The 54,975-nt window shown below is 66.9% G+C and carries 56 protein-coding genes and 1 pseudogene (2 of these 57 only partly in view); 34 read left to right on the top strand and 23 right to left on the bottom strand.

Annotated features, from left to right (window positions below; genetic code table 11):
- The 3 genes in view from ACIP5Y_RS37550 to ACIP5Y_RS37540 are tightly spaced (at most 3 nt apart) and all read right to left on the bottom strand, a layout consistent with a single transcriptional unit that may run on beyond the window.
- Positions 1-87 carry the beginning of a MaoC family dehydratase gene (locus tag ACIP5Y_RS37550; RefSeq protein ID WP_400357262.1) on the bottom strand. It extends 324 nt beyond the left edge of the window, so the window shows 87 of its 411 coding nt (coding positions 1-87); its start codon is at positions 85-87; the stop codon falls past the left edge of the window.
- On the bottom strand, positions 84-542 hold the full coding sequence (locus ACIP5Y_RS37545; RefSeq protein ID WP_400357261.1) for a MaoC family dehydratase N-terminal domain-containing protein: 459 nt from the start codon (positions 540-542) through the stop codon (positions 84-86). Before ACIP5Y_RS37545 ends, ACIP5Y_RS37550 begins: the two co-directional genes overlap by 4 nt.
- 3 nt (positions 543-545) lie before the next feature.
- On the bottom strand, positions 546-1,733 hold the full coding sequence (locus ACIP5Y_RS37540) for a lipid-transfer protein (RefSeq protein ID WP_400357259.1): 1,188 nt from the start codon (positions 1,731-1,733) through the stop codon (positions 546-548).
- 120 nt (positions 1,734-1,853) lie between these two features.
- On the opposite strand from ACIP5Y_RS37540, the gene ACIP5Y_RS37535 reads away from it, so the two are divergent.
- A complete protein-coding gene (locus ACIP5Y_RS37535; protein ID WP_400357257.1) occupies positions 1,854-2,843 on the top strand; it encodes a hypothetical protein in 990 nt (329 codons plus the stop codon).
- 90 nt (positions 2,844-2,933) lie between these two features.
- Positions 2,934-4,445, top strand: coding sequence for a GMC family oxidoreductase (locus ACIP5Y_RS37530; protein WP_400357256.1), 1,512 nt, complete (start codon positions 2,934-2,936; stop codon positions 4,443-4,445).
- A gap of 28 nt (positions 4,446-4,473) precedes the next feature.
- Here ACIP5Y_RS37530 and ACIP5Y_RS37525 read toward each other — a convergent pair whose 3' ends face one another.
- Positions 4,474-4,701 carry a hypothetical protein gene (locus ACIP5Y_RS37525; protein WP_400358091.1) on the bottom strand — a complete coding sequence of 76 codons (228 nt, stop codon included), beginning with the start codon at positions 4,699-4,701 and terminating at the stop codon, positions 4,474-4,476.
- Here ACIP5Y_RS37525 and ACIP5Y_RS37520 point away from each other — a divergent pair.
- On the top strand, positions 4,609-5,253 hold the full coding sequence (locus ACIP5Y_RS37520) for a MarR family transcriptional regulator (protein ID WP_400358050.1): 645 nt from the start codon (positions 4,609-4,611) through the stop codon (positions 5,251-5,253). The two genes, ACIP5Y_RS37525 and ACIP5Y_RS37520, sit on opposite strands and share 93 nt — an antisense overlap.
- Positions 5,254-5,299: 46 nt before the next feature.
- On the opposite strand, the gene ACIP5Y_RS37515 is transcribed toward ACIP5Y_RS37520, so the two are convergent.
- The 3 genes from ACIP5Y_RS37515 to ACIP5Y_RS37505 are packed head-to-tail and all read right to left on the bottom strand — an operon-like array spanning position 5,300 to position 7,324.
- Positions 5,300-5,701: a nuclear transport factor 2 family protein gene (locus ACIP5Y_RS37515; RefSeq protein ID WP_400357254.1), complete on the bottom strand. Its 402-nt coding sequence runs from the start codon at positions 5,699-5,701 to the stop codon at positions 5,300-5,302.
- 25 nt (positions 5,702-5,726) lie between these two features.
- Complete coding sequence (locus tag ACIP5Y_RS37510; RefSeq protein ID WP_400357252.1) at positions 5,727-6,524, bottom strand: molybdenum cofactor biosynthesis F family protein; 798 nt, start codon at positions 6,522-6,524, stop codon at positions 5,727-5,729.
- Positions 6,521-7,324: an SDR family NAD(P)-dependent oxidoreductase gene (locus ACIP5Y_RS37505; protein ID WP_400358048.1), complete on the bottom strand. Its 804-nt coding sequence runs from the start codon at positions 7,322-7,324 to the stop codon at positions 6,521-6,523. Before ACIP5Y_RS37505 ends, ACIP5Y_RS37510 begins: the two co-directional genes overlap by 4 nt.
- A gap of 154 nt (positions 7,325-7,478) precedes the next feature.
- Here ACIP5Y_RS37505 and ACIP5Y_RS37500 point away from each other — a divergent pair, with 154 nt between their 5' ends.
- The 3 genes from ACIP5Y_RS37500 (at position 7,479) to ACIP5Y_RS37490 (ending at position 11,154) form a co-directional block, all read left to right on the top strand.
- A complete protein-coding gene (locus ACIP5Y_RS37500; RefSeq protein WP_400357250.1) occupies positions 7,479-8,549 on the top strand; it encodes an ABC transporter permease in 1,071 nt (356 codons plus the stop codon).
- 14 nt (positions 8,550-8,563) lie between these two features.
- A complete protein-coding gene (locus ACIP5Y_RS37495; protein ID WP_400357248.1) occupies positions 8,564-10,072 on the top strand; it encodes a sugar ABC transporter ATP-binding protein in 1,509 nt (502 codons plus the stop codon).
- Between the two features lie 95 nt (positions 10,073-10,167).
- Positions 10,168-11,154 (top strand): helix-turn-helix domain-containing protein, encoded by a 987-nt coding sequence (locus ACIP5Y_RS37490; protein ID WP_400357246.1) that lies wholly within the window; start codon positions 10,168-10,170, stop codon positions 11,152-11,154.
- Here the strand turns inward: ACIP5Y_RS37490 and ACIP5Y_RS37485 are convergent.
- Both ACIP5Y_RS37485 and ACIP5Y_RS37480 read right to left on the bottom strand, forming a co-directional pair.
- A complete protein-coding gene (locus ACIP5Y_RS37485; RefSeq protein ID WP_400357244.1) occupies positions 11,124-12,767 on the bottom strand; it encodes an amidohydrolase in 1,644 nt (547 codons plus the stop codon). The genes ACIP5Y_RS37490 and ACIP5Y_RS37485 overlap by 31 nt on opposite strands.
- Positions 12,768-12,803: 36 nt before the next feature.
- Positions 12,804-13,871 (bottom strand): sugar ABC transporter substrate-binding protein, encoded by a 1,068-nt coding sequence (locus ACIP5Y_RS37480; protein WP_400357242.1) that lies wholly within the window; start codon positions 13,869-13,871, stop codon positions 12,804-12,806.
- 189 nt (positions 13,872-14,060) lie between these two features.
- Between ACIP5Y_RS37480 and dapA the strand changes: the two genes are divergently transcribed.
- From dapA to hpaD, 3 genes are read left to right on the top strand one after another with little or no spacing between them, the layout of a single operon-like run.
- Positions 14,061-15,020, top strand: a complete 960-nt coding sequence (dapA, locus tag ACIP5Y_RS37475; RefSeq protein WP_400357240.1) for a 4-hydroxy-tetrahydrodipicolinate synthase — start codon at positions 14,061-14,063, stop codon at positions 15,018-15,020.
- Positions 15,017-16,537, top strand: coding sequence for a 5-carboxymethyl-2-hydroxymuconate semialdehyde dehydrogenase (hpaE, locus tag ACIP5Y_RS37470; RefSeq protein ID WP_400357238.1), 1,521 nt, complete (start codon positions 15,017-15,019; stop codon positions 16,535-16,537). The genes dapA and hpaE overlap by 4 nt, the downstream gene beginning before the upstream one ends.
- Complete coding sequence (hpaD, locus tag ACIP5Y_RS37465) at positions 16,537-17,601, top strand: 3,4-dihydroxyphenylacetate 2,3-dioxygenase (RefSeq protein WP_400357236.1); 1,065 nt, start codon at positions 16,537-16,539, stop codon at positions 17,599-17,601. The genes hpaE and hpaD overlap by 1 nt, the downstream gene beginning before the upstream one ends.
- Before the next feature lie 57 nt (positions 17,602-17,658).
- On the opposite strand, the gene ACIP5Y_RS37460 is transcribed toward hpaD, so the two are convergent.
- Positions 17,659-19,110, bottom strand: coding sequence for an aldehyde dehydrogenase family protein (locus ACIP5Y_RS37460; RefSeq protein WP_400357234.1), 1,452 nt, complete (start codon positions 19,108-19,110; stop codon positions 17,659-17,661).
- Positions 19,111-19,262: 152 nt separating this feature from the next.
- On the opposite strand from ACIP5Y_RS37460, the gene ACIP5Y_RS37455 reads away from it, so the two are divergent.
- Both ACIP5Y_RS37455 and ACIP5Y_RS37450 read left to right on the top strand, forming a co-directional pair.
- Positions 19,263-20,762 (top strand): fumarylacetoacetate hydrolase family protein, encoded by a 1,500-nt coding sequence (locus ACIP5Y_RS37455; RefSeq protein ID WP_400357232.1) that lies wholly within the window; start codon positions 19,263-19,265, stop codon positions 20,760-20,762.
- Positions 20,759-21,439, top strand: a complete 681-nt coding sequence (locus ACIP5Y_RS37450) for a GntR family transcriptional regulator (protein ID WP_400357230.1) — start codon at positions 20,759-20,761, stop codon at positions 21,437-21,439. The genes ACIP5Y_RS37455 and ACIP5Y_RS37450 overlap by 4 nt, the downstream gene beginning before the upstream one ends.
- Before the next feature lie 88 nt (positions 21,440-21,527).
- Here ACIP5Y_RS37450 and ACIP5Y_RS37445 read toward each other — a convergent pair whose 3' ends face one another.
- Both ACIP5Y_RS37445 and ACIP5Y_RS37440 read right to left on the bottom strand, forming a co-directional pair.
- Positions 21,528-22,202 (bottom strand): histidine kinase, encoded by a 675-nt coding sequence (locus ACIP5Y_RS37445; RefSeq protein ID WP_400357228.1) that lies wholly within the window; start codon positions 22,200-22,202, stop codon positions 21,528-21,530.
- A gap of 31 nt (positions 22,203-22,233) precedes the next feature.
- Entirely contained in the window at positions 22,234-23,835 is a 1,602-nt protein-coding gene (locus ACIP5Y_RS37440; RefSeq protein ID WP_400357226.1) for a carboxylesterase/lipase family protein, read from the bottom strand.
- A gap of 128 nt (positions 23,836-23,963) precedes the next feature.
- On the opposite strand from ACIP5Y_RS37440, the gene ACIP5Y_RS37435 reads away from it, so the two are divergent.
- Together ACIP5Y_RS37435 and ACIP5Y_RS37430 are read left to right on the top strand one after the other, a co-directional pair.
- Positions 23,964-24,575 carry a TetR/AcrR family transcriptional regulator gene (locus ACIP5Y_RS37435; RefSeq protein WP_400357224.1) on the top strand — a complete coding sequence of 204 codons (612 nt, stop codon included), beginning with the start codon at positions 23,964-23,966 and terminating at the stop codon, positions 24,573-24,575.
- Between the two features lie 75 nt (positions 24,576-24,650).
- Entirely contained in the window at positions 24,651-25,748 is a 1,098-nt protein-coding gene (locus ACIP5Y_RS37430) for a hypothetical protein (RefSeq protein ID WP_400357222.1), read from the top strand.
- Here ACIP5Y_RS37430 and ACIP5Y_RS37425 read toward each other — a convergent pair.
- The gene (locus tag ACIP5Y_RS37425) at positions 25,745-26,698 is read right to left on the bottom strand and encodes a LysR family transcriptional regulator (RefSeq protein ID WP_400357220.1); all 954 of its coding nucleotides are present in this window, start codon (positions 26,696-26,698) and stop codon (positions 25,745-25,747) included. The two genes, ACIP5Y_RS37430 and ACIP5Y_RS37425, sit on opposite strands and share 4 nt — an antisense overlap.
- 200 nt (positions 26,699-26,898) lie before the next feature.
- On the opposite strand from ACIP5Y_RS37425, the gene ACIP5Y_RS37420 reads away from it, so the two are divergent.
- The 4 genes from ACIP5Y_RS37420 (at position 26,899) to ACIP5Y_RS37405 (ending at position 31,403) form a co-directional block, all read left to right on the top strand.
- On the top strand, positions 26,899-27,588 hold the full coding sequence (locus ACIP5Y_RS37420; RefSeq protein WP_400357218.1) for a succinate dehydrogenase cytochrome b subunit: 690 nt from the start codon (positions 26,899-26,901) through the stop codon (positions 27,586-27,588).
- Positions 27,589-27,590: 2 nt separating this feature from the next.
- Entirely contained in the window at positions 27,591-29,528 is a 1,938-nt protein-coding gene (locus ACIP5Y_RS37415) for a fumarate reductase/succinate dehydrogenase flavoprotein subunit (protein ID WP_400357216.1), read from the top strand.
- A 13-nt stretch (positions 29,529-29,541) separates the two neighbouring features.
- Entirely contained in the window at positions 29,542-30,285 is a 744-nt protein-coding gene (locus ACIP5Y_RS37410; protein ID WP_400357214.1) for a succinate dehydrogenase/fumarate reductase iron-sulfur subunit, read from the top strand.
- A gap of 197 nt (positions 30,286-30,482) precedes the next feature.
- Positions 30,483-31,403 carry a hypothetical protein gene (locus ACIP5Y_RS37405; protein WP_400357212.1) on the top strand — a complete coding sequence of 307 codons (921 nt, stop codon included), beginning with the start codon at positions 30,483-30,485 and terminating at the stop codon, positions 31,401-31,403.
- An 11-nt stretch (positions 31,404-31,414) separates the two neighbouring features.
- Here ACIP5Y_RS37405 and ACIP5Y_RS37400 read toward each other — a convergent pair whose 3' ends face one another.
- A complete protein-coding gene (locus ACIP5Y_RS37400; RefSeq protein ID WP_400357210.1) occupies positions 31,415-31,588 on the bottom strand; it encodes a hypothetical protein in 174 nt (57 codons plus the stop codon).
- A gap of 570 nt (positions 31,589-32,158) precedes the next feature.
- Between ACIP5Y_RS37400 and ACIP5Y_RS37395 the strand changes: the two are divergent.
- Positions 32,159-32,398: pseudogene (locus ACIP5Y_RS37395) on the top strand (WhiB family transcriptional regulator); the annotation flags it as partial.
- Here the strand turns inward: ACIP5Y_RS37395 and ACIP5Y_RS37390 are convergent.
- Complete coding sequence (locus ACIP5Y_RS37390; protein WP_400357209.1) at positions 32,368-33,153, bottom strand: TetR/AcrR family transcriptional regulator; 786 nt, start codon at positions 33,151-33,153, stop codon at positions 32,368-32,370. The pseudogene ACIP5Y_RS37395 and the gene ACIP5Y_RS37390 sit on opposite strands and share 31 nt — an antisense overlap.
- On the opposite strand from ACIP5Y_RS37390, the gene ACIP5Y_RS37385 reads away from it, so the two are divergent.
- A complete protein-coding gene (locus ACIP5Y_RS37385; protein WP_400357207.1) occupies positions 33,092-34,312 on the top strand; it encodes a cytochrome P450 in 1,221 nt (406 codons plus the stop codon). The genes ACIP5Y_RS37390 and ACIP5Y_RS37385 overlap by 62 nt on opposite strands.
- Positions 34,313-34,331: 19 nt before the next feature.
- Complete coding sequence (locus tag ACIP5Y_RS37380) at positions 34,332-34,523, top strand: ferredoxin (RefSeq protein WP_400357205.1); 192 nt, start codon at positions 34,332-34,334, stop codon at positions 34,521-34,523.
- A 27-nt stretch (positions 34,524-34,550) separates the two neighbouring features.
- Here ACIP5Y_RS37380 and ACIP5Y_RS37375 read toward each other — a convergent pair whose 3' ends face one another.
- Positions 34,551-35,171: a class I SAM-dependent methyltransferase gene (locus tag ACIP5Y_RS37375; RefSeq protein WP_400357204.1), complete on the bottom strand. Its 621-nt coding sequence runs from the start codon at positions 35,169-35,171 to the stop codon at positions 34,551-34,553.
- Positions 35,172-35,203: 32 nt separating this feature from the next.
- Here ACIP5Y_RS37375 and ACIP5Y_RS37370 point away from each other — a divergent pair, with 32 nt between their 5' ends.
- From ACIP5Y_RS37370 to ACIP5Y_RS37360, 3 genes are read left to right on the top strand one after another with little or no spacing between them, the layout of a single operon-like run.
- On the top strand, positions 35,204-35,530 hold the full coding sequence (locus ACIP5Y_RS37370) for a hypothetical protein (protein WP_400357202.1): 327 nt from the start codon (positions 35,204-35,206) through the stop codon (positions 35,528-35,530).
- Positions 35,530-36,111: a carboxymuconolactone decarboxylase family protein gene (locus ACIP5Y_RS37365; RefSeq protein WP_400357200.1), complete on the top strand. Its 582-nt coding sequence runs from the start codon at positions 35,530-35,532 to the stop codon at positions 36,109-36,111. Before ACIP5Y_RS37370 ends, ACIP5Y_RS37365 begins: the two co-directional genes overlap by 1 nt.
- Before the next feature lie 34 nt (positions 36,112-36,145).
- Entirely contained in the window at positions 36,146-37,033 is an 888-nt protein-coding gene (locus ACIP5Y_RS37360; RefSeq protein WP_400357198.1) for an SMP-30/gluconolactonase/LRE family protein, read from the top strand.
- On the opposite strand, the gene ACIP5Y_RS37355 is transcribed toward ACIP5Y_RS37360, so the two are convergent.
- Positions 37,005-37,613 (bottom strand): DUF3159 domain-containing protein, encoded by a 609-nt coding sequence (locus tag ACIP5Y_RS37355; protein WP_400357196.1) that lies wholly within the window; start codon positions 37,611-37,613, stop codon positions 37,005-37,007. The genes ACIP5Y_RS37360 and ACIP5Y_RS37355 overlap by 29 nt on opposite strands.
- A 145-nt stretch (positions 37,614-37,758) precedes the next feature.
- Between ACIP5Y_RS37355 and ACIP5Y_RS37350 the strand changes: the two genes are divergently transcribed.
- On the top strand, positions 37,759-38,238 hold the full coding sequence (locus ACIP5Y_RS37350; protein ID WP_400357195.1) for a hypothetical protein: 480 nt from the start codon (positions 37,759-37,761) through the stop codon (positions 38,236-38,238).
- Between the two features lie 73 nt (positions 38,239-38,311).
- Entirely contained in the window at positions 38,312-39,352 is a 1,041-nt protein-coding gene (locus ACIP5Y_RS37345; RefSeq protein ID WP_400358047.1) for an NAD(P)-dependent alcohol dehydrogenase, read from the top strand.
- 18 nt (positions 39,353-39,370) lie between these two features.
- Here ACIP5Y_RS37345 and ACIP5Y_RS37340 read toward each other — a convergent pair whose 3' ends face one another.
- Positions 39,371-40,813 carry an MFS transporter gene (locus ACIP5Y_RS37340; protein WP_400357193.1) on the bottom strand — a complete coding sequence of 481 codons (1,443 nt, stop codon included), beginning with the start codon at positions 40,811-40,813 and terminating at the stop codon, positions 39,371-39,373.
- Between the two features lie 126 nt (positions 40,814-40,939).
- Between ACIP5Y_RS37340 and ACIP5Y_RS37335 the strand changes: the two genes are divergently transcribed.
- Positions 40,940-41,512 carry a TetR/AcrR family transcriptional regulator gene (locus ACIP5Y_RS37335; protein ID WP_400357191.1) on the top strand — a complete coding sequence of 191 codons (573 nt, stop codon included), beginning with the start codon at positions 40,940-40,942 and terminating at the stop codon, positions 41,510-41,512.
- Here the strand turns inward: ACIP5Y_RS37335 and ACIP5Y_RS37330 are convergent.
- Positions 41,493-42,386: an SAM-dependent methyltransferase gene (locus ACIP5Y_RS37330; RefSeq protein WP_400357189.1), complete on the bottom strand. Its 894-nt coding sequence runs from the start codon at positions 42,384-42,386 to the stop codon at positions 41,493-41,495. The two genes, ACIP5Y_RS37335 and ACIP5Y_RS37330, sit on opposite strands and share 20 nt — an antisense overlap.
- 121 nt (positions 42,387-42,507) lie before the next feature.
- Here ACIP5Y_RS37330 and ACIP5Y_RS37325 point away from each other — a divergent pair, with 121 nt between their 5' ends.
- The gene (locus tag ACIP5Y_RS37325; RefSeq protein ID WP_400357187.1) at positions 42,508-42,735 is read left to right on the top strand and encodes a hypothetical protein; all 228 of its coding nucleotides are present in this window, start codon (positions 42,508-42,510) and stop codon (positions 42,733-42,735) included.
- A gap of 28 nt (positions 42,736-42,763) precedes the next feature.
- On the opposite strand, the gene ACIP5Y_RS37320 is transcribed toward ACIP5Y_RS37325, so the two are convergent.
- Positions 42,764-43,966, bottom strand: coding sequence for an FAD/NAD(P)-binding oxidoreductase (locus tag ACIP5Y_RS37320; protein ID WP_400357185.1), 1,203 nt, complete (start codon positions 43,964-43,966; stop codon positions 42,764-42,766).
- Positions 43,967-44,074: 108 nt separating this feature from the next.
- On the opposite strand from ACIP5Y_RS37320, the gene ACIP5Y_RS37315 reads away from it, so the two are divergent.
- Genes ACIP5Y_RS37315 through ACIP5Y_RS37305 form a run of 3 tightly spaced genes read left to right on the top strand, consistent with a single transcriptional unit; the run spans position 44,075 to position 47,119 of the window.
- Complete coding sequence (locus tag ACIP5Y_RS37315; protein ID WP_400357183.1) at positions 44,075-44,893, top strand: GntR family transcriptional regulator; 819 nt, start codon at positions 44,075-44,077, stop codon at positions 44,891-44,893.
- Positions 44,890-45,690, top strand: a complete 801-nt coding sequence (locus ACIP5Y_RS37310) for a sulfite exporter TauE/SafE family protein (RefSeq protein ID WP_400357181.1) — start codon at positions 44,890-44,892, stop codon at positions 45,688-45,690. Before ACIP5Y_RS37315 ends, ACIP5Y_RS37310 begins: the two co-directional genes overlap by 4 nt.
- Positions 45,691-45,709: 19 nt before the next feature.
- Positions 45,710-47,119, top strand: coding sequence for a rhodanese-like domain-containing protein (locus ACIP5Y_RS37305; RefSeq protein ID WP_400357179.1), 1,410 nt, complete (start codon positions 45,710-45,712; stop codon positions 47,117-47,119).
- On the opposite strand, the gene ACIP5Y_RS37300 is transcribed toward ACIP5Y_RS37305, so the two are convergent.
- Complete coding sequence (locus tag ACIP5Y_RS37300) at positions 47,099-47,266, bottom strand: hypothetical protein (RefSeq protein ID WP_400357177.1); 168 nt, start codon at positions 47,264-47,266, stop codon at positions 47,099-47,101. The genes ACIP5Y_RS37305 and ACIP5Y_RS37300 overlap by 21 nt on opposite strands.
- A 207-nt stretch (positions 47,267-47,473) precedes the next feature.
- On the opposite strand from ACIP5Y_RS37300, the gene ACIP5Y_RS37295 reads away from it, so the two are divergent.
- Positions 47,474-49,249 carry a cutinase family protein gene (locus ACIP5Y_RS37295; RefSeq protein WP_400357175.1) on the top strand — a complete coding sequence of 592 codons (1,776 nt, stop codon included), beginning with the start codon at positions 47,474-47,476 and terminating at the stop codon, positions 49,247-49,249.
- 58 nt (positions 49,250-49,307) lie between these two features.
- On the opposite strand, the gene ACIP5Y_RS37290 is transcribed toward ACIP5Y_RS37295, so the two are convergent.
- Both ACIP5Y_RS37290 and ACIP5Y_RS37285 read right to left on the bottom strand, forming a co-directional pair.
- Positions 49,308-50,933, bottom strand: a complete 1,626-nt coding sequence (locus ACIP5Y_RS37290) for a M4 family metallopeptidase (protein WP_400357173.1) — start codon at positions 50,931-50,933, stop codon at positions 49,308-49,310.
- Positions 50,934-51,089: 156 nt separating this feature from the next.
- On the bottom strand, positions 51,090-51,950 hold the full coding sequence (locus tag ACIP5Y_RS37285) for a ParB/RepB/Spo0J family partition protein (RefSeq protein ID WP_400357171.1): 861 nt from the start codon (positions 51,948-51,950) through the stop codon (positions 51,090-51,092).
- A gap of 263 nt (positions 51,951-52,213) precedes the next feature.
- Between ACIP5Y_RS37285 and ACIP5Y_RS37280 the strand changes: the two genes are divergently transcribed.
- The 3 genes from ACIP5Y_RS37280 to ACIP5Y_RS37270 form a co-directional block, all read left to right on the top strand.
- Positions 52,214-53,245 (top strand): aldo/keto reductase, encoded by a 1,032-nt coding sequence (locus tag ACIP5Y_RS37280; RefSeq protein ID WP_400357169.1) that lies wholly within the window; start codon positions 52,214-52,216, stop codon positions 53,243-53,245.
- A 163-nt stretch (positions 53,246-53,408) separates the two neighbouring features.
- Positions 53,409-54,338: a family 2A encapsulin nanocompartment shell protein gene (locus tag ACIP5Y_RS37275; RefSeq protein ID WP_400357167.1), complete on the top strand. Its 930-nt coding sequence runs from the start codon at positions 53,409-53,411 to the stop codon at positions 54,336-54,338.
- Positions 54,313-54,975, top strand: partial view of a family 2A encapsulin nanocompartment cargo protein cysteine desulfurase gene (locus ACIP5Y_RS37270; protein ID WP_400357165.1) — the 5' end (the start) only. The gene runs 1,125 nt beyond the window's last position; the window shows 663 of its 1,788 coding nt (coding positions 1-663); its start codon is at positions 54,313-54,315; its stop codon lies beyond the right edge, outside the window. Before ACIP5Y_RS37275 ends, ACIP5Y_RS37270 begins: the two co-directional genes overlap by 26 nt.

Here is a 54,975-nt window from a genome sequence, read left to right as displayed (position 1 = left end):
GAACAGTGCGAGGGTGGTCCGGCTGATCGGGCCGATCGACAGGGGCGGCAGTGCCGTTCCGACCTCGACGGCGTCGATACTCGTCATTGTCCGACCTCCGGATTGCGCACGACGATAACGGATTTCAGCTCGGCGATGAGTTCGCCGTCCGCACGGGTGATCGTCGAGGTCTTCTCGATGAACTCCAGCGCGCCGCCCTTCTTGCTGTACACATTGCCGATGGTCGGGGTGGAGGTGAGCTCGTCACCGGCCACCGCGGTCGAGTGATAGACGAACGACTGCTCGCCGTGCAGCACCCGGCGCAGGTCGACGCCCATCTCGGCCAGCCAGCCGAACGAATCCGGATTGTCGAACTCGATGCCGAACAGGAAGGTCGGCGGCACCGGCAGATTCGTGAAACCCGCCGCCTTCGCCGCGTCGAGATCGGTGAAGACCGGGTTGGTCTCACCGATGGTCTGCGCGAAGAAGCGCAGGCGACCGGCATCCACGGTCATGCTGCTCGGCGGCAGTTTCCTGCCGATCACGCTCTGGTCCACGGGCATCGGTCAGCTCACCTTCTCGTACAGGGTCACCACGGCAGCGCCGCCGATACCGATGTTGTGCTGCAGCGCGACCTTCGGCTCACCCGCCACCTGACGGCCCTCGGCCTGCCCGCGCAGCTGCCAGACCAGTTCGGCGCATTGCGCCAAACCCGTTGCGCCCAAGGGATGCCCCTTGGACAGCAGCCCGCCCGACGGGTTGGTGACGACCCGGCCGCCGTAGGTGTTGTCACCGTCTTCGACGAACTTCTCGGCCGTCCCCTCCGCGGTGAGCCCGATCGCCTCGTAGGTGAGGAGTTCGTTGGTGGTGAAGCAGTCGTGCAGCTCGACCACGCGAATGTCGGTGGGCGACACCCCGGATGCCTCGTAGACCTGTTGTGCCGCAGCCTTCGACATGTCGTAGCCGACGATCTTCGTCATATCGTTCTCGGCGAACGTGGACGGGAAGTCGGTCGTCATGGCCTGCGCGCGAATGATCACCGAGGCGTCGATGCCGTTGGCCTTGGCGAACTTCTCGCTGACCAGTACCGCGGCGGCCGCGCCGCAGGTGGGCGGGCAGCATTGCAGGCGGGTGAGCGCGCCGTAGATATGCGGGGAGGCCAGCACCTCCTCGACCGTGAGCGGGTCCCGGAACACCGCATACGGGTTGTTCGCCGCATGCTTACGCGATTTGACCGAGATCTTCGCGAAGGTTTCGGGCGAGGTGCCGTAGCGCTCCGCGTACTGCCGGCCCGCCCCGCCGAACATCTGTGCGGCGAAGGGAGATTCGTCGCGCTGCTGGATCTTGTCCATTACCTCGTCGAACCGCACGAACGGGGTCGGGCGGTCGGTGTAGGCCATGGTCAGTGCGCCGCGCTGCATCTGCTCGAACCCGACGGCGAGCACCACGTCCGCGGCGCCGGACTCGACCGCCTGGCGGGCCAGGTACAGGGCCGATGATCCGGTCGAGCAGTTGTTGTTGACGTTGAAGACCGGGATCCCGGTCTGGCCGAGGCCGTAGACGACGGCTTGCCCGCAGGTCGAGTCGCCGTACACATAGCCGGCGTAGGCCTGCTGGATCTTCGAGTATTCGAGGCCGGCGTCGGTCAGCGCGGCGCGCGCTGCCCGGGTGCCCATGACGTCGTAGGTTTCGCTTCGGCTCGGCGTGGTGAATGGAATCATCCCGACACCGGCAACTATGGCGTGTGCAGCCATATCGTTCCCATCATCATTGACTAACGCTGATTCACTTAGTGAACACCAAGGGATGGATTTCAGGCAAGGATCGAGATTGACCTACCGAACACTAGGTGGGTTCGGTTAGCCTTGCGGCCCATGTGGACACGCTCGCTGGGAATGGTCGCGATGGCAGCGGCGCTCACGCTGACCGGCGGAACAGCCCACGCCGATGCGGCGCCGGGCAACCTGCCCACCGGAGATATCGAGAGAACCTACTTCCAGCAGGGGCCGTCAGCGGTGATCAGGCAGCAGGGCTGCTGCGATACCGGGGGCGACAAGTACGACCTCTGGTATCCGGCCGATCTCGGCAAGGACGGTGTCCGGCATCCGATCATCGCCTGGGGCGACGGCACCTGGGCGCATCCCGGGCAGTACGACTATCTGCTCTCGCATCTGGCGTCATGGGGCTTCGTCGTGATCGCGGCCGACAACACCAATGTGGGCTCCGGGCGCGAGCTGCTCGACGGCGTCGACTATCTCACGCGGCAGAATGCGGATCCGGGCAGTCCCTTCCACAATGCACTCGACACCGATTCCATTGGCGCGATGGGTCATTCGCAAGGCGCGTCCGGTGCGCTCAACGCCCTGGCGCGTTCGGGTGGACGGATCAAGACGGCGGTCACCATCGAGCTCGTCGGTCAGCTGATCTGCTCGGCGATTCCACTCGCCACACAACTCCGAGCCCCGGAGGACTGCGCCGACCCGCGCACGCTCACGTCCGGCTCGGTCTTCTATCTCAATGGCTCGGCGGATCCGATTGCACAATCCGCCCAGCCGATTTCACCGCAGGTCGCCGGTCTGCAATCCGCCCAGGCTTATTACGACGCCACGCCGGATTCGGTGATCAAGGCCCGGGCGAGCCTCAATGGCACCAGCCATAACGACATTCAAGGCCAACCGGCTTGCGATGCCGGGCAGAACGATTGCGTGAATGGCGTGTACGGATTCCTCGGCTACCCCACCGCCTGGTTCGTGGATCAGCTGAGCCACGATCAGCGTGCCCACGCCGCGTTCGTCTCCGGGAGCGGGGAACTGTTCTCGGAGAACACCAACTGGAGCAATCAGCAGTCGAACATCACGCGGTGATCCTGGCGCACGGCGTACTGCTGTTGGCCTGGCGCGCACCGCCGGCCGGATGCGGCCGTGGCCGGGCGCGCGGGCGGCAATGATCGCCCCGTGCAGGACAATGAGTTTCATGCGGACTATGTGATCGTCGGCGCGGGCACGGCCGGGCCGGTGCTGGCGCGACGGTTGCTCGATCGCACCGATGCGACAGTGCTCGTACTGGAGGCGGGCGGACCGGCTACCAACCCGGCGATCCACGACCCGATGCGGATGCACGAGCTATGGCATTCGGCCGAGGATTGGGACTATCACACTGTCGCACAACGGAATGCGGCCGGACGCCGGCTGCATGTGCCACGCGGCCGGGTGCTCGGCGGGTCACACGCACTCAACGCCACCATCTACGTGCGCGGGAATCCGGCCGATTACGACGGCTGGGCCGAGCTCGGCAATACCGGATGGTCCTGGCGCGACGTCGAGCCGCTGTTCCAGCGCATCGAGCGATACGACCGCGCAGGCTCGGAAAACAGCGGAATACTCGACATACTCAGCAAATACGATCCCGATCCGGTGCAGCAGGCCATTCTGTCGGCCGCACACGAGTCCGGAATCCCCGGCAACCCGGATTACAACAGCCGCGTGCAAGACGGGGCGTCGGCGGTCCACCTCACCATCCGCGACGGCCTCCGGATCACCACGGCGAACGCCTATCTCGGTCCGGTCGCCGGCCATCCGCGGCTGACCGTGCGGACCGGCGTGGAGGTTCATCGATTGGACATCCACCACGGCCGGGCGCGCGGAGTGACCGGGGTGATCGATGGCCGCCCATTCCGGGCGTCGGCCGAGGCCGAGGTGGTGCTGGCGGCCGGCGCCATCGGTACGCCCGCACTACTGCTGCGGTCCGGTATCGGACCCGCGGATGAACTGCGAGCCATCGGCATTCGTCCGATCGCCGACCTGCGGGGCGTCGGGCGCGAGCTGCACGATCACTGGCTGGTCCCGGTGATCTACTCGGCACGCCGGCAAATCACCCACACACCCGGACTGCCGCACGCGCAGACGCAGATCTTCTGGCGCAGCGAACCCGGCCTGCCCACGCCCGACTTGCAGCCATTGCACTTCAGCGTGCCATTGTACGAATCGTGGATGTCCGGTCCCGCCAATGGTTTCTCGCTCATGGCAGGACTGATCCGTCCCGTGAGCACGGGCCGCATCACCCTGGCCGGCGCGGAAGGCCCGCCGCTGATCGACCCGAACGTGCTCGCCGAACCCGCGGATCTCCACCGACTCGCAGCGGCCGTACAGCTGTGCCGCCAGGTGGGAAGCGCTCCCGCACTGCGAGATTGGGGAGCAATCGAACTGTATCCAGGCCCGGACATCCACGATGACGCATCGTTGCACGGCTACATCCGGCACACGGTCGTCACCTACCACCACGCCTCCGGGACCTGCCGAATGGGAGTCGATGCCGGAGCGGTGGTCGACCCGGCATTGCGGGTCCGCGCGATCGAGGCGCTACGAGTCGTGGATGCCTCGATAATGCCACGCATCCCCACCGGAAACACCAATGCCCCAACCATTCTCATCGCGGAACGAGCCGCAGACCTGATGGCCCCGGAGTAGTCCCGTTACCCCTGAGTTGCCTTGGGCATCAGGAGATCTTGCGGCGGTAGGTGATCATGGCGAAGACGTACGCGACGATGAGGATGCCGATACACCAGGCCAGGGCGATCCAGATGCCGGTACCGAGGGGCTGCTGCGTGAACAGGGACTCGGCTACGCCGAGATTGCTCGCAGGCTGGCACGATCGACCTCTACGATCAGCCGCGAGGTCGGCCGTAACGGCGGCCGGGCGGGCTACGTTCCGGACAAGGCTCATCGATCGACGAAACGACGTGCGCACCAACGCAAACCAGGTACGGAACCTTCGGTGCTCGCACCGCGCCGCTTGGAAACCGTTCGCGCGGTCGAAGATCGGATGGCCGCGACCCTGATCGGTACCGGACTGCCCCGCATGTCGGCGAGAGTGCTTGCCGCCCTGCTCACCACCGACGACACCGGGATGAGTGCGGCAGAGCTGGGGCGACAGCTGCGAGTGAGCTCGGCGTCGGTTTCCAAATCGGTCGGCTATCTCGAAGGAGAAGGGGTGATCCGCCGGGAGCGGATCCCCCAGCGACGAGTCGAACGCTACGTCGTCGACCCCGACGCATGGTTCCAGGCGATCCTCGCCAGTGCCCAGCGAAACCATCAACTCGCCGACAGCGCTCGCCGGGGATCCGACCTCCTCGGCCGCACCACACCGGCCGGCGCCCGTCTCCACGCACTGAGCCGATTCCACCAGCAACTCACCAACGACATCATCGAGCGGGCTCGGCACTGGCGGCCGGTATTGACCGAACTACTCCCGGAGGCATCGGCTCCTCGTATGTGAGTGTCCCGGTGGGCTCGACACGTAGCGGGAGCCGGCCCGCGGATCGCTAGGGTGCCATGGCCGCGCGGACGGCGGCGGTGTCGGTGAACTGTTCGAAGCGCTGGACTTTGCTGTTTTCCAGACGCCAGACGTGGACGAATCTGGCGGTCATCTTGGTGGCGGTGGCGCGGTAGACGCCGGAGTAGGTGCCTATGCCGATCACGATGCCGTCACCTGCGCCTACTACCTCGTCGACGGTGGCCGTGTAGCCGTCCCATTCGGCGGCCAATCGGCCGAAGACATTGTCCCGCACGGCTTCCGGTCCGATGTAGGTGCCCGCGTAGGGGAAGCCGGCCATCTCGGTCCAGGCCACGTCGGTGGCGAGGGGGGCCAGCATGCCGACCAGGTCCCCGCGGTCGGAGGCGAGATAGTGCGCCCGAATGACTTCGAGGTCACTGTTATTGCTCACGGATCATCCTTTGCGATCGAGTCGGTTAGGTCGGCTGGCCGTCGTCGGGATACTGCACGCGGCCCAGGGCGGTGATATGGGCGCCGCCGGGCGCATTCCGTACCGCGCCGTCGTCGGCGAGGCCGAAGAAGCGGCCGGTGGAGCGCATCGCGTCCAGGTTGTAGAGCCAGGTGGCGGCGACGGGGATCAGGAATTCGCGGAAAGTGAAGATGTACAGGTTCGGTGCGAGTTTCCAGGTGGTGGCCAGGTCTACATCGCCGTGGCCGCGTTGCTCGCCGATGAGGCATTGCCAGCAATAGCGTTCCGAGCTCAGATATACATGCTCGTAGAGGTGGTTCGGGCTGTAGCGGTACACGGCGCGCCAGCCGATCAGGTCGCGGGTCGGGCCCGGGACTTCGCCGCTCGGACGACCCACGCCGCCGATATCGATTGTGCCCGGGAAGAATTCCTGCGAGACCCGTGGTACGCCCGGGGTGGGCTCGGCGGCAATAGTCGAGACGACGGTGATGGTGCGCGCTGTCGGGAGGTGGACCGCGGTCACCTCCGAGACGCGCGGGCGGTCGGCGAAGGTGCGGGCGAGGAAGTACACGCCGTCCGCGACCTCGACCGCCTCGTACCAGTCTGTGCCGGAGGCGGATCCGCTGGTCCAGTCGACCCGGTCGGCGGTGCGGAACCGTAGATCGGTGGGTGCGCCGCCGGATCGTTCCAGCAGCCAGCGCTGTCCGATGAGCCCGTCGGTGGCGGGCAGCCGGTTGGTGTCGATGCCGGCCGCGAAATCGTCCAGGGCCTTCCATTCCGCGGGGACCGCGGCATTCGTGTTCATTCGATGTCCTCGAAGGCGAGTGTCGGGAGGTCGACGGCGGCGGCGCCGCAGTCGGCGACCACCACCGATCCGGTCATGGCCGCGGAATCGTCCGACAGCAGGAAGGCGACGATCCCGGCGATCTCCTCCGGCTCGGCGGGCCGCCCCAACGGCGTGTCCTTGGTGGCCAGCGCGTAGGCGTCGGCCCGGTCGAATCCGCGCGCGGCGGCGAGCACGTCCATCTGCTCGTCGGCCATGGCGGTGCGAACCCAGCCGGGGCACAAGGCATTCACGCGTACGCCGTATTTGCCGTAGTCGCGGGCCAGGGACCGGGTGAGGCCGATCAGCGCATGTTTGGTCGTGACGTAGCCGGCCACCGCCGGTCCGGCGAACAGACCGGCCAGCGAGGACACCACGACCACCGATCCCCCGCGCACGCGCAGACTCGGCAGGGCCTCGCGCACGGTCACGAACGCACTGGTCAAGTTGCTGTCCAGGCTCTGCCGCCAGGCGTCGTCGCCGGTGTCGGAGACCGTTCCGAGCCCGTGACCACCCGCACCGGTCACCACCATGTCCAGCCGTCCGAACGAATCGATCGCCTGGGCGACCATGCGGCGCACGGCTTCCGGGTCGGCCGCGTCGCCCGCGACGGCGCGCGCTTCCTCACCCAATTCCTCGGCCAGCGCCTGCAGCGGTTCGGCTCGGCGGCCGCACAGTACGACGGCGGATCCCTCGGCGACCAGTCGTCGCGCGGCGGCCGCGCCGATACCCGTGCCGCCCCCGGTGATCAGAGCTACTCGGCCCGCGAGCCGTTTCGTCATATCCACGCGTGCACCGTAGGCCCGCCGGCACGGCGAAACCGGCCGGTGGCGGCGGTCGGGGTCGGGCCGGACAAGGACTGTGCACGCACGGACAAGTGCTCGCGCCCTCCGGTGCCGGAAGCTGATCGGACACCTTGGACGAACAGGAATTCCCGTGACAGCCAACGACATCGAACGGGCCGGCGCGTCGGCCCGGCAACCCCCTCCGACGTCCGGCGGCGCCCGACTCACCCTGGCCCTGCGGCGGATCAACCCGGCAGTCCGGCGGCTGACCCAGGCCGAATCCAATAGCGCGCTGCTGGCGACGATCGCCCTGGTCATTCTGATCGGCGTACTGCACCGGGACTTCTTCAGCCCCGGGCAGATCCGGGACATGCTGCAGAGTTCGGTGTACGTCGGACTGCTCGCGGCGGGCATGTCCTTCCTGCTGGCCATGCGTGAGATCGATCTGTCGGTCGGCGCCATGTTCGGGCTGACGCTGATCACCTCGGCGGTGCTGATCCGCAATGGCATGAATCCGTGGCTGGCGGTCGGCGCGGGAATAGTGCTGGGCGCGTTCCTGGGACTGATCAACGCACTCGTGGTGCAGTTCATCGCGATTCCGGCGATCGTGGCGACGCTGGCCACCATGCAGGTGTTCCGAGGACTGGCCGTGGCGTGGAGCAATGGCCAGCAGGTCAGCGGATTGCCCTTGCACAGTTCGTTTTTCACGGTGGTCGGCGGGAACTTCCTCGGGCTGCCGGTCAGCGTATGGATCCTGATCGCGGTGACGGTGCTGCTGACCGCGGTCCTGCGGTTGACACCGTTCGGATTCCGGGTTCGATCCATCGGATCCAATCCGGAGGCCGCGACGTTTTCCGGCATCTCCCAGCCGTGGACGCGGATGCGGGTCATGGTGTGCGTGGGCGCGCTGTGCGGGCTGGCCGGCGCACTCGGGCTGGCGTTCTTCGGTTCCGGCGACCCGAATGTCGGCACCGGCTTCGAATTGCAGGCCATCGCGGCGGCCGTCATCGGCGGCACTCCGCTGCGCGGCGGTAGTGCGACCGTGGTCGGTGCGGTGGTGGGCGCCGTACTGCTGAGTGTGGTCTCCAGTGGCCTGGTCTATTTCGATATTCCGGTGAACTGGAGTTCCTTCGCCAGCGGTCTCGTGGTGCTGGTGGCGGTGGCCATCGACAGTCTGCTGCGCAGCAGGCGGCGGGCACGCAATGCCCGATTCGGCCTGTAGGGGAACGGATTCCGATGAACATGCTGGAAGCCAGTGGGATCGGCAAGACCTACGGCGGCGTGGTGGCGCTGCGCGATGCGCGGCTCAGCGTGCGCGCCGGGTCGGTGCATGCGCTGCTCGGGGAGAACGGCGCGGGCAAGTCGACCCTGATCAAGGTGATCACGGGTGCGGTGGCGCCGGATCGGGGCGCCCTGCTGCTGGAGGGGCGGGCGGTGTCGTTCAACTCCACGGCGCGAGCGGCCGCGCAGGGCGTCGCGGTGGTCTCCCAGGAGTTGAATCTGTTTCCCGATCTGGATGTGCTGGCCAACCTGTACACCATGCGGGAGCCGACGCGGGGACCGTTCCTGAATCGCACCGCCATGGCCGCGGCGGCCCGGCCGGTGCTCGCGGAGCTCGGCGTGGAAGTCGATCTGCGACAGCCGCTGAGCAGTCTCTCGCTGGCGCAGCGGCAGTTGATCGAGATCGCGAAGGCCCTGCTCACGCAGCCCCGCGTGCTCATCCTTGATGAGCCGACCTCGGCGCTGGACGAGGCCGGAAGTCGGCGGCTGCTCGATATTCTGCGATCCCTGCGCGAGCGCCGGGTGGCGGTCGTCTTCGTCTCGCACATCCTCGAAGAGGTGATGGCGCTGTGCGATGAGATCAGCGTGCTGCGCGACGGGAGCACCGTGCTGAACGGCATCCCGCGCGCCGAGCTGGGTATCGCGCAGGTGGTCGAGGCCATGCTCGGCGACCGCGCGGACCCCGCACCGCCCGCGGTCTCCGAAACCATTGCCGCACCGTCGAATACCGAGGCGAGTGTGACATTGGAGCTCAGCGAGGTCGAGGTTCCGGATCGGCTGCACAGCGTGAGCCTCACGGCCACGCCCGGCGAGGTGATCGGCATAGCCGGGCTGGCCGGTTCGGGGCATACCGCGATCCTGGAAGTGATTGCCGGACTTCGCACGCCGAGTGCCGGATGGGTCACATTGCCCGGCGGGCGGGCGGCGCCGCGCTCGCTGCGGGCGGCGATCGATGCGGGCGTGGCGCTGGTGTCCGGGGATCGCCGCAGGCTCGGGCTGATGCTCGACAAGCCGTTGTGGGAGAACCTGGCCCAGGTGAGTGCGGTGGCGCTCGGGCGCGAGGGTCCGATACTGCGGCCGGGCCGAATGCGGGAACGAGCACGGGAGCTGGTGACGCGGTTGCGAATTCGCGCCGAGAGCGTCGATACCGTCGCGGGGTTGCTGTCCGGCGGGAATCAGCAGAAGGCGGTGCTCGCCAAATGGCTTGCCTCCGAGCCGACCGTGCTGTTGCTCGACGATCCCACCCGCGGGGTCGATGTGGGCGGTAAGGAGGAGATCCACGCACTGTTGCGGGCGGTCTCCGGGACGGCGATCGTCCTGCTGTGCTCCACCGATCTGGATGAGCTCGCGGCACTGTGCGATCGGGTGCTGGTGCTGTATCGGGGCCGAGTGTGCGCCACGCTCTCCGGGGATCGGATCGATCAGCACGCACTGCTGCGGGCGATGAATACGGGCAGCGAATAGGGGCAGCCATCGCACGAAACATCCGATGTCAGCTACGAAATCATATATGATGAGTGCCGTTCGACACCCGTGCCTCAGTATCGAGGAGCGACACAATGTCAACGGCAATTCCGTGTCTGCCATCGACAATTCAGCCGGCGGACCGCTTCGAAGCCTTCCGCGAATCGGTCTCCAATACCTTTGTGCCACTACAGGTGGAGCGAGTCACCGCGCAGCCCTTCGACGGCTGGCTGCGCAGCGTCGACCTCGGCGCCCTGAAGGTGACCGGGGTCGGCGCCACCCCGCACCGGGTACGGCGCACCCCGACCCTCATCGCCCGCTCGGATCCCGAGTACTACAAGCTCGGCGTGCAACTGCAAGGCCGTTGCACCCTCTCCCAAGCGGGACGCGAAACCTGCTTGACAGCAGGCGATTCCGCCATCTACGACACCAGCCGCCCGTACACCATGACCTTCGACGGGCCGTACCGGCAACTGGTGGTCATGTTCCCGCGCCCCCTGCTCTGCCTCCCGGACGACCGCATCCGGGCCATCACCGCGCGGCGGGTGCCCGGCGATCAGGGCCTGGGCGCGCTGCTCCACGTGCTGGTTCGCGAAATCGCCTACCGCCTCGACGAATTGACCGAGCGAACCGATATCCGGCTCGCCGACACCATCGTGAACCTGGTGGCCACGGTCTACGCCGAACAACTCGACGGCGGCACCCCGGGCCACGCGGCCGGCCGTAAACCGCTGATGTCGAAGGTGGTGTCCTACATCGAACGCCATCTCGACGCGGCGGAGCTGACCCCCAAGCGCATTGCCGACGAGAACCACATCTCCACCCGGTACCTGCACAAGCTGTTCCACGAGGAATCGGCCACGGTCACCAGCTGGATCCGCACCCGCCGGCTCGAACACTGCCGGCGCGAGCTGCGCGATCCGGCCCGGCGGGACCGGTCCATCGGTGTGATCGCCGCGCATTGGGGTTTCGCCGATCCCGCCAATTTCAGCCGGGTCTTCCGCAATGCCTACGGCATCAGCCCGCGCGAATACCGCGCCGCCACCGATGATTACTCGGCCGAAAAGACCTCGCGTCCTTGAAAGTATGTCGCGAGCACCCGGGTCTCGTGGATCTCGGTGACGTCGATCTCGAACAGATTCCGGTCCAGCACCACGAAATCCGCGTGCTTGCCGAGCTCGATGCTGCCGGCCACGCCGCCCAGTCCCATGGCGGTGGCGGGCGCCAGGGTGAACGCCCGCAACGCCTGCGGAAGCGACAGCCCCTGATCGGGATTCAACGCACGGCCCGCACGGTTACCCGGTGCGCGGCGGGTGATCATCGTTTCCAGGCCGGTCCACGGGTCCAGTGTCGGCAGTGCACAGGGCCAATCGGAACCGGCCGCCACTTCGGCTCCGCCGCGGAGCAGGTCGGCCAGTGGCCAGGCGGCGTCCTGATAGCCCGGGGGCAGCTGTTTTCCATTGCTGTCCTGCATGATGCCGGGATACCAGATGAATGGTGAGGCATCGGCCACCACGCCCAGATCGGCGAATCGCGCGATATCGGACGGGTGCACGTGCTCGGTGTGCGCGATCTGGAAACGCGGCCCACTGCCGTACCGGTAGCGCAGTACGGCGATGGCGTCCAGCGCCCGCCGGACGGCCGCGTCGCCGGTGGCGTGAATCTTCGCGCCCCGACCGGCCGTGACCGCGTGCTCCAGGGTCTCGACGAGTTCCGCAGGGGTGTAGAGGCATTCGCCGCTGTGGTGCGCACAGCCGGTGGACGGGTACGGGGTGAGCAGTGCCGAGGTCCGGGCCATCGGGACGCCGTCGAGCACCACCTTCACGAAATCCGGACGCACCAGCGGTGAGCGGTAGCCCTCCGACGCGGCGATCAATTCGGCTCCGGCGGTGCCGGATTCGAGGAACTCTCGCATCGGGGTGGAGGTGACGACCCGCAGGGTCAGATCACCGTCGCGTTCCAGCCGCGCCAGCGCCCGCAGGGCCGGTTCCATGGTGGCCGCCTCCTGCACCGCGGTGATGCCGGATCGATTGCACAGCGCGGCTGCGGAGCGCAGCGAAATCCGGTCTCGTTCGGCGGGATCGGCGACACTTCGAGCGAATGCGGCTTCCGCGTGCCGGGAGGCCTGTTCCCGCAGGACACCCGTCGCCCGGCCTGCCGCGTCGCGGACGTAGGAACCGCCGGCGGGATCCGGCGTCCGCGGCCCGACTCCGATGGCGGCCAGCGTCGCCGAACTCACCCACCGGTTGTGCATGGAGTCATCGCGCAGCAGTACCGGCCGCCCACCGGCGGCGGCGTCCAGCCGGGCCAATGCGTGCGGCGTGGCGATATCGTCCATGACCGTACTGCCGACGATGCCGCCGACCACCCACTCCCCCGGCGGGAGTTGCCCGGAGCGCACCGCGACCGCCGCGTAAATGTCCTCCGCGGTATGGTCCGGCCCCAGCAGCAGCTCCCAAGCCTGTTGCGCGCCACCGATTCCCAGATGGATGTGCACATCGCAGAGGCCGGGCAGGATCATCCGGCCGCCCGCGTCGACGACCCGGGTGCCCGGACCGATCCGGACCGGCGCGCCCGCGGCGCCGCCGACGGCGCGGAAGCAGCCGTGGGCCACGGTGAAGCCTTCGGCCCACGGCTGTTTCGGATCACCGGTGTACACCCCGGCATTGCGGACGACGAGGTCGGCGACGGACATTGTTCGGTTCCTCCGGGATATCGTGGTGCTCGAGGCTCAGTTCGCGGCGGACAACGGTTGCAGGTATTTGCCCGGGTCGGCCAGTTGCTGCGCCACCACCTGGTCGAACCACTGTTTGCGGGACGCCTCGCTCTGCTGGCGGGCGGTGATCCGGTCGATATTGGCGGAGTTGATGATCAGGCCGCCGGGATTCCACCAGCCCTGTGGCAGCGCCTTACCCGTGCGCGCGTGCTCGGCCAGCAGGCGTACCGCGATATAGCCCTTGAGCCAGTGTTCGGGCGAGGCCAGGGCGGCGACGTACCCGTCCTTCACCGCCACCAGCGCCTGGGCGTCGGGATCGCAGGAGCCGACCAGGTATCGATGCCCGCTGTTCTTCTGGATCAAGGCCAGGGACACCGCGTCGGACGCGCCCGCGCCCAGGAAGGCGATGGCGTCCGGATGCGCCTTGACGATGTTGTTCCACTTGGTGAAGTTGTCCACCGGCTCCGAACCGGAGTCGTAGGGGCCGAGCACCGTCAGTGTCGACCGCTGCTCGCGCAGCAGGGCCTTCATCCCGTCCAGCCGCTGTTGCAGCAGGTCCAGGCCGGGAATGTCGTCGCCGAGGACTACCTCGCCCGTCGCGCCGACGGGGATCTGCTTGATGATCTCGGTGGCGAGGCTGCGGCCCAGATCGGTATTGCTGTTGCCGACGAACAGTCCCACCCCGGTGTCGGCGGGTGCGGCCGTATCCACCGCCACCACGGGCACTTTCGCGTCCGCGGCCTGCTGGAGCGGGCGGGTGAACAGGTCCGGCGTCAGCGTCTCCATGGCGATGCCGTCACGGGAGGTGCGGATCGCGGCCTGCAGCTGCGAAACCTCTTGCGGGCCATTGATGCTCGGCGGGGCGTTCTCGGTCAGATCCACATTCCCGGAGTCGGCGGCGGCCGCCTTCGCGCCGAAGGCCATCTCCTGGAAGGGATTCTGAGAGGTGGTCGAGTAGATGAAGGCCAGGTGGATCCGGCCGCCGCCGCCCACGGCGCCGCAACCCATCACCAGCAGCATGATCGCGAGCGCTATCGCCCAGGGCAGCAGTCTCGGGAGCAGCGGTCTCTTCGGATGGTTCATATCCACTCTTCCTCACGCCGTCGTCGGCCTTACGACCAGCTTCCGGCAGCGGGAGCGCGCGAGGTTGTCCGTGGGTGCACAGTCCTTGTCCGCCAGAACCCCGTGCCGCCGTGGGGTTTCCGGGCGCTGCGCGGGACGGCCACTGTGGGGTCAGGTCCGGTCGCCCCGGACCCCGATCGAGAGGACACCATGCAGCTGCGCTCCGACCCGTCCCGCATCCGCGGGTCGATAGCACCACTGTTCACGCCCTTCACCGAAGACGGTGCGGTGGACCATGATTCGTTGCGGGCCATGGTCCGCTGGCAGATCGCCAATGGGTCCCGTGGCGTGTCCATCGGCGGTTCGACCGGGGAACCCGGCGCGCAGTCCGGCGACGAGCGGGCAGCGGCGATCCGGACCGTCGCCGCGGAGGCCGGCGATCGAGTCGCGTTCCTGCCCGGCACCGGCTCGGCCGCACTGCCCGAGACCCTCGAGCTGACCGGCATCGCCCAGGACGCGGGCGCCGACGCGGTGCTCGTCGTCACGCCGTACTACGCACGGCCCACTCAGGAGGGCCTCTACAACTGGTATTCCACTGTGGCCCAGGAGTTTCCGGAACTGCCGATCATCGCCTACAACGTGCCGACGCGCACCGCGGTGGATCTCGCACCCGAGACGTTCGCGCGGCTCTACCGCGACCACGACAATATCGTCGGCATCAAGGAGACCACCAAGGACTTCGAGCACTTCTCGCGGGTCATGCACCTGTGTGGCAAGGACGTGCTCATGTGGTCGGGGATCGAATTGCTGTGCCTGCCGTTGATCGCGCTCGGCGGAACCGGATTCGTCTCGGCGCTGGCCAATATCGCGCCGGCGGCGGTTGCCCAGCTGTACGAGGCGGCGAGCGCGGGCGATTGGGAACGCGCCCGGGAACTGCACTACGGCGTGCATCCGCTGGTGGATCTGCTGTTCGTGGAGACCAATCCGGCCCCGGCGAAATGGCTGATGGCCGAGCGCGGCCTGATCCGCGCGGGACAGGTGCGGCCGCCCCTGGTCCCGCTCACCGACCAGGGGCGGGTGCGCGTGCGGGAGTTGGCGGAACAGGGCGGGAAGTACTTGACTCCCGTACCGGAGCAGCCTGCCGTCGTCTCGGAGCAGGGGTTGGCATGAATATCCCCGAGCGACTACGGCATTACATCGACGGGCGACTCACCGATTCGGCCGACGGCGCGACCTTCGAGGTGCTGGCCCCGGCCACCAACGCGGTCTATCGGACCGCCGCCGCGGGCGGACCGGCCGATATCGAGGCGGCGGTGACCGCCGCGCGGCGCGCCTTCGACACCGGGCCCTGGCCGCGGCTGGCCGACCGGGAGCGCGCCCGCATTCTCGTGCGGATCGCCGACGGCGTCGAGGCCCGCGACCGGGAACTGGCGAGCATGGAATCCTTCGATACCGGCCTGCCCATCACGCAGGCGACCGGGCAGGCGCGCCGGGCCGCGGAGAACTTCCGGTTCTTCGCCGATCTGATCGTCGCCCGTTCCGACCAGGCGTACAAGGTGCCGGGCAGGCAGCTCAACTACGTCAATCGCAAGCCGGTGGGTGTCGCGGGGCTGATCACGCCGTGGAACACGCCCTTCATGCTGGAATCCTGGAAACTCGCTCCGGCCTTGGCATCCGGGTGCACCGTGGTGCTCAAGCCCGCGGAGTTCACGCCGCTGAGCGCCTCGCTGTGGGCCGATATCCTCGCCGGGGCGGGCCTGCCGGATGGGGTGTTCAACCTGGTCAACGGTATCGGTGAGGTCGCCGGGGACGCGTTGGTGAAACACCCGGCGGTGAACCTGATCTCGTTCACCGGCGAGACCACCACCGGTCGGCTCATCTACCGCAATGCCTCCTCGCACCTCAAGGCGCTGTCCATGGAGCTGGGAGGGAAGTCGCCGGCCCTCGTCTTCGCCGACGCCGATCTGGATGCGGCGCTGGACTCCACGCTGTTCGGGGTGTTCTCGCTCAATGGCGAGCGCTGCACCGCATCCTCGCGGATCCTCGTCGAGCAGTCCGTCTACGACGAATTCGTGACCCGGTTCGCGGCCCGCGCCGAGGCCATCAAGGTCGGTGACCCGGCCGATCCGGCCACCGAGATCGGCGCGCTCGTACATCCCGAACACTACGAGCGGGTCATGGGCTACGTCGATATCGGCAGGGGCGAAGCGAAACTCGTCGCCGGCGGCGCGCGACCCGAGCACCTTCCGGCCGGAAACTACCTGTCCCCCACCGTCTTCGCCGATGTGCCCGTCACCGCACGCATTTTCCAGGAGGAGATCTTCGGACCGGTGGCCGCACTCACGCCGTTCCGCACCGAGGATGAGGCGGTCGAACTCGCCAATGCGGTGAAATACGGCCTGGCAGGCTATGTCTGGACCAATGACCTGCGCCGCGCGCACCGGGTCGCGGACCGCCTCGACGCCGGCATGGTCTGGATCAACTCACACAATGTGCGCGATCTGCGTTCACCGTTCGGCGGTGTGAAGGCGTCCGGGCTCGGGCACGAGGGCGGCTACCGGTCCCTCGACTTCTACACCGGGGAACAGGCCGTGCACGTCACCCTCGGCGATGTGCACACCGCGCGCTTCGGCGCGGGTGGTTACGACGAACGCGATCCGTACTTCTCTGCAGCAAGGAGGCCGTAGTGGTCCCGACCGTGCCCGCCAACCCGCCCGATATCGTCCGGTGCGCCTATCTCGAACTCGTGGTCACGGATCTCGCCGCCGCGCGCGAGTTCTATGTCGACATCCTCGGATTGGTGGTCACCGAGGAGACCTCCGAGTGCATACACCTGCGCGCACTCGAGGAGTTCATCCATCACAACCTGGTGCTGCGCAGGGGCTCCCGGCCCGCGGTCGCCGCATTCGGCTTCCGGTTGCGTGCGCCCGGCGAACTCGACCGGGCCGAAGCCTATTACCGGGCCCTGGGCTGCGACGTGCGCCGCGAACCCGCCGGATTCCGCACCGGCGTAGGCGAACTCGTCCGAGTGCTCGACCCGCTCGGCTTTCCCTACGAATTCTTCTACGACGTCGCGCATGTCCCCCGCTTGGCGTGGAACTACGAAATGCACGGCGCGGGCGCGCTGGTGCGGCTGGACCATTTCAATCAGGTCTGCCCGGATGTCACCGCGGGCGGCCGCTATCTGGAGAACCTCGGGTTCAAACGCACCGAGGACATCCGCGACGAAGACGGCGTCACCTATGCCGCCTGGTTCGCCCGCAAGGACACCGTGCACGACACGGCGCTCACCGCCGGTGCGGGCCCGCGCATGCACCACATCGCCTTCAATACCCATGAGCGGCACAACATCCTGTACATCTGCGACAAACTGGGCGCGCTCCGACGCTCGGACGCCATCGAACGCGGCCCCGGCCGGCACGGGGTATCCAACGCCTTCTACCTGTACCTCCGCGATCCCGACGGCCATCGCATCGAGATCTACACCCAGGACTACTACACCGGCGACCCGGACAACCCGGTGGTGACCTGGGACGTACGCGACAATCAGCGCCGCGACTGGTGGGGGCACGCGGTGGTCCCCAGCTGGTACACCGACGCCTCCCCCGTGCTGGACCTCGACGGCAGACCGGTGCCCGTGACCGAGAGCGCCGAGCCCCGTGAAATGGACGTGGCCATCGGCGCGGACGGCTTCTCCTACGCCCGGAAAGGCGACACCACAGCCGGATTCAAGGCCGGGACCCAACTCTGAGCGTGCCACTGGCTGCGGGCGGCCGGGGCATGAGGGGCCCGGCCGCACGCCTCGGTGTCAGTAGCCGTAATGCAGCCACACCGATTTGATCTCGGTGTAGGCGTCGATCGCCCACGGACCCATCTCCCGGCCCCACCCCGAGGCTTTGTACCCGCCCCACGGCGCGGCCATATCCGGGACCGGCGGCATGTTCACGAATATCGCGCCGGCCCGGATGCCGTCGGCCAGCCGGTGCGCCGTCTTGATATCCCGGGTCCAGACAGTCGCGGCCAGACCGTATTCGGTGTCATTGGCGCGCGTGATGAGATGGTCGAGTTCGTCACCGTCGGAGTAGGCGGTCACCGCGAGAACCGGTCCGAAGATCTCCTCGTGCATTATCGCCATATCGTCGCTCACGCCGGTGAACAGCGTCGGCGCGAAAAAGTAACCCGCACCGACACTTTCGACGCGCTCACCGCCCGTCACGAGTTCCGCGCCCTGTCCACGGCCCACCGCGACCAGCCGCTCCACGTGCCCGAGATGCTTCTGGGACACCAGCGGGCCGAGGTCGGTCGACTCGTCGAGGCCCGCGCCGAGCCGCAGCCCGGCCAGCCCCTGTGCCAGCTTGTCGACGAACTCGGCCTCGCGCTTGTGATCGACATAGAAGCGCGTGTAGGCGGCGCACACCTGCCCCGAATTCATGGTCGCGCCGGCCAGATTCCCGGCTACCGCGCCGTCGATATCGGCATCGGCCGCAATCACGCTGGGCGCCTTGCCGCCGAGCTCGAGGGTGAGCCGCTTCAGGTTGGATTCCGCACTGGCCGTGGTGATCAGCTTGCCGACCGCCGTGGAGCCGGTATACGACACGTGGTCGACGCCCGGGTGCGCGCACAACAGCGCACCGACCGCGCCGTCGCCGGTCACCAGGTTCACCACGCCGCGCGGCACGCCCGCCCGCTCGATGAGTTCGACCAACCGGATCGCGGTCAGTGGGGTGACCTCGCTGGGCTTGATGATCACCGTATTGCCGGTGGCCAAGGCGGGAGCCAACTTCCACGCCAGGATCATCAGCGGGAAGTTCCAGGGTGTGATCAACGCATTGACGCCGACCGGTTCCCGGCGGGTGTAGTGCAGGGTATCGGGATAGGAGATCGGGTTGGTGGTGCCCTGGATCTTGGTGACCCAGCCCGCGTAATAGCGGCAGTGTTCGGCCGCACCGGTCACGCTGACCGCGCGGGCGATGCCGATCGGCTGGCCTTGATCCCTCGTCTCCAACCGGGCCAGCTCTTCGTGGTGCTCCTCGATCAAGGTGGCGATACGGAACAGCAGAGCGGCGCGCTGAATGGGCAGCAGTCCAGCCCATTCGGGTGCGGTGAGCGCGCGGCGGGCCGCGGCCACGGCGGCGTCGACGTCGGCCGCGGCGGCGGTGGCGACCTCGTCGATCACCTGGGCGGTGGCGGGATCACGCGTCGGAATCGGTTCACCGCCACCGGTGATCCACGCTCCGTCGATGTACAAGCGGGTGGGCATGCGGGGTCTCCTGCCAGTGGTCGGATCGATGATTCTGGAGTCTGCCGCCATCCGGCTACCGCGACTTGTCCACCTGTGCACAGGATTTGGCCGTGTGCGCCCACCCGCTCAGCCACGCTTTGTCGTGTACAAGATTGTATATAATCGGCATCATGACTGATCAGGTCGCTGCGTCCGAGTTCGATCCGGCCGGCGCGGACCGCCCGGGCAAAGTGATCGCCGTCCACCTCAACTACCCCAGCCGCATTGCACAGCGCGAACGCGCACCCGAACAGCCGTCGTACTTCCTGAAGCCGAGCACCTCGGTCGCGGCCGGTGGTGGCATTGTCGAACGGCCGACGGGCACCGAACTTCTCGCCTTCGAGGGCGAGATCGCGCTCGTAATCGGCACTGCGGCACGCAATGTCGACCGGGACGCGGCCTGGTCGCACGTCTCCGGCATTACCGCGGCCAATGACTTCGGCGTCTACGAACTCCGGTACGCGGACAAAGGATCGAACCTGCGCGCCAAGGGCGGGGACGGTTTCACCCCGCTCGGTCCCGCCCTCATCGACGCGGCCGCCATCGATCCGGCCGCGCTGCGCGTGCGCACGTGGGTGGATGGTCTTCTCGTACAAGAGGATCGGACCGATGGGCTGGCATTTCCGTTCGATCAGCTGATCGCGGATCTGTCCGAACTGATCACGCTGGAACCGGGTGATGTCATTCTCACGGGCACTCCCGCCGGGTCGAGTGTCGTCGAGCCCGGCCGGAGCGTCGAGGTCGAAGTGGATGCGCCAGACGCGCCGGGATGCCCGTCGTCCGGCCGCCTGGTCACCCGGGTCGTCCAGGGCGTCAGCGCACCGGGCCGCAATGGCGCCGGGCCGAAAGTCGATGACCGGCAACGGATCGAGGCGTGGGGCAGCCGCGCGGCGGCCGGGTTGCCACCGGAGCCGGAGTCCTTCGAACTCACCGACGAACTCAGGGCCGAGCTGTTATCGGTGTCGGTGGCGACCCTCAGCGCCCAGCTGCGCAAACACGGTCTCGACACCGTGACCATCGACGGCGCCGCGCCGCTGCGGCCCGGCCAGAAGATGGTCGGTCGCGCGCGAACGCTGCGGTTCGTACCGCATCGGGAGGACCTTTTCGCCTCGCACGGTGGCGGTTTCAATGCCCAGAAGCAGGCCTTCGACGGCCTGCGGCCGGGCGATGTCCTGGTGATCGAGGCGCGCGGCGATGCCAGCAGCGGCACGGTCGGCGATATTCTCGCGCTGCGCGCCCAGGTGCTGGGCGCCGCCGGCATCGTCACCGACGGCGGTGTGCGGGATACGGCGGCCGTGCGCGAGTTGCGAATTCCGGTCTATGCCAAGGGTTCTCACCCGGCCGTCCTCGGGCGGCGGCACGTGCCCTGGGACGTGGATGTGACGGTCGCATGCGGCGGCGCGACCGTGCAGCCCGGCGATGTGATCGTCGGTGACGAGGACGGCGTGCTGGTCATACCGCCGGACTACGCGGCGAAGGTAGTGGCCGCGGCCCGCGCTCAGGAGGATGAGGAATCCTTCATCACCGAGCAGGTGGCGGCGGGCGCATCCGTCGACGGGCTCTATCCGATGAACAGTCGATGGCGGCAACGCTATGCACAGTCCGCAGGTTCGAAGAGGGAGCGCTCATGACCGATCGATCGGCCGCATCCGAACAGCGCGCCAGCAAGTCCGAACGGGCCTATCGTTTTCTCAAGGAGCGCATTGCCGACGGCCGGTACTCCCCCGGATACCGCCTCGTGCTGGACCAGATCGCCAAACAGCTGGACGTCAGCGCCGTCCCGGTCCGCGAGGCGATCCGCCGGCTGGAAGCCGAAGGGCTGGTGGAGTTCGAACGCAATGTCGGGGCTCACGTCGCCATGGTCGACGAGCGCGAATACTTCTACACCATGCAGACTCTGGCGATTCTCGAAGGCTCCGCCACCGCGCTCGCGGCGCCACTGCTGACCGCCGCCGCACTCGGCGAGGCCCGCGCCGTCAATGCTCGGATGGCCGAATGCCTCACCCATTTCGATCCGCACCGCTTCACCGAACTCAATCAGTCCTTCCATCGCGCACTGTTCGCCGCATGCCCCAATCCGCAGATCCTCGATCTGGTGCACCGCGGCTGGAGCCGGCTTGCCGTAATCCGGGATTCCACTTTCGGTTTCGTGCCGGGACGGGCACAGCAATCCGTCGCCGAACACGAGCGGATACTGCAGCTCCTCGCCGACGGCGCCGCACCGCTCGAGATAGAACTCGCCGTGCGCACACACCGCACCGCGACACTCGACGCGCTGCTCAGCCACCAGGCCGAACGTCACATCTGATCGAGCGGGAAAGTGGCGGTCGTGCGCCACCGCAGGCGATCCAGCGGGCCGGAGTCGACCACGCCGTCGAACAGCGCAGCCCGCTCGCTCATACCGCGCAAACCATAGTAAGAGCCATGCGAGCGGCACCCGCGTGAATTCCGATGGCGCTCACATGATGTGAGATGGCATCGTGCAGATCACGGGCAATGGCCTCACGCTCCGCGGTGATCGCCCGTTCCAGCGCGGCCCGCTCCTCGTGCACGCGGCGTTGCGCGCGCAGCTTCAGATCGTCGATGTAGGCGCGTCGAGCGGTGGTGTACCGGCCCACCAACCACGGCACCACGCCGACGCCGACGATCGCGGACAGCACCATGGGCCAATGCCGGGATTGGTAGTCCTGTGTAATGAAGTGCCCGGCACCGACACCCGCGACCAGCACCCCCAGCGTGAGCACGGCAGGCCGCACGGTCAGCCAGGCCCCGGCCCGATACCCGGCGATGAGATAACCGACATCGGCCACCGTCGACACACCGCCGTGCCGAGTAATGAACCACAGGGCCGGCATCCGCACACACACCTGCAGCACCGCGACCCAGCCCGCAGTTCCCGCAGGCGCCGCCAACGCCAGATCGGCCACCACGATCGCCACGAGAAAACCCAGCGTGGCAGCCGGCGCCGCGCCGAACAGCCCGGTGCTGACGAACGTCACGGCATCGGCCGTGGCCACCGTCACCGCGAGCAGCAACGACTGCCAGGCCAGGGACTTGCTGACGTCGAGCACGAGAGCATCGTGCCCGATGAGCGGCCGTGTGTCAGAACGGCGACGGTGCAACGGCTTTCCAGAAGTCGCACTGATGCTCGGCGTCGAAGGAGTCGATGACGACACTGCCGGTCGGGCGCAGCGACATGATGCGGTGATCGGGTCCATAGGCAGGGAACGCGGTGAGACCCGCCGGGTCGGGAGTGCCGGCGACGACGAAACGACTCCAGTACCGGACCATCTGGTCCGACAAGGTCTTCTGGTCGGGCGTCATGACCTGATCGGCGATGGGCGACACGCCCTTCAGGTCCCACAGTGACGGCAGTTCGCTGGCGTGGAATGCGCCGAGCGGGAAGGTACTCGGCGGGCCCACCGGGCTGGGATCGTCGAACTGGTAGCCGTACACCTGATTCCGCACGGCGAACAGCGCGTCCTCGGCGCCGATACCGCCCACCAGTTGATCGGTCCACGCCGTGCTCAGCGCGACCGCGGGCTGTGGGTAGGCCGACGCCGGGTAGTGGGACACGATCTCGTCGACCTGGTCGGGCGTCAAGCCGTTCGCGAACTTGGAGTTCACGTACTTCGCCACGACGGCCGGATAGTCCTGTGCGGTCAAGGTTTTCGAGACCAGCGGGATCCCGTAGTCCTTGTAGACCCACAGCGACATCTCGGTGTGATTGTTGCCGTTGATGACCGGGACCGGATTCGTCTTTCCCTGTTTCAGCGCGTCCTGCGGGCTCAATGGCATGAACGGGGTTTCGCTGGTCGAGTTCCAGCCGCCGGCCGCGCCACTGACCCGGTCGGCCGAGCCGGCGAGCAAGGACGAAACCGGCAGTGCCCGAAGGCATTGCGCGGCGGTCGCGGGATCGGCGCAGCCCACCTGCCGGGCGAAGTTCTCGCCGGTCTGCTCGGCGTCGTCACGAGTCTGGCCGGCCGCACACGGCCCGCTCTCCATGATGGCGCCGCGGAACAGGCCCGCCGAGCCGGGCGCGGCCAGCTGCGCGCACACCGAGATCGCGCCCGCGGATTCGCCTGCGACGGTGACCTTTCCGGGGTCGCCGCCGAATGCGGAGATATTGCGCTGCACCCATTGCAATGCGGCCTGCTGATCCATCAGCCCGTAGTTGCCGGCATCGCCGGAGGCGGTGGCGAGCGCCGGATGGGCGAGGAAGCCGAGGGCGCCGAGCCGGTAGTTGATCGTGACGACGATCATCGGGCCGTCGCCGCGGGTCATGAACTTGCCGGGCCCGTACATCGCGCCGTTGCCGCTGGTGAAACTACCGCCGTGGATCCACACCAGGACCGGGAGCTTGCCGTCCGCGGGCGCGGTGGCCGGAGTCGCCACGTTCAGATACAGACAGTCCTCATTGCCCTGATCCTTACCCTGCGGGCAGTTCGATCCCGGCGAGGTCGCCGCGCGGACTCCGGTCCAGGATGCGGCGGGTTGCGGGGACTGCCAGCGCAGCGCGCCGACCGGCGGTGCGGCATAGGGGATTCCCTCGAACTGCCGGTAGCCGTCATGATCGGCGCCGCGCAAGGCGCCGGTGTCGACCGTGACGATGTCGCCGATACCCGGCTGCGCTGTGGCGATACCCGGCGCGCCGAGTGCGACCAGCACGAGCATCAGGCTCGAACAGATCAAGCGATGGACCACTGCACGACTCCTCCACACGACATTCGTCTCCCACCGATAGTTAGCAGTTCGCTAGTAAAGCGAATGCTAGCGTATTGTCACTAGGTGCACGGGCCATCCGGCACCTCCGCGCGCAGGAGGACATCGCGATGACAGAGCAGGCGGCCGCGACGGGCAGAACGCGCAAGAAGCGCGACCGAGCCCGCACGGAAGCGGACCTCATGGATGCCGCCGAGCGCCTGTTCGAACGCGACGGCGTACTCGCCGGGCTGAACCTCAACGAGGTCGCCACCGAGGCCGGCGTCAATCGGGGGCAGATCTATCAGATGTACGGCAATCGGCGATTCCTGCTGCGTGCGGCGCTCAACCGCGCACTGGAACGCTTCCGCGCGACACAGCCCGCCCACTGGGACCGCGGCTTCGCCGACCGTCGGCGCGCGGTGATCCGCTGGGCCATCGACGAATATCCGGCCGTGCGCGCGGTCGCCCTGCTCTCCCTCGACGGTGACGACGAATTCCACCCGTTCCCCGCCCTCGAACTGACCCGCGCCGCAATCGAACACGACAAGACCACCGGCGCCCTGCCACCGGACGCCGACGGCGACGCCCTGCACGTGCTGACAGCCGCTGCCGCCTACGGCTATTCGGTGATGCGCGAGGCGGCGGCGCGCGATCTCGGCATTACCCCGGCGGAATTGGATGAACGGGTGCTGCCGGTCTACGACCGGATGGTCGGCCTGCTCGGCGGCGAGGCGATCTGAGCGCTTTGCGCCGATCGGGAAGTTACTCCGGCTACCTTTGACGGGACAACCGAATCGATCCCGTGGAGGGTGAGCATGCTGCATACCGATATCCCCACGCACGGCGACATTCTGGCGCTGGCATCCGAGAACGGGCCCTGGTGTGTATCCATCTACACGCCGACCGAGGTGGATACCCCGACGCCGGACCGGAATCGGGTGGCCTTCGAGAACCAGGTCAAACAGGCGCTGGAGCTGATCACCGACAAAGGTGCGCGCGAAACCCTCGCGGAGGAGTTCGCGGACCTGATCGACGACGAGAACTACTGGCGATACCAGTCGCGGACCCTGGCGGTGCACGCGACGCCGGACCGGGTGCGGACCTATCGGGTGCCGAACCGGCTGGAAGCGAGCACGACGGTCGGCGACCGGTTCAATATCAAGCCGCTGCTGCGCTCGACCACCTTTCCGCAGACCGCGTTCGTGCTGGCGCTGGCCGAGGGGTCGGTGCGATTGGTCGAGGTGGTCGCCGACGGCCCCGCCGCGGATGTGCAGATCGCCGGGATGCCGGCGAATCTGAACGCCTACCTGGATCTGCCGCCGCTGGGCCGTAATCCACACGGCCGCCTGCAAGGCAGCGAAGGACGCAAGGTGCGGGTGCGGCAGTACTGCCGCGCGGTCGACCACGCACTGCGAACTGTGTTGTCCGGCATGAACATTCCACTCATCCTGGCCGCGGCCGAGCCCACCGACGCACTGTTCCGGTCGGTCAACAGCTACCCCGGACTGCTCGCCGAGGGCCTGCCGGGCAACCCGGAGCACCTCTCCGACACCGAACTGGCCGGCCGTACCCGCGAGCTGCTGGATCGGCACTACGCCGACGAATTATCGGCCCTGCGTGACGAATTCGAGAAGCGGCGCAGTGACGGCCGTGGCGCGATCGATCTGGCCGATATCGCGCGGGCCGCCACCTACGGGATCGTGCACGCATTGTTCGTCGATATCGATGCCGCGGTACCCGGCACCGTCGCCGATGACGGCAGCATCGTCGCGTCCACGGCCGCCGACAAGCCCGGGGTGCTCGACGAAATCGCCCGCCGCGTAGTGCTTTCCAATGGCCGGGTGCTGGCGGTGCGAGCCGAGGACATTCCCGACGGCGCACACGCGGCGGCCATTCTGCGCTACGCCACTTAGAACTCGACCAGCGACTCGATTCCCGGTGAGAGGCTGCCCGCGGCGGCGGCCTCGAGGAGGAAGTTCTCCAGCGTCGCGCGGAAGGCGATGGCGGCGTGGGTGGGAATGACGTCCTTACGGTGCGCGAGGGCCACCGTGCGGTACAGGGCGGGTGCGCCACGGCCGCCGTCGAGCGCGAGCGGAGTGCCGCGCAGACCGGGGCGGCCGGCGAGCACCATGCTGGGGACGACCGCTATGCCGAGGCCGACCTCCACGAAGCGCAGGACGGCGTCCATCTCGCCGCCCTCGACGGCGAAGTGCGGCTCGAATCCGGCCTGGCGGCAGGCCGCGAGCGTGGCCTCGCGCAGGTCGTAACCGCGCCGGAACATGACCAGCGGGCGGTCGCGCAGGTCGGTGATGCGCAGGTGAGAGCGGTTCGGGAGGGAATCGTCGCCCACCCGGGAGGCGACCACCAGGTTCTCCCGCAGGATCGGGCTGGTGACCAGCGGGGTGTCGTCGGCGAGCGGCAGGATGACCAGGGCCAGGTCCAGTGCGCCGCGGGTCAGATCGCGGACCAGGTCGCGGGAGCCGCCTTCCTCCACTTCCAGTCCGATGCCCGGGTAGGCGTCATGGAAGCGGCACAGGGTGTCGGCCAGCAGCCCGGAGCAGAGCGACGGGGTGGCCCCCAATCGGACTCGGCCACGCCGCAATCCGGCGAGTTCCTGCACCTCGAGCCGGGCGGTGTCCAGATCGGCGAGGATGCGGTCGGCGAGCGGGAGCAGTGCCTCACCGGCGGCGGTCAGGGTGATATTGCCGCGGGCGCGGCTGAAGAGCGGCGCGCCGAGCTCGGTCTCCAGCGCGCGAATCTGCTTGGACAGCGAGGGTTGTGCGACCCCCAGCGCCTCGGCGGCCTGCGTGAAATGCCGGGTCTTCGCCACGCCCAGGAAGTACGTCAACTGCTGCAACTGCACAGTTCATAGCCTAGGTTCATGAACTTCGGTTGCACGATTCCGAGGCGAAGATCATGTCCGGGCCTGTGAAAGGGCTCACCACGCGAAACCTCTACAGGCCGTAGTAATTACGGCCACAGCTTGCTTCATAGACTGCGGTCATGGACACCAGAGCGGCGCGGACTTGGACCCGCTGACCGGCCCGGTCGTACTTTTCGCTGGTGGCTCTCGCAATACCCGCGGTGTACCGCTCTACGGTCGGCAAGAAGGCCGTCATGGCGGTGACCGGCGGAATCCTGGTGCTGTACCTGGTCGCTCACATGGCCGGAAATCTGAAGATATTTCTGGGGGCGTCGACGTTCGATCACTACGCGGCCTGGCTGCGCACGCTGGGCGAGCCCGTACTCCCCCACCGCTGGCTGCTGACCGGAATCGAGATCGTGCTCGGCGCGAGTGTGCTCCTGCACATGTGGTCGGCGGTATCGCTCGCTCGCACCGCGCGGCGGGCGCGGCCCGTCAAGTACGCGGCCGGGAAGCAGTCGCACGCACACGGGTACGCCGTCCACACCATGCGGTACGGCGGCATCGTCATCGCCTTGTTCATCATCTGGCATCTGCTGGATCTGACCTTCGGTGCGGTGAATCCCGCGGGCGGCGAGGCGACTCCGTATGCGAAGGTCGTCGCCGACTTCGCGCCCTCGCACTGGTACATCACGCTGTTCTACGTCATCGCCGTGGTGCTGGTGGGTATGCATCTCCGGCACGGCATTCGCAGCGCCTTCCAGACCCTGGGGCTGGCCGGCAAACGCAATTACGCCCGATACGACCTGCTCGCGGGGATCGTCTCGGCGCTGCTGGTCCTCGGCTTCCTGGCCGTCCCGATCTCCGTCACGTTCGGATGGGTGAAGTAATCATGAGCGAAAACAGTTACCGCAGTGGCGAACCGATCGCCGACGGCAAGGCTCCGGCCGGACCGATCGCCGACCGGTGGACCACCCGCAAGTTCGAGGCCAAGTTGGTCAATCCGGCGAACAAGCGGAAGAAGAAGATCATCATCATCGGCACCGGGCTGGCCGGCGGCTCGGCTGGCGCCACCCTGGGCGAGCAGGGATACCACGTCATCCAGTTCTGCTTCCAGGACTCGCCCCGCCGGGCGCACTCGATCGCCGCGCAGGGCGGGATCAACGCCGCCAAGAACTATCGCAATGACGGCGACAGCGTGCACCGCCTCTTCTACGACACGGTGAAGGGCGGCGACTACCGCTCCCGCGAATCGAATGTGCACCGGCTCGCCGAGATCTCCACGCAGATCATCGATCAGTGTGTCGCGCAAGGGGTTCCGTTCGCACGGGAGTACGGCGGGCTGCTCGACAACCGATCATTCGGTGGCACACAGGTTTCCCGCACCTTCTATGCCCGCGGGCAGACCGGGCAGCAGCTGCTGCTGGGCGCGTACCAGGCCCTGATGCGGCAGGTGGATGCGGGCACCGTGGAACTGCATGCGCGGCACGAGATGCTCGACCTGATCATGGTCGATGGGGTGGCACGCGGCGTGGTCGTGCGGGATCTCGTCACCGGAGAGATCCGGTCCTACACCGCCGATGCGGTGGTGCTGGCCTCCGGCGGGTACGGGAATGTGTACTTCCTGTCGACCAATGCCATGGGCTCCAATGTCACGGCCTCCTGGCGGGCGCACAAGCACGGCGCGTATTTCGCCAATCCGTGCTTCACACAGATTCATCCGACCTGTATCCCGGTGTCGGGCGAGCATCAGTCGAAGCTGACCCTCATGTCGGAGTCGCTGCGCAATGACGGGCGGGTGTGGGTGCCGAAACAGGTCGGCGACCACCGGGCGCCGGGCGATATCCCCGAGAACGAGCGTGACTATTACCTGGAACGCATCTATCCGGCCTTCGGCAATCTCGTTCCCCGCGATATCGCTTCGCGGGCGGCCAAGAACGTGTGCGACGAGGGCCGCGGGGTCGGACCGGGCGGGCTCGGCGTGTACCTCGACTTCGCCGACGCGATAGCGCGACTCGGGCTGGATACCGTGGAAGCCAAGTACGGCAACCTCTTTCAGATGTACGAGCGGATCACCGGCGAGAACCCGTACGAGATGCCCATGCGCATCTACCCCGCTGTGCACTACACGATGGGCGGGCTGTGGGTGGATTACGATCTGCAGTCGACGATTCCGGGGCTGTTCGTGATCGGCGAGGCCAATTTCTCCGACCACGGCGCCAATCGGCTCGGAGCGTCGGCGCTCATGCAGGGCCTGGCCGACGGGTACTTCGTGCTCCCGGCGACCATCGGCGACTATCTCGCCCGCGGGCCCGTCGGAGAGGTTCCCGACACGGCCGTGAAAGAGGCCGAGGCGCGGGTCGTTTCGATGATCGACCGGCTGCTGTCGATCAAGGGCGACCGTACGGTGGACTCCTTCCATCGCGAACTCGGCCACATCATGTGGGAGTACTGCGGCATGGAACGGACCGAGGAAGGGCTGCGCAAGGCGCTGGCGCTGATTCCCGCTCTGCGCGCGGAGTTCTGGGAGCGGGTCACGGTCCCGGGCTCGGGCGATGACCTGAATCAGTCGCTGGAGCGGGCGGGCCGGGTCGCCGACTTCCTGGAACTGGCCGAGCTCATGGTGATCGACGCCCTGCACCGCACCGAATCCGCGGGCGGGCACTTCCGCGCCGAATCCCGTACCGAGGACGGCGAAGCCGCGCGCGATGACGCCAACTTCTCCTACGTCGCCGCGTGGGAGTGGGGCGGCGCGGACGCAGCGCCGGCCCTCCACAAGGAGGCACTGGACTTCGAGTACGTCCATCCGACCACCCGGTCCTACAAGTAAGGGAAGGTGTGACATGAAGCTCACACTGCGTATCTGGCGGCAGCGGGGTCCCCGGGACCGGGGCGGGCTGGTCGACTACCGGGTCGAGATCTCGCCCGACGCTTCGTTTCTGGAGATGCTCGATGTGCTGAACGAGCAGCTGGCGGTCCAGGGTGAGGAGCCCGTCGCCTTCGACCACGATTGCCGTGAGGGCATCTGCGGCATGTGCTCGCTGGTCATCGACGGCACTCCGCACGGCCCGGAGAAGGCGACGACCACCTGTCAGCTGCACATGCGGAAGTTCACCGACGGCGAGACCATCACCGTCGAACCGTGGCGGGCCAAGGCGTTTCCCGTCGTCAAGGATCTGGTCGTCGATCGCTCGGCCTTCGACAAGATCGTCCAGGCGGGCGGCTACATCACCGCCCCGACCGGCACTGCGCCCGAAGCACATTCGGTGCCCGTACCCAAACCCGATGCCGACTTCGCCTTCCAGGCGGCCGAATGCATCGGCTGCGGCGCCTGCGTGGCCGCCTGCCCCAACGGCTCGGCCATGCTCTTCACCGCCGCCAAGGTCACCCACCTCGGCCTGCTGCCACAGGGCCAGCCGGAGCGATACGCACGCGTCGCCGACATGGTGGAGACCCACGACGAACTGGGCTTCGGCGGCTGCACCAATACCGGCGAATGCACCCTCGCCTGCCCGAAGGAGATCCCCCAGGACGTCATCGGCCGCCTGAACAAGGACCTGCTGCGCGCCACCCTGAAGGGCCGCTGACTTACCGTGCCGGTTGCCGGGTCGACGCCTCGAATTGACGAGATGATCATGTGATGTCAAGCTTTGACCCGCAATCAGCACCTCGTTAGGCGAGGCTCCTGTACGAGTGGGGTGCTATCGATGGCAGCGTTGCCCCGATGACTCCTCGTGTGCACCCGCTTTGAGTTTCATGTACACGGAGTCCTGAGAGCACATAGATGCGGAAGACCAGCGCCCGCGTAATCGCGCAGCCAGTTCGCTCGTTTCAGCCATGGCAGCTGGGGGCCGCAGCCGGCCTCATTGCCCTCACCACCATCAGCGCGGTGCCCCTCGAGGCGTCGGCCGCGCCGACCGGATCGTGGCGACCCGGCGCCTCCGCCACGGCGCTGGGCCAGCAGATGGAGTCGGCCATCGAGGACGCCTCCCCCGGCAGCCAGGCCGGCATCGATGTCATCGATACCGCGACCGGCGCGGTGATCGCCGACCTCGATGCCGATCAGCAGTTCTACACCGCTTCCGTGGTCAAGCTGCTCATCGCGCTCGACAAGCTGAACAGTCAAGGCTGGCAGGCGGATTCGGATACCGCCGCACAGCTGGATCGAATGCTGTCGGTCAGCGATGACGAGATCGCCGACCAATTGTGGGGCAGCAATGGCGGCGATGCGATCGTGAGCCGCATGGTCGGGCTGATCGGTCTCACCGGCACCACGCCGCCGGGCGATTCCTCGCAGTGGGGCGAAACCCGTACCACCGCACAGGATGTCGTCTCGATCTACCGGTACATCACGACCGTACTGCCCGGACCGGCTCGCGAGCTCATCATGAGCGGCTTGCGCAATGCCGCTCAGATCGCCGCCGACGGTACCGACCAATACTTCGGCATCCCCGATGGCCTGCCCGGCTCTCCCCGGGCGATCAAGCAGGGCTGGATGATGCTGAACGATTCCACCACCATGGACACCACCGGCCTGGTCGGCGCCGGCCCGGGCCAGCCCCTCCGCTACGCCGTGGTGGTGCTGACCTCCCAGCCCGCCGGAATCAGCTGGGACACCGCCGGTTCCGCCGTCACCGCGGGCATCGGCGTCCTGCACAACGCGCTCGACGCGCCGGCCCTGCCCGCGGTATCCCGGCCGCACTAGCCGACCGGCAGCTACGCCGGTGGAACGGTTGTCGTCGGGTCCACGGTCGATGCGGAGAAGAGATTCGAGCAGGCCAGTGACAACCGCTCCACCGAAGTGTTGAACCCCGTCACCGAGGTCTGCAGCTCGGCCGACCGATCGTCCTGTGTCCGATTGCCGGTGAGTACTGCGCGCAATTTATTCATCGAGCGTTCTGAACGAGCGGTACGAACGCCAGATTCGCCGCCACCACGAGACCCACTCCGGTGGTCAGCAATTTGTGCCGATTCCACCAGCCGATCGGGCCGCGGCGCTCGGTCTTGTTGTGCGCGACGGCGGCCGGTCGCGCGGCGACATCCTGTTGTTCGTAGCCGAAGCTGACCGACCTGCCGATGGGTAGCCGTCAGATTGCTCGTACACGGCCATCGTTGGGTGGCGCACTGCGGGCGTCAATGACCACCGACCCCACCCGGAGACAAAACCCCAGGTAAAGCCACTCATGTGAACTTTCCGGCACGGGATCTTGTTACACAGAATTCTCGGGATGACCCTTGACTGCAGGCGCCTGCACAGGCTGCCTTCCATCACGAAAAGCTTTGCGCGCACTGGTCTCGGTCAGGATCGATCACGACGATCGAGTGGGATTGCTGAATCATTGCTAACGCTGTACCTTCGTCGCAATCCACTAGTTCTGACACATAACGACCGAAAGCGAAGTTATGAACAGGCAAGCGACCGAAGTGCGATCATGCTCCGCATCGAAGGAACTCCGGCCCGAGTTGTGGCACCGGCAGGCCGTCTGCGCCCAGACCGATCCGGAAGCGTTCTTTCCCGATAAGGGTGAGTCCTCCAATACCGCCAAACGAATCTGCCTGTCCTGCACGGTGCGCGCGGAGTGCCTCGAATTCGCATTGAACAACGATCAGCGCTTCGGCGTCTGGGGCGGAATGACCGCGCGCGAACGCCGCCGTTTCGCCAACGGCGACTACACGACTCGCCGAACCAGCGGTAGATAGACGTCGTCGACTATCTCGACAATGATCGCGTCGTCGATCGGGGCGCCGAAGAGCAGGAACTGATTTCGGAGCAAATCGGTGGCGACGGTGGCGCGACGGGAGCCCAGAATTGTGCGGTCGACCTCGCCGCGGTCGACAGCCCGCTCGAGGATGGTGTCGATCGCTACGGGGCCGATGTGCACGCGTTCGCGGACGAGCCGGGCGAATTCGGGGTCGCGGACCGTCTCGGCGATCAAACCGCGGACGATACCGCCCAGTGGGGTGGCCATTTTCGCGGACAACTGGCACAGCAGGGCGATGACGTCGGTGCGCAGTGCGCCGGTGTCAGGCACCTCGACATCGGAGATGCCGCTCAATTTGCATGCGTCCATGACCAATTCGGCGCGGCCGGGCCAGCGGCGGTAGAGCACGGCCTTGCTGGTGCGCGCCCGGATGGCGACGCGTTCCATGGTGAGTGCGGAGTAGCCCCCGTCGGCAAGTTCTTCCAGCGTCGCCGTCAGGATCGCTTGCTCGAGTTGCTCGCCGCGCCGGCGCGGGCCTTTGCGGTGGTCAACTGTCGCGTCGACGGATTGCTCGACGTTCAGTGGCAGCGTGACTCCTGGAAGCGTTTCGAGAGAACGTTGCGTTCTCTGGGCGAAGGGATTTAGTCTGGGAATAGAGTACCGATAGTATCTTATGATCTTGAGGGAACCAATGACCGAGACTGTTTCGACGCTGCATTCCGAGATCTCCCCTACTTTCCCGAGCGACCGCACCTGCCCGTATCAGCTTCCCGAGCAGTACTCCCGGCTCCGCGCGGCGCGCGGCTCACTGCAGCAGGTGACGCTTTTCGACGGCCGCACGGCCTGGGTGGTCACCAAGCACGAGACCGCCCGCACCCTGCTGGCCGACCCGCGTTTGTCCTCCGACCGCGCCCATCCCGATTTCCCGGCCACCTCGCCGCGCTTCCGCAGTTTCCGCGACCGGCGACCGGCTTTCATCGGCCTCGACCCGCCGGAACACGGCCCCAAACGGCGAATGGTGATCAGCGACTTCACCGTTCGGCGGGTCAAGGGCATGCGGCCGGAGATCGAGCGGATCGTGCACGGCTTCATCGACGATATGCTCGCCGCCGGCCCGCCCGCGGACCTGGTCAGCCAGTTCGCATTACCCATTCCGTCCATGGTGATCTGCCGGCTGCTCGGCGTGCCGTACGAGGATCACCTGATCTTCCAGGACGCGAGCCGGCGACTACTGCAGGCGACGACCGCCGAAGACGCGATCGCCGCCCGCGAGCACCTCGACCACTATCTCGATGGGCTGATCACGAGCTTGCAGGCCGAGCCCCGGCCGGGCCTGCTGACCACCCTGATCGCCGACCAGCTGGCCCAGGGCGAAATCGACCGCGAGGAACTGGTTTCCTCGGCCATCCTGCTCCTCGTCGCCGGCCACGAGACGACCGCGTCCATGACCTCGCTGTCGGTCATCACGCTGCTCGAACATCCCGATCAGCACGCCGCCCTGCGTGCCGACCCGGCCCTCATTCCGGGCGCCGTCGAGGAATTGCTGCGCTACCTCTCCATCGCCGATATCGCCGGCGGCCGATTCGCCAAGGCCGACATCGAAATCGAGGGCCAGCTGATCAAGGCGGGCGAGGGCGTGATCATTTCCAACTCCATCTCCAATCGCGACGCCGCGGTGTTCGACGAGCCCGACACCTTCGACGTCCATCGCTCGGCTCGCCACCACATAGCCTTCGGCTACGGAGTCCACCAATGCCTGGGCCAGAACCTGGCCCGCCTGGAGCTGGAAATAATCCTCACGGCCCTGTTCGCCCGCATCCCGACGCTGCGCCTGGCCGTCCCGGTAGCGAAACTGAAACTGCGCCCCGGACACACGATTCAGGGCGTCAACGAACTACCGGTCACCTGGTAATCACCCGAAAGGACCCGTCATGCGGGTAACCGCCGACCGCAATATCTGCATAGGCGCCGGCCTCTGCGCCCTGACCGCTCCCGGCGTCTTCGACCAGGACGACGACGGCCTCGTCGAACTCCTGACCCCGGTTCCCAGCGAAGACGATCAACCTGCCGTCCGCGAAGCAGCGAATATCTGCCCCTCCGGCGCAGTAACTTTCACCGAATAGCGCCGGACAACCGCCGAAACCTCCTAACTACAAGGAGGTTTCGGCTTCCGGCGGCCGGGCTGATGCCACCACGGTCCGGATGAGGAAGCCCCCGTGCCACTGCTGCTCGACCAGCCCCGCGCGCCGCAATAGTTCAGCGCCGGCCCTTCTCGTGCGAGCCCGCCCGCGCCGCCCGATCACCATCGTCGGCGCCAGCAGCGGCGAGAACAGATCCGTCAGCACGAAAACTCCCGAAGGCGTAAGTGCCCGAGCGCATTCCCGCAGGCCCGCCCCTTGATCGCCCCAGTGGTCGAACGAGGTAATACTGATCACGAGATCGAACGCCCCCGACTCCACCGGCAGCGCTTCGGCCTTTCCCTGCACGACCTCGATCCGGTTGTCCCCCAACCGCTCCCGCGCTACCTCGACCATTCCCGCCGCCGCATCCACCCCGATCAGCCGCCGCGCTCGCGGAAGCCTTTCAGCCAGTTCACGAAGCGCAACCCCGGTCCCGCATCCCACATCGAGCACCCGCCCGGGCTCCGGACGAGCCGCCAGCGCGAGCACAATCGTCCGCGCGGCGATGTCGCGATGCATTTGCCCGAGATACCCCTCGTCATAGGTCGGAGCACGCCGATCGAAGGCCCCCACATCCCGATCACGTCCCATGCGACCACATGCTAAGCGACTATGGTGGAGGCGTGCCGGATGCGGACAAGAAGCGAGCAGCGCACCAGGCCCTGGTGGATCGGATCCTGACCGGGAAGGGCAGGACGTCTCCGGAGCAGCGTAAGAGTGCCTTTCACAATGCCGACGTCCCAGAGTCGCTGCGGCCGCTGATCGGCAAGGTGGTCGCGAAGCCGCAAGAAGTCACCGCTGCGGATTTCGGGGCGGCCCAGGCAGCGGGCTGCAGCGAAGACGAGATCTTCGAGCTGGTGGTAGCCACCGCGGTCGGCCGGTCCACGCGGCTGTACGAGGCGGGCCTGACGGCCCTGGCCGAGGCCAGCGGCAGTGCGGAGGCCGGATAATGCGGCTCGAAATCCTCAACAGCGGTTACCGCCCCGCGACCAAGGCACTGTTCGCCGTCATCCGGATATTCTCCGGGCAATCACTACCGGATGCCGCGAAGCTGGTCTTCTACCGCCCCGACTTCTACGGCACTCATGCGAAGACGTTCACGCACGAGGCGATGCGCGGCCCCTCCGCCTGGTCGGTGGGCGATCGAGAGCTGATGGCGGCTTACGTTTCCAAGGTCAACAACTCCGCATTCTGCATCGGCGCGCACACCGCGACCGCGGGACAGGCGTATCAGGACGACGCGAAGGTCGGCGCGGTGCTGGCGGATCTGGATTCGGCGCCGATCGAGGAGGGCCTGCGCGCAACCCTGCGGATGCTCGGCAAGCTCACCCGAGAAGGCACGGTAACCGCCGACGACATGCGAGAAGTGTTGTCGGCGGGCGTCACTCGCCAGCAGGTCGAGGACGCGCTGGCGGTCTGCGCCGCATTCGACACCACCAACCGCCTCGCCGACACCTTCGGTTTCGAACTGCTCAGCCCCGAGGGCTTCGCGTCCGGGGCAAAGTTCTTGCTCAAACGCGGTTACCGCTGACTGTCGGAATGGCGCGATCTCGTTCGTCTAGCTGATGAAGAAGCAGACAGCCGAACGAATGGAGATGGTCATGGTCGAGCCGAAGGTATTGCTGGATGGACTGGGAATCCCCGAGTCGCCGCGATGGCACGAGGACCGTTTGTGGTTCTGCAATTGGATCGCGCGCGAGGTCGTCGCCGTCGATATGGACGGCAAAGCCGAAGTAATGGCCGTCCGTGATCCCGACAGTCACCCGATGGGCTACTCCATCGACTGGCTCCCAGACGGCAGGCTGCTGGTGACCGGTGACAAACTGCGACGCCAGGAGCCGGACGGGCAGCTGGTCCTGCATGCCGACCAGCACGCCAACGAAATCGTGGTGGACACGCACGGCAATATCTATCTGAACGGCGCGGACTTCGATTTCGCGGCCGGCGCGCCGCCCGAGCCCGGCTACATCAAGCTCCTCACCCCCGACGGCCGGCTACGAGAAGTGGCCGGGGACATCGCTTTCCCCAATGGCATGGTCATCACGGCCGATGACCGGACGCTGATCATTTCCGAATCGTTCGCGGGCAGGCTCACCGCCTTCGATATCGACGCGGACGGCGGCCTGTCCAATCGCCGGGTCTTCGCCGAGGGTCTCGGCCCGGACGGTATCTGCCTCGATGCCGAAGGCGCGGTGTGGGTTTCGACCGGCGGGAATTCGGTCGTGCGGGTCGCCGCGGGCGGCGAGATCCTGCAGCGGGTCGAACTGGCCGCGGACCGCGCACCTTTCGCGTTGATGCTGGGTGGTCCGGACCGCTCGACGCTGTTCATTCTGACCGCCGAATGGCGGCAGTCCGACAGCGTCACCGACAACCTGACCCGGATCAATACCGGCCCGCGGACCGGCGAAATCCTCACGCTGCCGGTCACTGTTCCAGGGGCCGGCCGGCCGTAACCTTCCGCCAGGAGATCAGCGCCAGCACGAACAGCATGGGCAGGCCGAGCACGAAGTGCGCAATCCCCAGCGCGACAACCTGATTCGCGACATACAGCGGGATGCCGACCACCAGGTGCAAGGCCCACAGCCCGAGCCAGTAGCCGGTCAACTTGCGGTGCACCGCAAGGTCGTCCGGCAGGTCCATGCGGCGCGCGACGAACGCCGTAGCCGGACGGCCGCGGAGCAGCGAGCCCGCGAACACCAGGGCGAGCGCGGTATTGAGCGCCAGCCAGGACAGGAAGAAGTTGCGCCCCTCCCCCGTCCCGAGGACGAGTCCGGCCTGCAGCAAGACGCCGCAGAACGACAAGGTGATCAGCCGCAGCGGCTGCCCGGCGGCCGCCCGCACCACGACCAGCACCGATGCGAGAATCAGCGCGACGACCACCCCGCCCATCGCACCGAGCGTCAGGTACCCGATCAGGAAGCCGGCATTGGGGACCACGGCGTCGACCACATGCCGTCGCCCGAATACCGCGCGCACCGGATCGGCGGGGGCGACGGTCTCTGGCAAAAGATTTGCTTCGCGAGCGGGGGTCATGTCTTCACGCTAATGACGGCCCGGGCCCGATTCATCGCACCGCCGGGGGATTCCGTATCCCTCGTGCAGGGGATTCCCGCTGGCCGGGAGACCCGAACAGCTACGCTTCAGTTATTGATCCTGTACCTGTGGAGAGGGGTGTTCCATGCGGCAAACAGCGATTACGAAACTGAGGGACAAGCTGGGCATCGCGGGCCGGCGGGGACTGATCGTCGCGGTGTGTTCCGCGGCGGCGGTGCTGCTGCCTGCGGCTCCGCCCGCCAATGCGGAGATCGTCGGCATCATCGTCTACAACACGGGAAGTCAGGGCCCGGTCATGGGCTGCCCGCAAACCATCCAGGCGGGCATTACCGATCCCTTCGGCAGTCGATACGAGATCACCGACAATGGCGCCCCGTTGCAGCCGGTCACTTTGGACCAGAACGGTGATCCGCAGGTGCTGTGGACGCCAGGCAACCTGGGCTGGCATGCCATCGAGGTGCGGCAGTGGGCGCCGGACGGGCGGTTCTCGTCGGGGCGGCTCGATATCGAGGTGCATCGGGTCGGAATCAATTCCGGCAGTGTGTGTTTCGCCGATGGTTTCCCGCTGTGGATCAACCCGCTGACAGGCTCGTTGTTCACCTGACACTCGGTCCCTCGGCCTAGGCTCGGTACGAACCTGCCCCACACCGGAAGGGAACGACCTCATGGCCGATTCGATGAAAGCCATCCAGTACCGGTCGGTCGGCGCCGCACCCGAGGTGGTCCGGATACCCAAACCGCTGCCCGGTCCCGGCCAGGTATTGCTGCGGGTGACGGCGGCGGGCGTCTGCCATTCGGACTTCCTGATCATGGGAGTGCCGGCCGAGCAGTTGAGCTTCCCGCTGCCGCTGACGCTCGGCCACGAAGGGGTAGGGGTCGTGGCGGAACTCGGCGACGGCGTCACCACCGTGGCGGTGGGTGACGCCGTCGCCGTCTACGGCCCGTGGGGCTGCGGCCGCTGCACCGAATGTGCTGCGGGCAAGGAGAATTACTGTCTCCGGGCCCGCGATCTCGGCATCTACCCACCCGGTCTGGGCGCACCGGGCGCGATCGCCGAGTACCTGCTGGTGGACGACCCGCGTCATCTGGTGCCGCTCGGCGATCTGGATCCGGTGCAGGCGGTCCCGCTGACCGACGCGGGCCTGACCCCGTATCACGCCATCAAACGTTCGCTGCCGAAACTGGTTCCGGGGTCGACCGCTGTCGTCATCGGCGCCGGCGGGCTCGGTCACGTCGCCATCCAGATCCTGCGGGCGCTGACCCCGGCCCGGGTGATCGCCCTGGATGTCAGCGACGAGAAGCTGGAGCTCGCCCGCGAGGTCGGCGCGCACGAGACGGTTCGTTCCGATGCCGCAGCGGCCCAACGGGTTCGGGAGCTGACCGGTGGCGCCGGGGCCGAGGCGATCTTCGATTTCGTCGGGGCGCCGCCGACGGTGACGACCGCCGGCGCCTGTGCTCGCGTCGAATCGGATGTCACCATCGTCGGGATCGGCGGTGGCGCTCTGCCGGTAGGCTTCGGCGCCCTGCCCCACGAGGTTTCGGTGACCGCGCCGTACTGGGGTAGCCGGACCGAGCTCATCGAAGTGCTGGATCTGGCTCGGGCCGGGGTCATTTCGGTGCATACCGAGACCTACCCCATCGACGATGCCCCGATCGCCTATCAGCATCTGCATGACGGCAAGGTCCGTGGCCGGGCCGTCATCCTGCCGAATTCCTGATCCCGGTTCGCGGGACATTCAGTTCGCGGGACGCGCGGTCCGGTAGATCAGGGCGACGACGAAGGTCAGTGCGGCAATGCCCGCGGCGGCCGCGAAGGCGGCCGTCATGCCGCTGACCAGGGCGTGCTGTGCGGACCCGCCCGCGCTCCGCGAGGTCGTGCCGAAGATCGTGACCAGGATGGCGAGGCCGAGCGAGGCGCCGGTCTGCTGCAGGGTCTGCAGCGCGCCGCCCGCCGCACCGGCTTCGTGCGGCTCGACATTCGACATGATGATCACGTTCAGCGGCGAAACCGCCAGGCCGATACCGAATCCCATGAGAATCATCGCGATGAACAGCAGCGGGAAGTAGCCGCTGCTGTCGGTCAGCTGGGTCAGCAGGATCAGTCCGGCGACCATGGACGCCGTACCGGTCATGGTCAGCGGCTTCGGGCCGAAGCGCGGTAGCAGGCGCGGAATCGTGCGGATCATGGTGAACATCAGCAATGCGGTGGGCAGGAAGGCGAATCCCGTTGCCAGCGCGCTCAATCCGAGGACGTCCTGCAGGAACTGGGTGAGGAAGAAGAACATCGACATGCCGGCCATGGGGGCCAGGAACATGCTGGCGTAGGCGGTGGCGCGATTGCGGTCGCGGAACAGGTGCAAGGGCAGCAGCGGTTGGGCCGAACGCGATTCGATGACGAGGAAGGCGGCGATCAGCGCGACGCCGGCCGCCAGTGAGATATCGGTGGTCGCATTGCCCCAGCCGTGCGAGGCCGCGCTGATGAAGCCGTAGACGAGGGCGGCCACGCCGCTGGTCGCGGTGATCGCGCCGGGCAGGTCGAGGTGGGCGGACTGGCGTTCGGCGCGGGGCAGATAGCGCAGGGCCAGTACCACGACCAGGAGTCCGAAGGGCACATTGATGAACAGCACCGAGCGCCAGCTCAACCATTCGGTGAGCAGGCCGCCGACGATGAGGCCGATGGCGAAGCCCGCGCTGGACATGCCGGAGAACAGTGCGAGCACGCGAATGCGGGCCTTGGGTTCACGGAAGATGGTGGTCAGCAGGGCGAGAGTGCTGGGTCCGGCCATGGCCCCGCCGATGCCCTGCAGGACCCGCGCGGCGAGTAGCCAGGCAGCGGAGGGCGCGAGGCCGCCCGCGAGTGAGGCCAGGGTGAAAAGGGTCGCGCCGGCGATGAAGAGCGTGCGGCGGCCGAACAGATCGCCGGCGCGGCCGCCGAGCAGTAGCAGCCCGCCGAAGACCAGGGTGTAGGCGTTCATCACCCAGGACAGGCCGGTCGCGCTGAAGTGCAGGTCGGCCTGGATGCGGGGCAGCGCCACATTCATCACCGTGATGTCGAGGACGATCATCAACTGGCAGGTCAGCAGCGTGACCAGCACCAAGTTCGATCGAAGTCGGCTGTCGGGGGGCGGGGCGACTCGCGTGCCGGTGACGGCAGCGTTCGAGGAAAGGCTGGTCGACAAGGAAAGCTCCAACGAATGGAAATCAAACGGAGGGATCCTCCGTTTCCGATGGAGCTATCATATGGAGGGTTCCTCCATTTACGCAAGTCTATCCGGAGGGTCCATCCGTTTTCTACTGGAGGGTTCGTGGAAGCACCGTCCAAACCGATGCGCGCCGACGCACGCCGGAACTACGAGCGGATCGTGTCGATCGCCCAGCAGGCCTTCGCCGAGCTGGGCCCCGACGCGCCGCTGGAAGAGATCGCGCGCCGGGCCGGCGTCGGCATCGGCACGCTGTACCGGCACTTCTCGAATCGAGACGTGCTGATCGAGGCCGTCTACCGTTCCAATATCGAGCAATTGAGCGCCCGCGCCCACGAGCTGCTCGAAACCCACTCGCCGGTCACGGCTTTGGAGGAGTGGTTACGGGAACAGGTGCAGTGGGTGATGGCCAACCGCATCCTCGCCACCACCCTGAAAGCCGGCATGGACCATGACTCCCCCACCTTCACCCTGTGCCGGACGGCGCTCAACGAGGCCGCCGAGGCCCTGCTGCAAGCCGGTCGGGACGCAGGCGCAATCCGCTCCGATGTCGAATCCCGCGATTTGCTCAGGTTCGGTCACGGCATCGGCGTCGCCTGCGAGACGACCCCCGATGCGGCCGAACGCCTCCTCGCCGTGACCCTCGACGGCCTCCGCGTCACCGCCGCCGGGCGATGACGAACCCGTTCCGAGCGGCCGCGGTGAACCGGTCGATCGGAGTATCACCGAGCGGCGGTAGCTCGCGCCCATAGGCGGTCGCCCGCTCGAACGCGTCGAAAGCCTCGGAGTCCCAGCCGAACCGATCCAGCCACGCCCCCGAGGCCTCGCCGATTCCACAGCCCGTCCACATCGACTCGACGTCACTTCCCGCGGCCGCGCTCATCGCCCGCCCCATGAGTGCCACGGCATCGACGTGCAGGTATTCGACAGAAATCCGGCTCCCCGCAACGGCCAGCGCACTGATCGCACCCAGCAATCGGTCGTTCTGCTCGGGAGTCAGGTAACTGACCAGCCCCTCCACCAGCCAGGCCGACGGCTCCCCCGGATCGAATCCGGCCGCGAGCAAGGCCGGCCCCCACTCCTCCCGCAGATCCACCGCAACCGCGACCCGCCGCCCCTCCGGCTTCGCGCTCCGACCATCGAGCACCCGCTGCTTGAATCCGAGCACTTCCGCCGAGTCCAGCTCGTACACAGTGACATCGGACGGCCACCCCAGCCGGAACGCCCGAGTGTCCAGCCCCGCAGCCACAATCACCACCTGCCGAATCCCCCGTGTGGCGTCGCGCAGATACTCATCGAAGAACCGCGTCCGAATCGGCGCGTAGTTGGCGAAATTCGACCAGATATCCGCGAAACCATCGCCGCCCCCGGCATTTTCGCTCCCGAACGGATCACCCCCGCTGGCCTCTAGAAAGTCGTCCGCGTATGGATCTTCGAAGAGCCGATCCGCTCGCCGAGTCTCAGCCGCCCGCATAGCGGCGACCATGAGCGCAGTACGTCCGACGCCGGTAGGCACAGCGTCGCTGGATGAGCTGGAACCGTTGATCGTCACCTGCCCCACCTTAGGCCGCACCACCGACAACCTTGCCCCTCGATCACGGAAGCAAATAGTCGGCTATTTTGAGTCTCGAAGTGTCGCTCCGTGTTCATCCCGAACAACATGAGGAGGCACCATGCGGTCTCTACGCCCGGCTGCACTGTTCGCCACCCTGTGCATCCCGATATCGATCCTCACCACCGGCATCGCCACCGCCGACCCCGACAGCCCGGACCCCAACACCGGCGTCTGCCCCTACCCCACCGCCGACAATCCGTACTGCACCGATATGCAGGACAACGACGGATCCGATGACAACACCGACAACTCGCGCGACTACCCGGGATCGGACAGCCAACAGTGATCGGGGCCGCCGCGCCCACCGGCCAGGGCTATGCGCGACCGCGGAGCATCAGGTTCCAGTAGAAGAAGGGGAGTCCGTATCGCTTCAGGTACCACATGTCGCGGCGCGATCTGGTGGTGTCGATGAGGGGGAAGGACGGGGTGTGGGTGCCGCTGTAGTCGAACTCGGCTAGGAGCATGGTCTTTCGCGAAGTGGTCAGGGGGCATGAGCCGTAGCCGTTGTAGCGTGCGGGCAAGGGTCTGGATCGGAGGGTGGCGAGCAGGTTGTCGACCACGACGGGGGCCTGTTTGCGTACGGCGGCACCGGTTTTCGCGTTCGGCGTGGACGACACATCGCCCAGGGCGAAGATTTCGGGAAACCGGTTGTGTTGCAGCGTGTATCGGTCGACGTCGACCCAACCGGCCGTACTGTCCGGGTCGGACAGCGAGGAGGACCCGAGCCAGTCCGGCGCCGATTGGGGCGCCACCACGTGCAGCATGTCGTAGGTGATCGAGTCGGCGGTCCCGGTCGTGTTGTCCACGACCGTGACCCGCCGCCCATCGGGATCGACCTGGACGAGTTCGCTGTTCAGGTGCACTTCGATGCCGTAACCGGCCGCTGTGCGCTCCAGTTCGGCGGCGAAGGCCGCGAGCCCGAACATGGCCGGGGTGGGCATGATCAGGACGACGCGAATGTCCTGCAACGCACCGACTCGGCGCCAGTGATCGCAGGCCAGGTAGGCGATCTTCTGCGCCGCGCCCGCACACTTGACCGGGCCGCTGGGCATGGTGAAAACCGCGGTGCCCGAACGCATATTGCGGATCAGCTCCCAGGTCTTGGGTGCGAGTTCGCGGGCATAGTTGCTCGATGCGCGGGGGCCGGCGAGGGCCTCGCGCATTCCGGGGATTGCGTCCCAATGGATCTGGATTCCGGGGCAGACGACGAGGCGCCGGTAGCCGATCACGGTGCCGTCGTCGAGGGTGACCTGCCGCTGGTACGGGTCGATGCCCTCGGCGGCTCGCCGGATCCAGTCCGTCCCCTTCGGCATGACCGAGGCCTGCGGCCGGCCGCTCTCGCCCATGCCGGCGCAGCCGCCGCCGACGAGGGTCCACAGCGGCTGGTAGTAGTGCGTGACCGCCGGGTCGATGACGCAGACTTCCCGGCCTCGCCGCCGCAGCCGCGCGGCGACGCTGATTCCGGCGCTACCGCCGCCCAGAACGACGATTTCGTGACGTAGAGCGTGTGCGGGCATCACTACTACCTCTCCCCTGCCGATCGTCAATATGTCCGTACATTATGATTTCTAATGTCCGTACATTAGCCTGACCCGCAAGACGCCGCCAAAACCGCAGGAGATCCGATGCCGCCCACCAACCCGGACAAGGCCCCCGCCCGTCCGCTGCCGCGCGAGGCGGGCGCCACCCTGTGGCGGCAACTGCAGGCCGACCTGCGGCGCCGGCTGCGCGAAGGCGAGTTCGCCGAGCACTTTCCGGGCGAGCTGGAACTGCGCGACGACTACGGCGTCAGCCGCCACACCGTGCGTGAGGCCCTGCGCGGACTGCGGGAGGACGGGGTGGTCACCGCGAGCCGCGGCCGGCCCGCCAAGCTCGCCGAACCGGCGGAGATCACCCAGCCGCTGGGCGCGCTCTACAGTCTGTTCGAATCCGTCGAGGCCGCCGAGCAGCGCCAGCGCAGCATCGTCCGGCGTCTGGATGTACGGGCCGACGCCCATGCGGCGGTGCGGCTGGGACTCGAAGAGTCGACGCCACTGGTCTATCTGGAACGGTTGCGGCTGGCCGACGAACAGCCGCTGGCCCTCGATTGCGCCTGGCTCCCGGCCTCGATCGCGCTTCCGCTGCTCGATGCCGACTTCTCGCACACCTCGCTCTACGAAGAGCTCTCCACCCGCTGCGGTGTCCGGCTGACCGACGGCCATGAGCAGATCCGCGCGGTGGTGCCCACTCCCGCCCAGCAGCGACTATTGGAGATCGGCCCGGAGATCGCCGCGATGCGGGTCGACCGGGTGGGTGCGGCCAATGGCATGCCGCTCGAGTGGCGCATGTCCTTGATCCGGGGCGATCGCTTCAGCGTCCTGGCCAGCTTCTCGGCGCGGTCGGGCTACACCGTCGATCTTGCTGCGCCCAAGGATCTTTCGTATGCCGGTCAGGGGACGCGTTGATCGTCATCGCGTCCGTGATCGGCGCGTGTATCGGAGTATGCCTGGGTGCGCTCGGTGGCGGCGGGTCGATCATCACCGTGCCCGCGCTGGTGTATCTGCTGCAGCAGCCGCTCTCGACGGCGATCACCCAGAGCCTGGTGATCGTCGGGATCTCCGCGGTGGTGGCCGTTGCCGGTCATGCCCGCGCCGGCCATGTGCGATGGCGCGCGGGTATCGCGCTCGGGGCGGTGGGAGCGCTCGCGGCGTGGGGCGGAACGGCTTTCGGCCGGCTGATACCCGCGAATACGGCGCTGGCATCGTTCTCGGTCTTGATGCTCGTGGTGGCGTTGTCGTTGCTCTACCGGTCGAAGTCGCGGCTGACCCGGTCGACGTCCGCGGCGGGCCCATCGCACGGCCGCGCGCGGTCCGAGCGGGGAGCGCCGGTCCGAGGCGCGGTCGAGGTCGTGCTCGCCGGTGTCCTCATCGGGGGCCTGACCGGGTTCTTCGGCGTCGGAGGCGGATTCGTGATCGTTCCGGTGCTGGTGATCCTGCTCGGCTATCCCATGCCGGTCGCGGTCGGCACCTCGCTGCTCGTGGTCTCGCTCAACTCGGCGACCGCGTTGCTGGCCCGGATCGGTCATCAGCCGATCGAGTGGTCGGTGGTCTTGCCGGTCACCGTGGTCGCGATCCTCGGATCCGTCGTCGGCAAGGTCATTTCCCAGCGCACCTCCGAATCCGTACTGACTCGCAGCTTCGCGGCGATGTTGCTAGTAGTGGCCGGTTACGTGGGCGCTCGTAGTTTCGGGCTACTGCCGTAACACAGAATGGAGTTCACGCATGATTCTGGAACAGTTCTACCTGCAGTGTCTCTCCCACGCCTCGTACCTCATCGGAGACGAGGAGACCGGCCGGGCGATCATCGTCGACCCGCGGCGTGATGTGGACGAGTACCTCGCGGATGCGCACCAGCACGGACTGCGGATCGAGGGTGTCATCAATACCCACTTCCACGCCGACTTCGTCTCCGGCCATCTCGAACTGGCCGCTGCCACCGGTGCGTGGATCGGGTTCGGCGAGGCCGCGGAGACCGACTTCCCGATCCGCCGGCTCCGCCACGGCGAGCGGATCTCGCTCGGCGCGGTCGAGCTCGAGGTTCTCTCCACGCCCGGGCATACCTGGGAGTCGATCAGTCTGCTGGTCCGGGACCGCGCCGCACCCATTGCCGTGCTGACCGGCGACTCGCTGTTCATCGGGGATGTCGGCCGCCCGGATCTCGCGAATCTGGGCGGCACCAGCAATACCGATCTGGCGCGCGCCATGTACGGCACGATCCATGAGACGCTGCTCGCCCTGCCCGACCACGTCCAGGTGATGCCCGCGCACGGCGCCGGATCCTCGTGCGGCAAGAACCTGTCGGCGGCCCTGGTGTCGACCATCGGCGAACAGCGCCTGACGAATCCGGCCGTGCAGCCGATGACCGAGGATGATTTCGTCGCCCTCATCACCTCGGGTCAGCCTGCGGTTCCCGGCTATTTCAGCACCGATGCCGACCTCAATCGGCGGGTTCACACCCTCTTCGACAGTGCCCGGACCGTTCCCGCGCTCACCGACGCCGAACTCCGCGATGTGCTGAGCGGGGCAGGCGCATTCGTGATCGACACCCGGGCACCCGAGGAATTCGCGGTCGGTCATCTCGCGGGCTCGGTGAATGTCGGGCTCGGCGGCCGATTCGCGGAAACGTGTGGAATGGTGGCGGATATCGGCGACCCGATTCTCGCCGTCACGAATCCCGGGCACGAGCAGGAAGCCCTGCTGCGTCTGTCCCGCATCGGATACGACAATGTCGTCGGTGTTTACGACACCCGCTCGGGCGAATCCGGATCCGCCTTCCCCGCTTCACTTTCCGAATTCGTCGAGCATACCGATCGCGTCACGGTCGCCGAACTGGCGGACTTGCTCCGGCAGGATTCCATAACCCTGCTCGATGTCCGGAACCTCGGTGAACGGGAATCGGGATACATTGCCGGGTCGCTGCACATTCCGCTCGCCGAGCTGGCCCGGCGAGGTGCCGAGGTGCCGGACGGCAGGCCCGTGGTCGTGCATTGCCAGAGCGGCTGGCGTTCGAGTGTGGCGGCCAGTCTCCTTCGTGCCCAAGGGCATTCGGCGACCACCGATCTGCTCGGTGGATACGCCGCGTGGTCGGAGGCCATGGCCGCCACACCCGGTTCAGAAACTGCCGAGGAATGAACTGAACACGCCCAGCAGCAATTTGATGAGTCCGATGCCGATTCCGGAGGAGCCGCTGCCGGAGAGCCCGCTGCCGCCACCGGGCGTGTACTGGCCGTTGTTTCCGGTTCCGCCGGCAATATAGTTGACTGCATCCATTGCGCTCATGAGTGTATGCATGATTCGAACCGCCTGTCTCGGAACAGTATTTGAACTGACGCATCCGATCGGTGGATGCCCAGACGAAGGTAACAGCGCTCGCCGGAATTGATCCAGCGCCGTCTCCCCAGTCAATCCCCAGTCGCCGGGGATGATCGAATATGGTTCTACTGGAACATGAATTCCACGCCGCTGACTCGTTCATGCCCGCATCGCATGGCCGCAACGATCGTGACCGCTTGTCTCGCAGTCGGTTCGGCAGCGACCGCCACCGCCGCCGTCCCCGCACCGCCGGCCGAATGCGCCGCCACCTTCAACCTGTTCATCCCCGGCACCTGGGAAACCGATGAAGCCGCCGACCCCGCACAGCCCCGCGGCATGCTCGGGCCGGCCGCCGAAGCCGTTCGCCGCGAACACGGCTCGGACACCGATATCTACTTCGTCCCCTATATGGCCCGCGCCTTCGACAACGGTTACACCTACGCCGACAGCAAGAGCACCGCGCTGAACAATGCGCAGCAGGTCCTGCGCGACTACAGCAGTCGCTGCCCCGCAGCCGAATTCACGATCAGCGGTTACAGCCAGGGCGCGGACGCGGCGGGCGATCTCGCCTCCGCGATCGGGAACGACCAGGGTCCGGTGCCCGCCGACCGGGTGCTGGCCGTCGGCCTGCTCGCCGATCCCGGCGCGGGCACCCGCGGCGAGAGCGTGGTGGGACCGCCCACTCCCGGCACCGGTATCGCCGATCCGCGACCGCAGGGCATGGGATCGCTTGCGGGGCGGGTCTTCTCGATCTGCCACCCCGGGGACCTGTACTGCTCGATCCAGAAGGGCGCCAATCCACTCCTCGGGTATCTGGGCTCACTGCTCGGCAAAACCCTCAGCAGCGGCGACAATTCCAGGCTGGCCAAGACACTCACCTCGGATTTCTCGAAGGCGGACCTGGCAGGCACGGCCACTACCGTCGGTGATCTGAATGCCGCGCTCACCACACCCGGCGGCATCGAGCTGGGCCGATTACGCGACAGCGCGGACAAGCTGGCCGACACCATCGACCCGCTCGCCGATCTGCTCGGCTCCGGCGCGGCCGGCCCGGCGACCCTGTCCCGATTGACCGCCGCACCGGCGGGAACGGCCGAGAACGACGCCGGACAGGTCCTCACCACGGCGCGGCAATCCGACCTGTCCGGTGTGGTCTCGACGGTGCGCACGATCGCCGATACCGCGGGGTCACTGTTGAGTACCGGTGTCGGGATGCTCCAGACCGGTTCGGCCCAGGCGGTGCCGTTGACGACCGCAGCCGACCGGCTCGGCCGGCTGATCGCACCGCTCGTCGCCACTCCGGCCGATACTCTCGCCGCGGCGGCCGGGACGCTGGCGGGGCTGAAACCCGCTGTGCTGGTTCAGCAGACGATCGATGCCGTCGCCAAGATCGGCACGCTCGATATTCCGGGCATCCTGAGCAATCTCGCGCTGCTGCCCAAGAAGGTCGCCGCGCTGGATGCTCCGGGCGCGCTGGCGGTCGCCGGTCAGCTGGCAGGTCAATTCAAGCCGTTGCTCGAACTGGCCGATGCCGTTGATCCGCAATGGCTCTCGCAGATTCTGTCGATGTTCCCCGGCCCGTGCGCGCGGCTCGCCGCGGCGGTGACTTCGCTGCTCTCCCAGGTGGACACCTCCCGGATTGCCGGAATCATCGACCGGATACAGCAGGATCCCGATCCGGCCGATTGGGCGTCCGCCGGTCTGGACCTCCTGACCGACGCCGCTCAGCAGATCGGCCATCTCGACCTGACCGGTGCGCTCGCCGCTTTCACCGCCCCTGCCGAGCACGTCGATCCGGTCGCCCTCATCGACGAGGGTCTGAGCGCGGCGGACTTCTTCGCATCCGGTGTGCACGCGGATTACGGCTCGCTCGTGGTCGACCAGGACGGCCGCAATGCCATCCAGTGGCTCGGCGATCAGCTGAATCTCGAGATCGGGCACGCGGGTTGAGACACATACGAAGAGGAGGCCGGTCCCGAGGGACCGGCCTCCTGTTTGTGCGGGTGGGTTATGTGGTGCGGTCGAGCGACGGCATCTGGACGGCCTTGGTGGCATTGACCACCTGGGCGCAGTCATCGGCGGTCGTCCCGGCGACGTTGTTCTGGACGTTGGTCTTGCACGCGGTGGCGAGTGCGGTTCCCAAGGTCCGGTAGGTGGCATTGCCGGTCAGCAGCGTCTGGGTGGTCCAGTACAGCTGGGCGGCCTTCTCGAGGCCGATGCCGGCGACGGTCTGGCCGTTGAGGCTGCCGCCGTCCGTAATCAGTTGCGCCGCCTTGTTTCCGACGCCGCTGTTGGTGTGCACGAGCGCCGACTGCTGCCGCGGGTCATTGGGGTTGGTGGCGGAATACCAGTACTGCCCCTGATAGCTGTCGGGCTGTTTGTGCGACTTGGGATCCTTCATATCGCGGATCACGCCCAGGACGCTCCCATTGCCGAGCTGCCAGCGGGTGCCCGCGTTGTAGTACGGGCCGGCATTGGTGATGAAGACGAACTGTCCGAAGACATCCGACATCGATTCGTTTATGGCGCCCGAATCATTGCGGTAGACGAGACCGTTCACATGCTGCGTCACGCCGTGGGTGAGTTCGTGGCCGGTGATGTCGTCGGTGGTGACACCTTCGCCATAAGCCATGTGGTCGTTGTTCCAGAAGGCATTGGCGTACGGGCACTGATCGGGTGAGCAGATACGGACGGTGCCACGCAAGGCTTTTCCATTACCGTCACCGGTATCGGCGCCGATCAAATCGGTGAGATTCTTCAGCGGGGTGTAACCCTGATAGAACTTCTCGGTGGCGCCGAAGTAGTCGTAGATATTGTCGACATCGGTGATCGAGGCCGGGCTCTGCCCTTCCGCCCTGGTGGCCGGGAAGCCGTTCGAGGTCCCGCATTCCGTCGGATCCTGCTGGCTGTCCAGGTCGACCACTGCCCGCGCGGCATCGCAGACGACACGGTTCAGTTGTTTGGTCTCGCCCCAGCTGTCGAGGACCTTTCCGGTATTGCCGGCATCGACGAATACGACCCATTCTCCGGGCCGCCCGCCCTTTTCACCAGGGTCTTTGACCGCTACCTTGAACGCGGGAACGGCCACGCTCGCCGCGTCCTCGACGGCGGCCAGTTTCGGGTCGTACCAATTCGCCTTCACCTCGGTGACGGCGTAATGGTCGACCGGCTGCTGGGTCTGATCGGCGATCGCCTGCAGCGCGGTCTTCGACACCTCGGCGGGCGGAGTCCCGGCGCCCTCCGGGAACGTGCCCTGTGACTTCTGGGTCAGTGCGCCGGTCACCGAGATGAGGGAGCCGTCGGCGGCCAGCGACTGCGCCACCGAGGCGCCGAAGACCGGTATCGAGTCGATCTCCTGTCGCATGCGCACGGTGGAACCGTCACCGACCGGGAACACCTGGTCGACAATGAGATTGCCGACCGGGGCGGCTTCGAAAACCTGCTTGACCTTGTCCGACTGTGCCTGCGCCTGGGCGGTGGCGTCGGACGGGGTGCCCGCCGGGGCCGGCACCGGGTCCTTGGGCACGACCTGGGTGACCATGCCCTGCGGATCCTTGAATACCTCCTTCGGCGCGGCTCCGAGATCCGAGGTTCCCGGAGTGGTCGGCGGCTGGGCCGTGACACCCGAGCTCATTGCGAAAACTATTGCCACTGAAGCGATCACCAACGCCGTGGTGAGGCCGGGCCTTCGATTAATGGATTTCATGATTCAAGTAGAACCACATTCACAGTGTCCGAATCGACTGGGGAAAACTGGGGAATTCCGTTGCGCGAACGGCGAAATACATTCTCACCGGCATTGCAATCGGTCACCGATTCGTGCTGCGAAATTCTGCCAGTCGGCCGCGTTCTGCCGGGCCACATCCAGGATCAGGTTCAGGCAGTGTTCCGGAATCCGGTCGGCCAGATCGGCCGATTGCATCGGCGTCCGGGGGCCGGCGTCGAGCCAGCGCAGCAGCGTGCGCCCGGATTCGGTGAGCCGCAGCGACGGATCGCGGCGCAGGCTCTGCAGCACCGCCCTGGTGCACACGCGCTCCGCCGCGGCGGGCCTGACCTCGACGCGCTCCGCGCCCGCTTCGTCGCGAGTGTTACTGTGCCGCTGAGCATTCCCCGCAGGCACCCGCACCCGGCGGAGGCGACCATCCCGACCCAGCCGATGTCCAGTCTGGGGAACTTCCCCAGTCGAAAGCCGGCGCACCGCACCGACGGTCTTGTGGTCGAGCCCGGTCACCTCGGCCACCTTCCGATCCGACCACATCGGATACATCCGCATGATGCGCAGGGCGGCGGCCTTGCGCTCGATGATCGACAGCGGCAGGCCGTGCGCGATATTGGCCCGCACCGCGAGCACGAAAGCCTCTTCCTCGGTGCCGTCGAAGAAGCGCGCCCGAATAAGGCTCGCACCCTTGGATTTCGCCGCTTCCAGCCGATGCGCGCCGTCGATCAGCCGCATCGTCTGCCGGTGCACCAGGATCGGGGGTAACTCCGACCCGGTTCCCGCCAGCACCTCGGTATGGGCGGAATCCTCGGCACGCACCCGTAGCGCACCGCTGATATCTATCGAGTCGATGGAGATCTCGACGATTATGTCGGGAACTCGCACCTTCGTCACGTCGTAGTCGTAGTCCGCGTCCATCCTGTGTTCGTTCACGGCGGTACTCCCTGCAGTGCGGCTGAGATTACATTCCGTTGCGCGCGTGGTGCGGTCAGCAATATTTCACAGCTACAGCAGGGTGGGCAACGACACAGCGAGCCGAACATTTGGTTCAATAATGTGGGCACATAACGGATCCGGCGGCGGGCAACTGCCGATGACACAATTGCGTTTGCGGGTGCCGCCGCGCGCAGTCGCGTATTGGCTGCAGCTCGAGCATAACTCTCGGCTATCGACGGAAAATCCTGAACGATGGTCGCGTGACCCATGGCCCCATCGAAACGACCTATACCGCCGCACCGGACCGCTACGAACGGATCGGCTATCGCCGCACCGGCCGTTCCGGCCTGGACCTGCCCGCCTTCTCCTTCGGGCTGTGGCAGAAGTTCGGCGCCGACCGTTCGTTCGCGACGCAGCGCGAGATCATCCTGCACGCCTTCGATCTGGGCATCACCCACTTCGACAATGCCGATCGCTACGGGCCGCCGCGCCGCGGTGCGCAGCAGAACTTCGGCCGGGTGCTGGCCACGGATCTGGCCCGCCATCGCGACGAGCTCATCCTGTCGACCAAGGCGGGCAATCAGATCGGGCCGGGTCCCTATCAGCGCGGCGGATCACGCAAGTCGCTGCTGTCCTCACTCGACAACAGCCTGCGCGATCTGGGCACCGATTATGTGGACATCTTCTACCACCACACGCCCGATCCGGATACGCCGCTGGAGGAGACGGTCGGCGCGCTGGTCAGCGCGGTTCAGCAGGGCAAGGCGCTGTACGTCGGGATCTCCAACTATCTTCCCGACCGGGCTCATGCCGCTGCCGAACTGCTGGAGCGGGCCGGTGTGCCGCTGCTCATCCACCAGGCGCGCTATTCGATCTACGATCGGCGCCCCGAACTCAACGGCCTGCTGGACACCGCCGGCGCGGACGGGTTCGGTCTCATCGTGTATTCGCCTCTCGCACAGGGACTGCTGACCGACAAGTACCTGGAGACGATTCCCGACGGCGCACGGGCGCGGGACAGCGCTTTCCTGTCGCCGGACGTGATCGACGAGACCTATCGCCGGCGCACGGCCGCACTGAACAAGATCGCCGAGGCGCGCGGGCAGTCACTGGCCCAGCTGGCGCTGCAATGGGTGCTGCGCCGCCCGGAGGTGACCTCCGCCCTGATCGGCGCGAGTTCGACCGCGCAGCTGGACCACAATCTCGCGGCCTTGGACTTTCCCGAGCTCACCGAGGCCGAGCTCGCGCTCATCGACGAACACGGTGTGCACGGCACCGGCCTGCCGGGCTGAAACCGACTGCTGCCCGCTGCTTCTCGATCCCGGAGCAGCGGAGGCTCGAAATTAGCCAGTTCGGACACGCCTGGCGGATTGGCTCGCCAGGACAAGGGGAGACTATGGAGTTAGCATTGCGATCGCCGGTAGCGGTCTATTTGCCTAAATGAAGGCGGTTTTCATGACGAGTACTGTGCCACGGCCGGTTGCTCTGGGTGACGAGGCCGCGAGGACGCTGGCCAATGCCACCAAGACCGTCCCCCAGATGGAGTCGATCACTCCCCGATGGCTGGTCCACCTGCTGAACTGGATTCCGGTCGAGGCCGGTATCTACCGGCGCAACCGGGTGACCCACGAGCAGACCGTCGACATCAAATGCGACAACTACGACGAGTCTCCGCTGCCGGAAACCTTCATCGACTACGAGAAGACCCCGCGCGAGTACCGGCTCAAGGCCGTGCACACCATTCTCGACGTGCACACCCGGGTCTCCGACCTGTACTCCAGCCCGCACGACCAGATCGCTCAGCAGCTGCGCCTCACCATCGAGGCCATCAAGGAACACCAAGAGGGCGAACTGATCAACAGCCCGGACTACGGGCTCATCGCGAACGTCGTCAAGAAGCAGCGCATCTCGACCATCGCCGGCCCGCCCACCCCCGATGATCTGGACAAACTGATCACCAAGGTGTGGAAGGAGCCCGGCTTCTTCCTCACCCACCCGGAGGGCATCGCCGCCTTCGGCCGCGAATGCACCCGGCGCGGGGTGCCGCCGCCGACGGTCAGCCTGTTCGGCTCCCAGTTCCTCACCTGGCGTGGCATTCCGATCATTCCCTCGGACAAGGTGCCGGTCGTGAACGGCAAGACCAAGTTCCTGCTTATCCGCACCGGTGAATCCCGCCAGGGTGTGGTCGGGCTGTATCAGCCGGGCCTGGCCGGCGAGCAGGGGCCCGGACTGTCGGTGAAGTTCATGGGGATCGACCGCAGTGCCATCGCGTCGTACCTGGTGTCGCTGTACTGCTCGCTGGCGGTGCTGACCGACGATGCGGTGGCGGTGCTCGAGGGCGCCGAGGTGAACAAGTTCCATGACTACGCACCGACCTACCGCTGACGTCCCTGTCCCGCCGGAGCCGGTGGTTACGGCGGGATCGGACTGGGCGGCGCTACTGCCCGACGAGGCGACACTGAATCGGCTTGCGGGAGAGTTCTTCTCCGCACTGCCTTCGGGCGGGCCCGGCGTGGCGACGCTGGGCGTGGCCGAGCCGAGTCTGCCGGCCTCGGCCATGTCCGCGCCGACGGTTCCCACCATCCCGGCGGCCGATTCCGCACCGACATCACCGAATTCGGCTGCCGGGGGCGGCTCAGCACCGGTGCCGCCCGGCGGGCCGACGCCGGAACCTATTGTGCCCAAATGGGATTCACGCCCAGCCGCACCCGCCTACGCGGCCGCACCTGCTCATACCGATCCATTGATGCCCGGCCTGCCGTCACTGGATGTGCCGCTCGCCCCATCGCGATTCACCACTCCCCCGGCGCCGACCGCGGCGCCCGCCTTCTACTTCCTGGATCAGGCGCAGGCCGGTCCGGCGCCGGCAAACTCGCAGTTCTATTTTCTGGGCGACGGCATCGGGCAGCCCGCGCCCGACCCGCATCCGCCCTTCGATGTGAATGCCGTGCGTAATGACTTCCCGATCCTGCGTGAGCGGGTGAACGGCCATCCGCTGGTCTGGTTCGACAATGCCGCGACC

Origin of the sequence: Nocardia sp. NPDC088792 (genome assembly GCF_044750615.1) — a bacterium.
GTDB lineage: Bacteria > Actinomycetota > Actinomycetes > Mycobacteriales > Mycobacteriaceae > Nocardia.
The sequence above is the reverse complement of the archived record's forward strand: the minus strand, read 5'-3'. Positions and strand labels throughout refer to the sequence as shown.

Excerpts from the sequence above, each read along its gene's own strand:
- ACIP5Y_RS37355 (WP_400357196.1), bottom strand. The coding sequence starts at position 37,613 with ATGACCCCCGCTCGCGAAGCAAATCTTTTGCCAGAGACCGTCGCCCCC.
- ACIP5Y_RS37385 (WP_400357207.1), top strand. The coding sequence starts at position 33,092 with ATGACCGAGACTGTTTCGACGCTGCATTCCGAGATCTCCCCTACTTTC.
- ACIP5Y_RS37380 (WP_400357205.1), top strand. The coding sequence starts at position 34,332 with ATGCGGGTAACCGCCGACCGCAATATCTGCATAGGCGCCGGCCTCTGC.
- ACIP5Y_RS37295 (WP_400357175.1), top strand. The coding sequence starts at position 47,474 with ATGGCCGCAACGATCGTGACCGCTTGTCTCGCAGTCGGTTCGGCAGCG.
- ACIP5Y_RS37435 (WP_400357224.1), top strand. The coding sequence starts at position 23,964 with ATGACAGAGCAGGCGGCCGCGACGGGCAGAACGCGCAAGAAGCGCGAC.
- ACIP5Y_RS37290 (WP_400357173.1), bottom strand. The coding sequence starts at position 50,933 with ATGAGCTCGGGTGTCACGGCCCAGCCGCCGACCACTCCGGGAACCTCG.
- ACIP5Y_RS37525 (WP_400358091.1), bottom strand. The coding sequence starts at position 4,701 with ATGAGCCTTGTCCGGAACGTAGCCCGCCCGGCCGCCGTTACGGCCGAC.
- ACIP5Y_RS37480 (WP_400357242.1), bottom strand. The coding sequence starts at position 13,871 with ATGAACCATCCGAAGAGACCGCTGCTCCCGAGACTGCTGCCCTGGGCG.
- ACIP5Y_RS37535 (WP_400357257.1), top strand. The coding sequence starts at position 1,854 with ATGTGGACACGCTCGCTGGGAATGGTCGCGATGGCAGCGGCGCTCACG.
- hpaE (WP_400357238.1), top strand. The coding sequence starts at position 15,017 with ATGAATATCCCCGAGCGACTACGGCATTACATCGACGGGCGACTCACC.
- ACIP5Y_RS37495 (WP_400357248.1), top strand. The coding sequence starts at position 8,564 with ATGAACATGCTGGAAGCCAGTGGGATCGGCAAGACCTACGGCGGCGTG.
- ACIP5Y_RS37490 (WP_400357246.1), top strand. The coding sequence starts at position 10,168 with ATGTCAACGGCAATTCCGTGTCTGCCATCGACAATTCAGCCGGCGGAC.
- dapA (WP_400357240.1), top strand. The coding sequence starts at position 14,061 with ATGCAGCTGCGCTCCGACCCGTCCCGCATCCGCGGGTCGATAGCACCA.
- ACIP5Y_RS37505 (WP_400358048.1), bottom strand. The coding sequence starts at position 7,324 with ATGACGAAACGGCTCGCGGGCCGAGTAGCTCTGATCACCGGGGGCGGC.
- ACIP5Y_RS37545 (WP_400357261.1), bottom strand. The coding sequence starts at position 542 with ATGCCCGTGGACCAGAGCGTGATCGGCAGGAAACTGCCGCCGAGCAGC.
- ACIP5Y_RS37375 (WP_400357204.1), bottom strand. The coding sequence starts at position 35,171 with ATGGGACGTGATCGGGATGTGGGGGCCTTCGATCGGCGTGCTCCGACC.
- ACIP5Y_RS37300 (WP_400357177.1), bottom strand. The coding sequence starts at position 47,266 with ATGAGCGCAATGGATGCAGTCAACTATATTGCCGGCGGAACCGGAAAC.
- ACIP5Y_RS37365 (WP_400357200.1), top strand. The coding sequence starts at position 35,530 with ATGCGGCTCGAAATCCTCAACAGCGGTTACCGCCCCGCGACCAAGGCA.
- ACIP5Y_RS37415 (WP_400357216.1), top strand. The coding sequence starts at position 27,591 with ATGAGCGAAAACAGTTACCGCAGTGGCGAACCGATCGCCGACGGCAAG.
- ACIP5Y_RS37325 (WP_400357187.1), top strand. The coding sequence starts at position 42,508 with ATGCGGTCTCTACGCCCGGCTGCACTGTTCGCCACCCTGTGCATCCCG.
- ACIP5Y_RS37410 (WP_400357214.1), top strand. The coding sequence starts at position 29,542 with ATGAAGCTCACACTGCGTATCTGGCGGCAGCGGGGTCCCCGGGACCGG.
- ACIP5Y_RS37345 (WP_400358047.1), top strand. The coding sequence starts at position 38,312 with ATGAAAGCCATCCAGTACCGGTCGGTCGGCGCCGCACCCGAGGTGGTC.
- ACIP5Y_RS37360 (WP_400357198.1), top strand. The coding sequence starts at position 36,146 with ATGAAGAAGCAGACAGCCGAACGAATGGAGATGGTCATGGTCGAGCCG.
- ACIP5Y_RS37540 (WP_400357259.1), bottom strand. The coding sequence starts at position 1,733 with ATGGCTGCACACGCCATAGTTGCCGGTGTCGGGATGATTCCATTCACC.
- ACIP5Y_RS37510 (WP_400357252.1), bottom strand. The coding sequence starts at position 6,524 with ATGAACACGAATGCCGCGGTCCCCGCGGAATGGAAGGCCCTGGACGAT.
- ACIP5Y_RS37455 (WP_400357232.1), top strand. The coding sequence starts at position 19,263 with ATGACTGATCAGGTCGCTGCGTCCGAGTTCGATCCGGCCGGCGCGGAC.
- ACIP5Y_RS37430 (WP_400357222.1), top strand. The coding sequence starts at position 24,651 with ATGCTGCATACCGATATCCCCACGCACGGCGACATTCTGGCGCTGGCA.
- ACIP5Y_RS37400 (WP_400357210.1), bottom strand. The coding sequence starts at position 31,588 with ATGAATAAATTGCGCGCAGTACTCACCGGCAATCGGACACAGGACGAT.
- ACIP5Y_RS37275 (WP_400357167.1), top strand. The coding sequence starts at position 53,409 with ATGACGAGTACTGTGCCACGGCCGGTTGCTCTGGGTGACGAGGCCGCG.
- ACIP5Y_RS37485 (WP_400357244.1), bottom strand. The coding sequence starts at position 12,767 with ATGTCCGTCGCCGACCTCGTCGTCCGCAATGCCGGGGTGTACACCGGT.
- ACIP5Y_RS37405 (WP_400357212.1), top strand. The coding sequence starts at position 30,483 with ATGCGGAAGACCAGCGCCCGCGTAATCGCGCAGCCAGTTCGCTCGTTT.
- ACIP5Y_RS37320 (WP_400357185.1), bottom strand. The coding sequence starts at position 43,966 with ATGCCCGCACACGCTCTACGTCACGAAATCGTCGTTCTGGGCGGCGGT.
- ACIP5Y_RS37450 (WP_400357230.1), top strand. The coding sequence starts at position 20,759 with ATGACCGATCGATCGGCCGCATCCGAACAGCGCGCCAGCAAGTCCGAA.
- ACIP5Y_RS37460 (WP_400357234.1), bottom strand. The coding sequence starts at position 19,110 with ATGCCCACCCGCTTGTACATCGACGGAGCGTGGATCACCGGTGGCGGT.
- ACIP5Y_RS37305 (WP_400357179.1), top strand. The coding sequence starts at position 45,710 with ATGATTCTGGAACAGTTCTACCTGCAGTGTCTCTCCCACGCCTCGTAC.
- ACIP5Y_RS37315 (WP_400357183.1), top strand. The coding sequence starts at position 44,075 with ATGCCGCCCACCAACCCGGACAAGGCCCCCGCCCGTCCGCTGCCGCGC.
- ACIP5Y_RS37350 (WP_400357195.1), top strand. The coding sequence starts at position 37,759 with ATGCGGCAAACAGCGATTACGAAACTGAGGGACAAGCTGGGCATCGCG.